35 protein-coding genes and 3 pseudogenes (1 of these 38 cut by a window edge) are annotated in these 46,029 nt (G+C 41.4%); 8 read left to right on the plus strand and 30 right to left on the minus strand.

The genetic code is table 11. The annotated features are described in order from the left end of the window. Positions 1-1,816, minus strand: the start of a protein-coding gene (locus J2T20_RS15900) for an AAA domain-containing protein (protein WP_307589904.1). Its footprint begins 2,252 nt before the window's first position; 1,816 of the gene's 4,068 nt are visible here — the first part of the coding sequence; its start codon is at positions 1,814-1,816; its stop codon lies off the left edge, out of view. Between the two features lie 362 nt (positions 1,817-2,178). Here J2T20_RS15900 and J2T20_RS15905 point away from each other — a divergent pair, with 362 nt between their 5' ends. Next, positions 2,179-2,820, plus strand: coding sequence for a hypothetical protein (locus J2T20_RS15905; protein WP_307589906.1), 642 nt, complete (start codon positions 2,179-2,181; stop codon positions 2,818-2,820). 759 nt (positions 2,821-3,579) lie between these two features. Here J2T20_RS15905 and J2T20_RS15910 read toward each other — a convergent pair. Continuing rightward, positions 3,580-5,505 carry a stalk domain-containing protein gene (locus J2T20_RS15910; protein ID WP_307589908.1) on the minus strand — a complete coding sequence of 642 codons (1,926 nt, stop codon included), beginning with the start codon at positions 5,503-5,505 and terminating at the stop codon, positions 3,580-3,582. 306 nt (positions 5,506-5,811) lie between these two features. Here J2T20_RS15910 and J2T20_RS25790 point away from each other — a divergent pair, with 306 nt between their 5' ends. After that, positions 5,812-6,207: a tyrosine-type recombinase/integrase gene (locus J2T20_RS25790; RefSeq protein WP_373457811.1), complete on the plus strand. Its 396-nt coding sequence runs from the start codon at positions 5,812-5,814 to the stop codon at positions 6,205-6,207. 244 nt (positions 6,208-6,451) lie between these two features. Here the strand turns inward: J2T20_RS25790 and J2T20_RS15915 are convergent, their stop codons facing one another. From J2T20_RS15915 to J2T20_RS15930, 4 genes are all read right to left on the minus strand, one after another. Then, on the minus strand, positions 6,452-7,051 hold the full coding sequence (locus J2T20_RS15915) for a ribonuclease H1 domain-containing protein (RefSeq protein ID WP_307589910.1): 600 nt from the start codon (positions 7,049-7,051) through the stop codon (positions 6,452-6,454). A gap of 89 nt (positions 7,052-7,140) precedes the next feature. Beyond that, positions 7,141-8,160, minus strand: coding sequence for a DUF4238 domain-containing protein (locus J2T20_RS15920; protein ID WP_307589913.1), 1,020 nt, complete (start codon positions 8,158-8,160; stop codon positions 7,141-7,143). A gap of 315 nt (positions 8,161-8,475) precedes the next feature. Then, positions 8,476-9,315, minus strand: coding sequence for a hypothetical protein (locus J2T20_RS15925; protein WP_307589915.1), 840 nt, complete (start codon positions 9,313-9,315; stop codon positions 8,476-8,478). A 20-nt stretch (positions 9,316-9,335) separates the two neighbouring features. Further along, entirely contained in the window at positions 9,336-11,249 is a 1,914-nt protein-coding gene (locus tag J2T20_RS15930; RefSeq protein ID WP_307589917.1) for an ATP-dependent nuclease, read from the minus strand. A gap of 478 nt (positions 11,250-11,727) precedes the next feature. Here J2T20_RS15930 and J2T20_RS15935 point away from each other — a divergent pair, with 478 nt between their 5' ends. Continuing rightward, on the plus strand, positions 11,728-15,531 hold the full coding sequence (locus J2T20_RS15935) for a hypothetical protein (protein ID WP_307589919.1): 3,804 nt from the start codon (positions 11,728-11,730) through the stop codon (positions 15,529-15,531). A 619-nt stretch (positions 15,532-16,150) separates the two neighbouring features. On the opposite strand, the gene J2T20_RS15940 is transcribed toward J2T20_RS15935, so the two are convergent. From J2T20_RS15940 to J2T20_RS15975, 8 genes and pseudogenes are all read right to left on the minus strand, one after another. Further along, positions 16,151-17,449 (minus strand): hypothetical protein, encoded by a 1,299-nt coding sequence (locus tag J2T20_RS15940; protein ID WP_307589921.1) that lies wholly within the window; start codon positions 17,447-17,449, stop codon positions 16,151-16,153. A gap of 494 nt (positions 17,450-17,943) precedes the next feature. Beyond that, positions 17,944-18,147 (minus strand): annotated as a pseudogene (locus J2T20_RS15945) (RNA polymerase subunit sigma-70); the annotation flags it as partial. A gap of 191 nt (positions 18,148-18,338) precedes the next feature. Continuing rightward, a complete protein-coding gene (locus tag J2T20_RS15950) occupies positions 18,339-19,091 on the minus strand; it encodes an amino acid ABC transporter ATP-binding protein (protein ID WP_307589923.1) in 753 nt (250 codons plus the stop codon). 12 nt (positions 19,092-19,103) lie between these two features. Then, a complete protein-coding gene (locus J2T20_RS15955) occupies positions 19,104-19,820 on the minus strand; it encodes an amino acid ABC transporter permease (RefSeq protein WP_307589925.1) in 717 nt (238 codons plus the stop codon). Beyond that, positions 19,811-20,536 (minus strand): amino acid ABC transporter permease, encoded by a 726-nt coding sequence (locus J2T20_RS15960; protein WP_307589927.1) that lies wholly within the window; start codon positions 20,534-20,536, stop codon positions 19,811-19,813. The genes J2T20_RS15955 and J2T20_RS15960 overlap by 10 nt, the downstream gene beginning before the upstream one ends. A gap of 29 nt (positions 20,537-20,565) precedes the next feature. After that, positions 20,566-21,474, minus strand: coding sequence for a transporter substrate-binding domain-containing protein (locus J2T20_RS15965; RefSeq protein WP_307589929.1), 909 nt, complete (start codon positions 21,472-21,474; stop codon positions 20,566-20,568). Between the two features lie 27 nt (positions 21,475-21,501). Next, a complete protein-coding gene (locus J2T20_RS15970; RefSeq protein WP_307589931.1) occupies positions 21,502-22,494 on the minus strand; it encodes a uroporphyrinogen decarboxylase family protein in 993 nt (330 codons plus the stop codon). A gap of 310 nt (positions 22,495-22,804) precedes the next feature. Further along, entirely contained in the window at positions 22,805-23,506 is a 702-nt protein-coding gene (locus J2T20_RS15975; protein WP_307589933.1) for a Crp/Fnr family transcriptional regulator, read from the minus strand. Positions 23,507-23,577: 71 nt separating this feature from the next. On the opposite strand from J2T20_RS15975, the gene J2T20_RS15980 reads away from it, so the two are divergent. Continuing rightward, positions 23,578-24,537, plus strand: a complete 960-nt coding sequence (locus J2T20_RS15980) for a DMT family transporter (protein ID WP_307589935.1) — start codon at positions 23,578-23,580, stop codon at positions 24,535-24,537. Positions 24,538-24,626: 89 nt separating this feature from the next. After that, complete coding sequence (locus J2T20_RS15985) at positions 24,627-25,067, plus strand: DUF6376 family protein (RefSeq protein ID WP_307589937.1); 441 nt, start codon at positions 24,627-24,629, stop codon at positions 25,065-25,067. A 71-nt stretch (positions 25,068-25,138) separates the two neighbouring features. Here J2T20_RS15985 and J2T20_RS15990 read toward each other — a convergent pair whose 3' ends face one another. From J2T20_RS15990 to J2T20_RS16000, 3 genes are all read right to left on the minus strand, one after another. Further along, positions 25,139-25,576: a hypothetical protein gene (locus tag J2T20_RS15990; RefSeq protein ID WP_307589939.1), complete on the minus strand. Its 438-nt coding sequence runs from the start codon at positions 25,574-25,576 to the stop codon at positions 25,139-25,141. 3 nt (positions 25,577-25,579) lie between these two features. Beyond that, on the minus strand, positions 25,580-27,163 hold the full coding sequence (locus tag J2T20_RS15995; RefSeq protein ID WP_307589941.1) for a glycosyltransferase family 39 protein: 1,584 nt from the start codon (positions 27,161-27,163) through the stop codon (positions 25,580-25,582). A gap of 542 nt (positions 27,164-27,705) precedes the next feature. After that, positions 27,706-28,335, minus strand: a complete 630-nt coding sequence (locus tag J2T20_RS16000; protein WP_307589943.1) for a YfbR-like 5'-deoxynucleotidase — start codon at positions 28,333-28,335, stop codon at positions 27,706-27,708. A gap of 287 nt (positions 28,336-28,622) precedes the next feature. Here J2T20_RS16000 and J2T20_RS16005 point away from each other — a divergent pair, with 287 nt between their 5' ends. Further along, positions 28,623-28,841, plus strand: coding sequence for a PspC domain-containing protein (locus J2T20_RS16005; protein ID WP_307589945.1), 219 nt, complete (start codon positions 28,623-28,625; stop codon positions 28,839-28,841). A 46-nt stretch (positions 28,842-28,887) separates the two neighbouring features. Continuing rightward, positions 28,888-29,580 carry a PspA/IM30 family protein gene (locus J2T20_RS16010; RefSeq protein ID WP_307589947.1) on the plus strand — a complete coding sequence of 231 codons (693 nt, stop codon included), beginning with the start codon at positions 28,888-28,890 and terminating at the stop codon, positions 29,578-29,580. Positions 29,581-29,639: 59 nt separating this feature from the next. Here J2T20_RS16010 and J2T20_RS16015 read toward each other — a convergent pair. Together J2T20_RS16015 and J2T20_RS16020 are read right to left on the minus strand one after the other, a co-directional pair. Further along, positions 29,640-29,837: pseudogene (locus J2T20_RS16015) on the minus strand (VWA domain-containing protein); the annotation flags it as partial. Beyond that, positions 29,834-30,202: a TerD family protein gene (locus tag J2T20_RS16020; RefSeq protein ID WP_307589949.1), complete on the minus strand. Its 369-nt coding sequence runs from the start codon at positions 30,200-30,202 to the stop codon at positions 29,834-29,836. The pseudogene J2T20_RS16015 and the gene J2T20_RS16020, both read right to left, overlap by 4 nt. A gap of 62 nt (positions 30,203-30,264) precedes the next feature. On the opposite strand from J2T20_RS16020, the gene J2T20_RS16025 reads away from it, so the two are divergent. Further along, positions 30,265-30,897, plus strand: a complete 633-nt coding sequence (locus J2T20_RS16025) for a 3'-5' exonuclease (protein WP_307589951.1) — start codon at positions 30,265-30,267, stop codon at positions 30,895-30,897. A gap of 38 nt (positions 30,898-30,935) precedes the next feature. Here the strand turns inward: J2T20_RS16025 and J2T20_RS16030 are convergent, their stop codons facing one another. From J2T20_RS16030 to pucD, 11 genes and pseudogenes are all read right to left on the minus strand, one after another. After that, complete coding sequence (locus J2T20_RS16030; protein WP_307589954.1) at positions 30,936-31,892, minus strand: 3'-5' exoribonuclease YhaM family protein; 957 nt, start codon at positions 31,890-31,892, stop codon at positions 30,936-30,938. Positions 31,893-32,085: 193 nt separating this feature from the next. Next, a complete protein-coding gene (locus J2T20_RS16035; protein WP_307589957.1) occupies positions 32,086-34,296 on the minus strand; it encodes an FMN-binding protein in 2,211 nt (736 codons plus the stop codon). A 541-nt stretch (positions 34,297-34,837) separates the two neighbouring features. Next, positions 34,838-35,290: an IDEAL domain-containing protein gene (locus J2T20_RS16040; RefSeq protein ID WP_307589959.1), complete on the minus strand. Its 453-nt coding sequence runs from the start codon at positions 35,288-35,290 to the stop codon at positions 34,838-34,840. Between the two features lie 701 nt (positions 35,291-35,991). Further along, a pseudogene (locus tag J2T20_RS25920) lies at positions 35,992-36,147 on the minus strand (IS256 family transposase); the annotation flags it as partial. A gap of 94 nt (positions 36,148-36,241) precedes the next feature. Continuing rightward, positions 36,242-38,053, minus strand: a complete 1,812-nt coding sequence (locus J2T20_RS16050; RefSeq protein WP_307589961.1) for an adenine deaminase — start codon at positions 38,051-38,053, stop codon at positions 36,242-36,244. Between the two features lie 107 nt (positions 38,054-38,160). Next, positions 38,161-39,393: a pyridoxal-phosphate-dependent aminotransferase family protein gene (locus J2T20_RS16055; RefSeq protein WP_307589963.1), complete on the minus strand. Its 1,233-nt coding sequence runs from the start codon at positions 39,391-39,393 to the stop codon at positions 38,161-38,163. Positions 39,394-39,447: 54 nt separating this feature from the next. Next, entirely contained in the window at positions 39,448-40,701 is a 1,254-nt protein-coding gene (allC, locus tag J2T20_RS16060; protein WP_307589965.1) for an allantoate deiminase, read from the minus strand. Positions 40,702-40,709: 8 nt separating this feature from the next. Continuing rightward, positions 40,710-42,104 (minus strand): allantoinase, encoded by a 1,395-nt coding sequence (locus J2T20_RS16065; RefSeq protein ID WP_307589967.1) that lies wholly within the window; start codon positions 42,102-42,104, stop codon positions 40,710-40,712. A 29-nt stretch (positions 42,105-42,133) separates the two neighbouring features. Then, on the minus strand, positions 42,134-43,033 hold the full coding sequence (gene uraD / locus J2T20_RS16070; RefSeq protein WP_307589969.1) for a 2-oxo-4-hydroxy-4-carboxy-5-ureidoimidazoline decarboxylase: 900 nt from the start codon (positions 43,031-43,033) through the stop codon (positions 42,134-42,136). 2 nt (positions 43,034-43,035) lie between these two features. Further along, on the minus strand, positions 43,036-43,542 hold the full coding sequence (locus tag J2T20_RS16075; protein ID WP_373457813.1) for a (2Fe-2S)-binding protein: 507 nt from the start codon (positions 43,540-43,542) through the stop codon (positions 43,036-43,038). A 7-nt stretch (positions 43,543-43,549) separates the two neighbouring features. Then, complete coding sequence (gene pucD, locus J2T20_RS16080) at positions 43,550-45,853, minus strand: xanthine dehydrogenase subunit D (protein ID WP_307589974.1); 2,304 nt, start codon at positions 45,851-45,853, stop codon at positions 43,550-43,552. Positions 45,854-46,029 lie beyond the last annotated feature (176 nt).

Consider the following 46,029-nt stretch of genomic DNA (forward strand, 5'->3'; position numbering starts at 1 on the left):
TCCATTTTGTCTGGTAAAATCTATAGATTTTTATTTTTTCAACCATTAAGCGAGCTTCCTCTACAGAATATCCTTGAACTGGCATATTATCTGTAGCCCACGTACGTATCATCCTATCAAGCTCGCTAAACGTATTACGTACGGCCCGAAAATCCGGTTTTTCCTGTTTCCAATACATAGCTACCTTAATATTATAGCTAGGCATTTCTTTGTGTAATTTTTTTAAAATACTAAGGTGTTTCACATGATCTTCAGGGACAGTTGCAAACTTTTCTCGAGCTTGAATGTCATGTGCTTTATTGATGTTATCGATAATATTGGTAAGTAAAGTATGAAGTTCGTATTGGTGATCAGTTGAAAAGCTGGCAAAGCTCTTTCTGTTAGACCAAGGGTAGTCATTTCGATCATATTTTTCCATTAGTTCAATGATTGTTTCAAGCTCAACTTTTCGTCTTTGCAAGTTCGTATATGTAACACTCGATATTAAATCCTTTACAGACATAATCAAACGGTCATCCCATATGGCTTTGGAATAAACCTGATGAAGTGTCCTTCCAAAAGGCCGCTCTTGATGTAATGAACTAGCGACAGCATTCAATTTAGTGGCCAAGGTATACATTTCGTCCGATATCTGCTCATGTTCGTTGCCATTCCCCAATAGAGTGCTATTTTCAAAAATAGACAATAATGTAGCATAAGCAGTGTTACGATCTTTCATTGAATCTCGAAGCAATGCTGCGTGTCGATTTAAATTCAGACTACTCAACCGATTGTAAACAACTTCGAGAGCAACCGGTTTTTGACAGACAACCAATACCTTTTGTCCTCGTGCCAACCGATCTGCTACCAAGTTGGCAATCACTTGTGATTTGCCGGTTCCAGGTGGACCATGAACAATAAGTCCTTGTCTGTTTTGAGATGCTACAACAGCTGCCTCTTGACTTGCATCCGTATCGAGAACAAAAAAAGTCTCCTTTTCGTGGACGAGATTTAACACTTCATTGTCCACTTCCTCCAAATCGCTTTCATTAGCATTCCCACCCAGCATAGTAGATAAAATTCCTTCATTAGGTGGATTCTGCATTAAGTGGTCGTAATCTTGCAGCAGAGGACTTGTACTTTGCCTAAACTTCCCCATAACCATAAATGGTTTTAAAACAAAACCAGATCCATACTTTGGGATATCGTCCTTACGCATATCTGGAAATGGAAGTATTTTAGTATCATTATCCCACTTTATGCTCACTCTATTTTCTTCCAAAAAGCTTATTATCTTATCTAAAAGTTCTCGAGGTTTACATGTTTCTAGTTCTGTAGAAAGCTGAGATAGATCCACATTGCAAAAGCGTCGCAAAGCTAATTGCAGGGAATGATTAAAGAATGGGACTTCTTCCTCCTCCCATTCCAAAGCCCAGTGAAGACTATTACGAACTTTCAGCCTCACAAGTTTAGCCGGATACAAGAGGATAGGAGATCGAATATAAAAATCTGGATTCACATAGCCTTCGAGAAATCCGTAGGCCACATGAAAAACGTTAGCTCCTGTTTCTTGCTCTATCAAATCAATTTCTCGTTTGAGACTTGTCAAAGAGCGGCTGTGATTACTCCACATGTCATCAATCGATGAGACAGGCATTAGGAATATTCTCTCTTCTTGAAGACGATCCAATATCATAAAGCCTTGATTGTCTGGGGAATTAGTAAAGTGAAACCCATCAAAATGATTTTTTTTATGTAATTTCATGAGACGAAGACTTGCGTTTTTTGCAGTAAGATCGGTTAGTCGATCCTGAAATTTTTTTAAAAAATCTTGCAAGTGGAAAGGCCCCTTTCTATTTCTAATAATCTATGCTGATCTTTCATTTGATTCATTCAAGTAGGACTTAAGGATTATTAATTAAACACATTTATTGTATACCAAATGGAAGAATTTTTCTTTATAAGTTACTACATCTATTCTTGCCACCATAATCGCTAAATCAGCCTACTCTGATAAGCTATTATAAAAAGTGGATATTATAGAAAAACTCATAGTAAATTTTACCTAGCACTGATAGACTGAAAAATGTATTTTATTATCAGTTTAGGAGGAGAAACGTTAACGGATTTCACGCGAAGGAGGTATCGCTTTGGGCTGTAAGCGATACGAATATGACTTGATCATTTTGGGGGCACAACATGAAGATAAGTAGATGGATTGTTGGCCTGTTGGTGATTTTCCTGCTAGCAGGCTGTGTTTCACAGAACAAATACGACATGTTAGAAAAAGAGAAATCTGACCTTTCCTCAAAATTTACTACGGCAACGGCAGATTTGAACATTGCAAAGAAAAAGTCGGACGAACAGGCAAAAGAACTTGCCGAACTCAACCAACTTCGGACAGAAAATGAGCAGTTGAAAGAGAAACTGGATTTGTATCGGAAGCAAGCTAATCCCGGCGTAGACACGAGCCAGTATAATACGACCGTCGAGGAAGAATACATCAACAACTTGATTCAGGTCTACGAATTCAAGGCGAAGTATTTCGATTCTCTACTCGATGGGAAGGTACCTGGCGTCACGTTTAAAATCAAGAACAAGGGAAACAAAACCCTCTCTGAGATTGAAGTAACTGTCTATTTCAAAGACGCAAACGGTAACAATATCGCTGAGGAATCATATCTTCCGGTAAACGATATGGATTTTGATTACAAGGAACTGAAACCGAATTACACATTCCAACTTGACAGTGACCATTTTTATACTTCCAAAACAGTCCCGAAAGAGTGGAAAGCCGGTAATGCCGAAATCAAGGTGACACAGATCAAGTTCAAAGACTAGTAAGATAAATAAGGCCGCGGATCGAAATTCCGTGGCCTTATTGTCTATTTTGATTTGTATGTAGTTTCAATTGTTTTGCATTATATTCAATAGTATATGGCATTAAATAAATTACCGTACGTGCGCAATAAAACGGCCGCTTTACAGGGCTCATAGTCCTTTTATTGTATGGACAAGCACCTAGAAGTGCATGCACGGGAAATAGTATAAACTTATTAGTTACTCCGTTCCAGCACACCAGCTCATAATAAGTACTCTAGTTGGTATAATTATGGCCTGACTTATGGTTTCGACATTAACGAATTTAAGCCTCTCCACAATTAACCTTATCTATTCCGAAGCCAACCCACCGTGGAAACTGCCTGTCACGTGTTTTTTCTGGTAATACGAACTTTCCTGCACGATTGAATAAACCTGATTTTTTACCATTAAGCGACGCTTTGGCCCGTCCTTCCGAAAATGTTGATAATTCCTAATTCTTAGGGCTTCTCACCTACTTCATCTAGCAGGAATACAGTATTTTTATCAAAAGAATAGGATCTATTGTATCCCGTTCCTATATGGTCTCCCTTCACCAAAAAAAGTATGTCCTGATCTAGGTTGCCTGCACCCAGCTCTGATAAATGGCCCCAATGCTGAAGGAGGTTTTTTTCTCAAGTACAATGGTACCCATCATGCCAGCGTCGATCTGTTTTGGATCCTGAATACCTTCTATTTGCTGGGGAAAAATTCTGGGTATCTTATCCCCGAAGATATGAGTTATTTAAAATCAATAGTAACTTCTTCTAAAATTTTATTTCTCTCCAAAAATCCTTTGATTCCTTCACTGTCAAATTCATGATCCAGAGCCATCTTCTCGTCCGATATCAAAAAATAATCATATCTGACATGTCCCGGGTTGTCTGGGACAGGATCATCCCATGTCGCATCTAAGTGATAATAGACGCCATCTAAGACAACGAGATTCCATTCATGAAGGCCTCCATTGGCCACTCCTGATATGAGATAGTTTTCCACATTGACTAGATCTAACAGTATTTTCATAGTTAATGCATACCCTTCGCAGACAGCTTTATGCTGTATCAAAGTACCGTATACCGTATAAGAAATCTCCGGTATTGTATCTTTCAAATAATTATCATAGTCATAGGCTGTATTCTGCACGATATAATCATGTAATGCTTTTATTTTTTCACGAGGAGTCATGTCAGAGCGAACCGTTTGTTGTACTATTGTTTTGGCGTATTGTTCAACCTCATTTGTTTTCTTTCTATCGTTATAAGGGTATAAGTGGAGTTTTTGCTCAACAGGAAGTATTTTCCCGAATAGACTTCCTCCATTCTTCGCCGCTAAATTCACCCAATACATCGCCGATGCGAACTGGCCGTCTTCATCAAACACTGATTTTTCATAATATATAGAGCCATTTAAAACTATGAACTTTAGTGGCATGGGCCAAGCCTTCAAGTTAGCGACTGGTTTACCGTTGCTGCCATCCATTTCACTTTGGTAAACTATAGTTCCTTTCCCGTAAAACAAAGTATTATTAGAGATATTGTAACCCTCAGCAGTCACTAAATTTTGTGAATCACCGCCTTCTATAGGCATTCTTCCTATCTTATTCGTATTCTCATCAAGATAGTTAAAATAGATATAATCCCCATGCACTGTAAGATCTTCATAATCGAGCCTACCATAGCCGATATTGTCCATTCCGTTAATCCGAATTCTTCCTAGCATTCCAATCTGTTGATTGTCACTAAACTCCTTATAATAGACCCAACCTTGCGAGACTGTAAATTGATCGATATTCTGATTGCCTAGAACTCGAATTGGGAGTGCTCCTGACCGATCTGTTTGCAATCGGTATACTCCATCCTCAGTGTCATAGAACAACCAATTATTCATAACAAACAGTTGACTTGAAGAGGGGGAATCCGTTAGCCGAGTCAACTCGCTGCCATCTGTTCGTATTTTGTATATACCATCAGTACCTATATAATAAATCCAATCGTTTTGAACATTCAGCATTCGCGCTTGAGCCGAAATCAGCTTGGTAATCTCGCCGCCATCTTCGTTCACTTTATACAGATAACCGCCATTCCCTCCGGTTGGATAACCTGAATGTTCATTTTCAAGCCCATAAATCCACTTTCCCTGCTTGACGGCAAAACCGTTATTCATCAAATTGGAAGCTGTATTCCCAGTAGGATCCGGAGAAATGGAGGAAAGCAGTGTTTCGTCGGAAGATATCATGATCGATCTTGCAGTTGCGTTCCAAATTACCTTTGCTCCGAAAGCTTCTCCAACAAACCGAAGCGGGACCATTACGCTACCTTCAATGATTCGACTGGGTGAAGACATAACCATTTCGATGTTATTAATACGTGCATAAGAGTTACCAAGCGTATATTCCATCGTCTGTGCACCTTTGCTAGCTGTTACTGTTGCTGAGCTCTGATCCCACTGGATACTGACACCCAATTGTTCAAACACTCCACGCAACGGCACATAATTCACATTATTTATGGTCACTGGTTTTTTTGACAAGTTCACTACCTTCCCATCAACAACGACGGATATCCCCTCTTTCTTCGCACTTACAGTGTGAAGTCCGCTCACAGTTAGACCCAGGATAAAGATCAAAATATATAACAGTTTCCTTAATAACCGATTCCTTTGCAAGCTCCCAGCCTCCATTATCTAAAGTATACCAAACCATACTTTTAATCTTCATCACATAAAACAATATAAAGGAAACCAAGTTTCATAGATGCATAAATCATCACTCTGTTAGCTACTATTTTAAATAATCCTACCATAAAGAAACAAAATCACCTTATGCAAATAAGCTTTTTAGTCTGTGGTGGTCTTATAGAATCTGTGTGACGATTCCGCGTTTCTTCCACGTCTCCAGTTTCTTCACGTTCATCCTTCCTACCTCTTTCATCAGAGTTATCCACATTTTTTCGACTTTATATTGATGATGAAATGATTACTCTTCTTGAGACAAAGACTAAAAAGCAAAGAGTCTTGGTGTTACGTCCAGGCTTTGACGCAGTTTTGCAGAAATTCTGCTCGATATATGAACTAGGGAAGGATAACTGGTTATTCCCCAAGGAGAATAACCAAAAGCCCATATCTAGACAGTATGTGAGTAAGCTCTTTAAAAAGTATGTGCATCTAGCCATGTTGCCCGATGTACGACTTCACAGTCTGCGCCATGCTTTTGCAACTCACATGAGGGATCAAGGTGTCGATCTATGGAACTGCTCGGGCATGAAAAACTTCAAACTACATTGCAGTATACGCAACCCCACTTTACACGGAATGCTGGTATTAGAATTAAGGAGCATGATGAGTTTAATTGGAAGTTTCGATCTCTAAAATAAAACCGCCCTTTACCTTCAGTATTACTTGATTCGATTTAATGCCTGCCTCTTCAGCATAACTCTTACTCAGTTTACTGCTGCGTAAGAGGTTACCCTTAAAATCTATGAACCCACAAAAAACCGACTTTAATTAATCAGAATGCATTACATTTCCCTGGAACTCTGCAATGGATGAGTACAATTACAGAATACCTATTGTTACCCTGTTTTTGATAACAGTGAAAAGGAGGTCAGTTGAACTACTGACCTCCTTTCGTCTTATTATCGACACTATATGTACTATTACTCATAATCAAGTCTATCCATTCTTTATGTTCCTTCCAGCCGTTTAAGACACGTATTCCTTGGTATGCGAGTTTTTTCACCCAATCTGTTTCTGACCGAAGTGAATCTGTTTTGGTGGACTGGATATCAACTATCTGAAACTCTGGTTCAAGACCGTCCATCTGAATGCTGGAAATCGTCCTTTTATAGGCTTTATATATATGCAAATCTTTTAAGTGGTTACTTTTCCTATATTCCATGTTAAGAGTTTGTCCTACATAAAAAGGTATCTCTGTCCGAGGATCAATAATAAGATAAGTAAAGTATGGCCCTGTTTGCTCTGCTTCTACAAGGGAAGGCTGAACTTGACAGGCATATTCATTAATAAAATGATAGATCGGACTAATTGATTCCGGAGACATTTGCTCCCACCATATCTCGGCTATTTCAATCTTTGAAAACGACTTATATACTGCCCCTTTATATCCTTCTACCTGTTGTTTGGCTCCTCCTTCCCAATTATCAAAAATTCCTGTTTGTCTCCCTTTAACAACGACATAAAATTTAGTTTTCATAAGAACCTCACTTAAAAATCAAATAAATCTGTAGACATAGATCTTATAAACTACCAGAAACATCATTCCTGTAAGAATTAATAATTCCCTTAGTACTCCTGTTCTAACTTCTTTTGACGCACATGCCAAGTTTCCCACTCTCTTTTCTCATGTTCGAAGGCCACATGATTAACAATTCTGGGAACAACCCCGCTCATTTCATTAACAGGATCTAACCCAAATATATGACGATGTGCGTTCTCAGCAATAAATCGATTTAAGGTCCTAGCTAGCACTCTGGTGACATTATTCATTTTTACTTTGTTTCCGACCTGAGTATATAACAATAATTCAGGTGATAACGGAAAGAAGATTTCGGTTCCCTCATTTCCCCACCCACCCTTGAAATCATAAGATCCATTTTCATAGTAATTCAACCTCACTAATGGATTGTCACTTGTAATCCAATGCAATTCTCCAGGAGCACGAAGTATACTCCATGTATGCTCATTCAGAACCTTATATGTAGCAGTAAGTAAGTGACGGATAGAAAATAACCAAACTCCACGCCCCAACAATACTTCTGTTTTCAAACTTCCCAACTCAGACTCAGTACCGATTTCTTTAGTTACTCGAATAGGAATTAATTTGATATCACCAATATCCTTATCTGTAGGAATACGCCCCTTACTGGAGTCAGCTTTCATTTTACTGAGAGCTGTCTGCATCGCCTCTTCAATGATAGTTGGCATATTTAACTTCCAACGCTCTAATTGTTCTATATACCTTTCAGGATTACGAATATCTTGAAGTGCAACAAATCTAAGCAGCTTCTCCCATTCAGGTTTACTTAAAGAATCATCAGTACGAACTTTGGATAAAGCAATTTGCGCAGGCGACTCTATTTCCTGATCCATCCATACCTCAATCTCATCTGAATCATCTCCAACAATACTACGCGTAAATAGATGCTGGTGATTAGCTATACTTTTAATGGACGACTGAGACCACTCCGGGACTGAACTATGTGAAACTAAAGTTCGATAAGTCCATATTCTATTATGATTATTCGCCCAGGCTTTTAAATAGGATTGTGAGACATAGTGATGATTCTTTCTAAGATTCCTCAATGGACAATCCTCCATTTACCAGTTATTAATCTTTTCATGTAAGCGACATGCTCATTAAAGATGTGAGAGAAGCTTTTTCATGTAATATTAATCCCATCCGTGGTAGAAAAGATTCAAAAATACTGTTAGGGCTCTTTGAAATTGTTCCCCTCTACAACCGTTTTATTGTGAGTATAATGAAGGTTGAATCTTTTAAGTGTAGGGATAACTTAACTTATTCACAAACCGGGGAAATGAATATCATCTGAGTTCTCTCCTTTTTTCTATTTAAACTCACTACATACAGGTGTAGCGGACATGATAGTTTAATATATATCATTGTATCTTTTTAAGGTTTTGTTGTTTCAAATCAATAATTTTCGAATCGCTATTAACCTCTATATAGTCAATTTTATCTTTATGAATATGGTAGATTTTCGAATCATTCGAGATATTTATTTCATTACTTGCCATTATAAATTTCACATCTGATGTCTGAAAAATATATAGATCTTTTAACACTTCTCCAGAGGTTAATTTAATTCTAACTTTTGGCGTCTTTCTAAAAGCCCCCGTTAAAATCTTATTTATTGGTGACATGTATAGCTTAATAAACATAAAGTACATCAAACTTGATAAAATTAAAAATGCATATATAACGTATCTATTTTCTTTGTAAGCATAATAAATAATATCAAGATTAGTTGCCCCACTTAAGCTCAACGTTTCTTTTAAGCCGCTAGTCATCAACACAGTATAATATGTATAAAAGATTAATAGTAAAAGAGTATGCGTAAAACTCAACGCTACTCTGTAAAATTTGAAGCCTTTCTCTCCGATGACTTTAATCATCACCTTGTTAATAAACAATTGAAAACGGCTATTTTTAGCTTCTGCATAAATGAGTCCCAAAATACTCGTGATGATAATCCCGCAAAACACAGCTACCATTAACTTAGGCTTTACATGAGGAGATACGAATAAAAGGATTACCATTGTAACTACTATAAAACCAATTAGATCGTTAATGATCCTTCTTACCAACCTTGTTTTACTATTTTCTAGCAGACGAGCAGATGGTACGGTCCTAAAAAAATCAATACCAATAACAAGCAACATAAAAACACTAAAAAAACTAATCACTTGTGGAAAAGGTAGTAGTTTCAAAAAATCCATAATACCACGCCTCTCTGAGATTATTGAGATTTTTCTATTGTTGCTGCTACTTTATCTGTAACAGTTTGATGATCTTCAGAGACTATGAGGCTGAACGAATCTTTAAACACACTCTCAATAATGAGTCTCCAATGAGAAGAGATTGATTCCCAATTTTCCGTCCAATTTTCATTTATATATTTAAATGCTATATATGGCTTTTCATTAGAAGGAGCGGGGTATCCAAGAATATCCTCAATACAATTTATTAACATAATTCGATTCTCTTCTTCACCGATAGCTGCTAAAATTGGCTCATTAAATACCTCTGCTCGTTTAACTCCTTCATCTTTATCATGAATAACTACTGGATTAATCCCCATCGCCTTCAGGTATTTTACAAGTGAAATTATCGCAGCCTTACCCCTTGCTTTAATAATCTGCCAATTGCATTCAATATCTTTTTTTACAACAGTTGGCATGCGATTAATAGTTTCTCTTAGAACTATATCTTCTGTGTCTCCTTCTACGATTAAAACATTTTTAGAGAAAAACACTCTTGATACATAATCATCAATTTTCAGCAACATCTTAACGTATGTCTTATCCTCATCTTGAAGTTTTTTGAACTCTTCACTAGTATTAAAAGAGGTACAATTCAGTCTTTCGACACTTAATTCTCGAAGACCTATTCTATGTGTCGAATTGCACCGTGAAAGACAATTTAGAATTTGCTGAGGTTTTTTACTGAGATCAATCATATAAGGTGAATGTGTAGTACAAACGATTTGATTGCTAGGAGCACTTGCTAATTCATAGATTGTCTCTCTCATTTGTTTCGCAGCATTTGGATGCAGATATATCTCAGGCTCCTCAAACCCAATCAACAAGGGTCTGCTGTGCCCTGCCCCTTTTCTATTCTCCCTTATATTTCTATATCTCAACAAAGCAAATACTGCTGATCGTATAATTCCAGTCCCCTGCATATTCACTGCCGTTGTAATGTTGCTAAACATCGAAATCTTAAATTGAGGCTTTATAACTTTATCTGCTTCTGCTAGGTTAGTTATTGCCTTAATTCCTGTATTCGGAAACACATCACTAACTGTTTTATTTAGTTCAAACATCATCTGTCCAAATTCACTTTCCCCATCTTCTGGGTTTAACTCCGCAGCCAACAAATCCAAATATAACTGTGCCTGTCTATAATTATCAGAGCCTTCCCTAACGTCATTAAATAGCTGTGTTAAAGTAGATATCAATGTACCAGACGTGCCAGACAACTCATCTATTTTGTCTTGTGCCGGAATAAGTAAGAATTTAGGTAGCTTTGTTAATACATTTGCAGGTATTCCACCTGGATTCGTAAACCACACCTCATTTTGATTATCGAAATCATACAAATCCTCCAACTCTTTTATTAGCTCATGCTCTTTTTGAGTTAGTTTCTTTGTTGGAGCTATATGTGCTATCTTCTCTAATATTGTTGAAGTGTCTAGACCTGCATCAATGTAATCTTGAATAGTAAGGCATTGCTCAAAATCAACCTTCATTTTTTTGGATTGCTCACGCATTTCAACAATACAATCAATGTTCGGTTTAAATGTTTTTTTATAAATAATTCTGTAGTCCAGCTCACCGTCATCATTTGTGAAACTAAGTACGCGCCCCTTAAATCCAATCCATCCCTTTGCTTCTTCGGGTATATCACGAAACTCAGCTATTAAGGTAATTGTCTCAACACCACGAGTATTGACAGTAAGTCCTTCTTCCCTCAGAGAGAAGAAATCATCTTCATTTAGTTTTTTAACGTCATTGAGTAGAATATTCAATGCATTAAGTATTGAACTTTTCCCAATATTGTTTTCGCCTATCAAGAATGTTGCATCTGAAAATAACACCTCCGTTTTCAGATGTCTTCTAAATCCTTCTAATTTCAAGCTATGTAATTTCATATTCTATCCTCCTAGAAACTGCTTTTCGGTATAGTATAGAATTCGACAATTTATTTCCTATCCCTCCAAAATAAGTATTATGACCCATGTCTTTTTACACGCATAAAAAGCCCAAGTTCCCCCGAAATTTAAATGGGTTATTCTCTCATCAATCATTTTCTTTCCTATACAAATAATGTAAATAAGTTGAAAATTATTTGGTTTCTTGAGGACTAAATGTTAATAACCTATACAGAACAAATATTCGCAAAAATATGTTTACAAACACAATATGTTGGGCTATTTTAAAAGTGTTGGGACAAAATATGGAAAAATAGGAACAACTTAAAAGTTAAGACTATATCCCTTTTACAAAGCTTCCACCAAAAGCTAAAGGTTTTTTTGAGGATAATCCTGTTACATATAGTTATGACTTAATAAAAAAAACCATATTTCTATTCTCTAAGCGAGCCTAATGTCAGTAAAAAGGAGATTATTTATGCTGGATATAACAGGAAACGATATAACAGATCTTAATGATTCAGACCTTAGATCACTTATTGGCCTACTTTGTGAAGCAGAACTGCGTAATATGGGATTACCAATTGCGGGCGTTACATGGGGAGGGCACCAAAATGCTAGTGATGGTGGTATAGATGTTCGTGTGGAAGTATCTTCAGTATTACAGAATGATGGTTTTATCCCAAGAGCTAATACGGGATTTCAGGTCAAAAAACCTGATATGCCAAGAGCTGCAATTATTGATGAAATGCGTCCTAATAATCAACTTCGACAGGTTATCAGAGAGTTAGCAGATAATAACGGGGCATACATCATTGTTAGTAGCCAGGGCTCCACAGCAGACTCAGCTTTAAAAAATCGCAAAGTAGCGATGCAAAATGCAGTTTCTGATTACGTAAATGCGTCACATCTTAAGGTTGATTTCTATGATCGTGAGCGAATCGCTGGTTGGGTTCGTGCTCATCCTGCCCTAATTTTGTGGGTACGCCATAAGATAGGTCGTCCAATTCAGGGATGGAAAACCTACGGGAATTGGGCAAACTGTCCTAGAGGAATTGAGGAAACTTATATTACAGATGACTATGTCCGTTTGTATAATACAACAAGAGCAAATTCCGATGCTATTTCAGTAATAGAAGGAATAAAAGAACTTCGAAGTATTCTCAGTCGTCCAGGATCCTCAGTTCGTTTAGTAGGTTTATCTGGGGTCGGAAAAACACGCTTAATACAGTCTTTGTTTGATGAACGAATTGGTGAAGAACCACTTAATTCATCTCAGGTATTTTACTCGGATATTAGTGATGGCCCCTATCCTGACCCAAGAAATTTTGCAGAGATGTTAATTGCTTCCCAAAAACCACTAATACTTATAGTTGATAACTGTCCACCAGAATTACATAGAAGATTAACTTCTATATGCTCAGCAACCGGAAGTCAACTTAGTCTTATGACTGTAGAATATGATGTGAGAGATGATCAACCTGAAGAAACTGAAGTTTATCGTCTAGAACCAGCATCCCGCGACTTAATCGAGAAGGTAATTCTTAGTCGATTTGCTTACATAACTGAAATCGGTGCCAGTACTATAGCTGAATTTGCAGGTGGAAATGCACGTATTGCTATTGCATTAGCAAAAACAATTGAAAAAGGAGAAGATATATCTCAACTAAGAGATTACGATTTATTCGAGAAATTATTTCAGCAAAGGAATTTCCCGGATAACAAACTCCTCAAAGTGGCGGAAGTATGCTCGCTTTGTTACTCATTTGACATTCGAACAAGTGAAGTCGACGAAAATGAACTAAAATTAATAGGATCTCTAATAAACCTTAGTGCTCGTGAAATCTATGAAAATGTAGTTGAACTCAAACGACGTGAACTTGTCCAACAAAGGAGTCACTGGCGGGCAGTGCTTCCGCATGCGATCGCTAACAGACTTGCTGAAAGAGCGCTTCAGAACATCCCCTCTAATATTATTACTGATACTTTTATAAATAGCGGTTCCGAAAGGTTATTAAAGTCCTTCTCTAAACGACTAGGCTTCTTGCATAATTCCCATACTGCAAAGAAAATTTCTAGAGAATGGCTTTCTGATTCCGGGTTGTTAGGCAATATCATAGATTTAAATGGGTTTGGTGTTACTTTGCTTAGAAATATAGCACCGGTAGATCCGAACTCAGTTTTATCTCTCCTAGAGGGAGTTACTAGTAAGGAAAATTCTCATGTATTTTTTTCACGTGAGAATGATTACTTCATTGATTTTACTAGACTTCTTAGATCTATAGCATATGACCCACTTTTATTCGAAAGAGCTACCCATCTTCTATGCCGATTTGCTTTGGTTGAAAGTTCCGAAGAAAATAATAATTCAATAAGAAAATTATTAAAATCATTGTTCTATATTTATCTCTCAGGCACTCATGCAACGCCCGACCAGCGAGTTAGTGTTATTTCAAATTTAATAGAGTCTGACTCAGAAGATCGAGTAGATTTGGGTGTTTCACTCTTAAGCGCAGCACTGGAAGCATGGCATTTCAGTTCAAGTTACGGTTTTGAATTTGGCGCTCATGCAAGAGATTATGGCTGGTCACCAAAATGTAAGACGGATATATATCATTGGTACAAGACATTTCTTGATTACATATTACCATTAGCGGATGCTGAAAATTCTTTAGCGCTTAAAATTAGAGGTCTTCTGTCTATGAAATTCAGAGGTTTATGGACTAAAGCTGCGATGTATGATGAATTAGAACTAGTGGCTAATTATATTGCTGCGAAACATACTTGGAACGAGGGATGGATAGCGGTAAAAAGCACAATTAGGTTTGATGCAAAAGAAATGACACCATCTATTGTTGAAAGATTAAATAATCTAACCAAAATTCTTGCACCAACTACTTTGATTGATAAAGCCAGACTATTCGCACTCTCTGGTTATAAAAGTGCCTTGGACATAATTGATATCATTGAAGAAGAATCAGATATAACTGAAAGTTATACTAAGATACAAAATACTACTCGCTCACTTGGGCAAGAAATTGGTTGTAGTATGGAGTTTGTAGATGAATTGATGCCGGAACTTCTAAGACATGAAGGGATAAGAATTTTTGATTTCGGTCAAGGTCTGTCGGAAAGTATTGGTGATCCGAGAGGCATATGGGAAAATATGCTCCATCATTTACAATCTATACCTGAATCCAAGCGTAACTTCCAGTTAACTCGAGGATTCTTAAATGGTCTTTCTAATACTAATAATGATTTATGTGAAAATTTATTAGATGAAGCTGTAACGAGTCATCTTTTATCTGCTAATTTCCCTATTATTCAGACCAGTGTAAGTATAAAACAAAAAGGAATAGAACGGTTGAAAAGAGCACTTGAACTAGAGAGTGCTCCAGTTTGGATGTATAGAAATTTATCGTATGGTAGGGCACTCGATACTATAAACGATAGTGATTTTTGTGAATTAGTACAGTTCATTGCCTCTAAAAGTGAAGGAAGCAACGTTGCAATCGAAATTCTCCAAATGAAAATTCATGGAGAGGAAAAGGGAAATCTTAGTGATGAAATTATTACATTAGGACAAGAACTTCTCGTGCAATATTCATTTAGCCGTAATAATGCAGCCCATAAGGATTATGAACTTGCAGAATTAGTAAGATACTGCTTTTCTGATGAAGAAGCGAAGGAAAACATTCGAGCAGTAGCCAATAAAATAGCTATAGGACTAGGAAGCTATGAAATTTATTTTGCCGATTTTGATGATGTTTTAGAGGCGATCGCCTCAATACATCCGTTAATATTTCTTGATGTTTTTTTAGAAAAAGAAGAAGTTATTTATAGCATGGCTCGACTGGTTTCAGACGGAATACACTCTTCTACAAATCCGTTATCTGCTATCAAAGATGCTGTGATTCTTACTTGGTGTGCTGTTGATCCAGAGGTTAGATACCCATTAATAGCTTCAGTTATTATGCCATACAGAAATATTGGACACGAAATCAAGTGGACCACTATCGCCATTACATTGATTAGAAATTCTTCTGATCCAATTTTAGTTTTAAAAGAATTTAAGCACACTTTTAGACCAACTTCATGGAGTGGTTCTCGGGCAGAACTGATGCGAAAATTTATACCATTAATTTCACAGCTAAAACAACATGAGAATCCCATTGTTCAACAATGGGCCATCCAAGAAGAGAGGGCATTCAGTGAAGAAATTCGATCCGAATACGAATGGGAATTGGCACGAGATAGAGAGTACAGCGAACGATTTGAATAAGAAAGTCACGGCACCTTATATATCAAGAAAAATTCTAAAGTTTCATTTAGTTCTCTTCACCATGTACACCCTATATGTTAAAGATATCGAACTGAAATATTCTTTAATCAGACTGTTCAAGGGTTGAGCAGTTTGTTTGAATTAATTTATCCCACTCTTGCTGATCTACCTACAATTCTGTTTCCCCTTTAAACCATTGGTTATAATCTCCACACTTCTGTAACAGAAAAAACCCTTGGCTTTTACCAAGGGTTTTGGGCAACAAACCGCCGTAGATTATGCTCCATTAGATTGGTGTCTATCTCGGCCATCATTTATAAGTACTTGATCTAATTCTGTTTCGAAAAATGTGGGAAAAGCAATGTTCCTTACGTAAAATACCAGCAGCACAATCGTGCTTATGATTTCCTGGCAACTTGGCAACACCCCTAAACATGTGTTATGAAACCGACCTAGTTAAGACCAACGGGTTCATAGTCGCTTTATTGTCTGATAGGTTGATGCCTAGAAGTTCATGTACTTCAGTAATAAAGCACAAATAAACTTAAATGGTCATCATTCAGTTACATCGTTTCACGCCAGAATGGAAAATGAATTAAAACTAAATTATTTTATTTAATTATCTTGTGGGTAGTTTAGTATAATTTTCAAGATTCACTTCCACACCTCTGTTTTCCAGTAGATCATAGATTGGCTCCAATAAATCCATGAGATCATTATTATTGTATATAGTATAATAACTATTACAAGTCGATAACAGAATTGTTAATTGTTCATCTGAAAATAAATTCAAATTATTAGTAACTACTCTAAAACGAGTCGCAACCTCTATATATGACCCATTTTCTTTCAAATAATTAATAAGCAGGAAAGGAAGATTCCCCGTTTGTTTGTGTTGTTCAGCTATATTTCTTAGAGTATTAAAACTGACTTTTGGGAATTTGCTTCCGCTTTCCATCCTTCTTTTAATCTCCAGAATATGTGTATCAACGGTACCATTGAGAAACCACGCTTTTGCATAGAGTTCATTTTTCACTACAGTTTTTTCTCTGACAATAATCTGTGCATCTTCAGTAAATTTATAAAAAATTTCAGGATAAATGGCGAGTATATCAACCAAATACTTTAGTTGGTAAGGATCCTCTTTGTAATCAAGTAAAACTAGATTACTATAATAGGTAGGATCATTATTAACATCTGATAATAAGATGTTATTATAATTACTAAGAATAATATTTATGACTAAGTTATTCTGTTCTCTACACTCCAATGTTTTATTATTATTTAATTTAAATAAAAATTTCCACAAAGTTCTAAACAAACTTTTTATTAGCCTATCATCAAAATGTTTAAAATACTTTTGGCGCAAAAATGTTTCAAACCGTTCATCATCGCCAATATCATTGTAATAACCCGGTATCAGTTCAATAAGCGAAGGAATAATATCTATGGTGAATTGAGGCGACTTTTGTAATATTCCTTCCATCATATTTCTAATATGCCCCACTACTGTCTCCTTGTTAGGAGTGAAGAGTATATCCTCTGAATCAAGAACTGGATGAGCACATAAGTGACGGTGTTGTTTTAAATTTTTTAGATTTCCAATATCACCGTTATTTAGCAATGTTGTACTTGCTAATATTTTATCCAAAAGTTTATTTTCCCAATCTGAAGACTCGGGATTCTTATTTTGAAGAATAGCTATTTCATCGAGAATTTTTTTTGCTTTAGCGTCGTTATCTCTTTCGTCCAATTCCTTTAATTTGTAGACAAGGTCAGCCATAGTTATCGAATAAAGCATCACAACAGACGATCTATAGTGCCCATTATTATAAGAACTAAAAACTTCCTTGAAATATTCTCTTGTGTTATGATTATGTATTTTTCCTGCTTCAGTCTCTATTGAATATTCAGACAATTTAAATTCTCCTCTGCATGGGGGTCAAATTAATGACTAAATAATGATGCCTTCCGTTAAGTATTAACATTATTCGCTCACATATCATCATCTGGTCATACTCTCTAATAATAATCATTAGCCGTTTATTATCTAGAGGTTAGTTATGAAATTATAAACCAAAAGAACTTGTAGCATCGGTTAATTCTTATCAAAATCAACATATCTTCCAAATACATCTAAAACTTCTTCCGCTTTAATATTATTTCCAAATATCATTAACCTTTCTGATTCTTGCACTTTTCACACAAAACCATCTTAACACAATTTCCAAGGATCTGTATTTCGAGGCCAAAATCCTACATTTCCTGATGTAACGGATTCATTGAAATCAATAATGCAATGAATACAAATACGGTTTATAAATGTAGAATTCTAAGGATGAGATTCGAACCTTAATGGAGCCTCAATATTTTCAATTAAACGTAACTAATGACATCATATCGTGTCCACAACCTGTTGACGATATGGGCCACCAAACGCAAATTGTGCTCAATCAGCATATTGCGCGCACGAGAATCTCCCTCTGCCATCCGACCTAAGCAGCGGCTTTCTTCTTCCTCCGTCAACGGTTGTGGAAACGCATTGTTTCGGACATATGACACCAGCAGTGTCAATTCCTTAATCAGCAGTGCTATGGTGCTTATTATTCCGGGCAACTTAGCGACACCTCCCGCACATGTACAATGAAACCAATCCGTTAGAGTTAAGGGTTCATGGTCTTTTTATTGTATGTGGGCAGTAGCCTATAAGTGCATGTACGGGGTAAATTGTACAAGTTTATGCAAATTACACTCTCATCATTGTAGGAGGCAAAACTTTTTTTACAGCAGCGATCGTTAGTCCAACACTAGATGGAGTAATCATTGTTTGGCACAATCCGGAGAAGGAACTGTTTGGTTCTCTCCTCTTGCGGATTTGAGAAGAAATCTTTAGGGTTTCCCTCCTCGACGATTACCCCTTTGTCCATAAAAACAATGTGGTTAGCAACATCCTGAGCGAATGTCATCTCATGAGTTACCACGACCATGGTTACGCCTTCCTTAGCAAGTCGTTTCATTACGCCAAGTACTTCTCCAATTAACTCCGGATCAAGTGCGGAAGTGGGTTCATCAAATAAAATAACGTCAGGATTTACAGCAATGGCTCTTGCAATACCAACCCGCTGCTGCTGTCCGCCGGATAACATGGACGGATAATAGTTATAGCGATCCGACAGGCCCACTTTGTCTAACGATTGTTTTGCGATTTCAATTGCCTTTGGTTTGGGTATTTTTCTGGCTATAATCAAGCCTTCCGTAACATTCTCAAGAGCAGTTTTGTTGTTGAACAGACTATAATTTTGAAACACGAATGCCGTTCGTTTTCTGATTTTGGTAATATCACCCGAAGTGGCGCTTGCTATATTTACTCCCAGATTATCAAAGATAATTTCGCCCCGGTCCGCCCGTTCAAGGAAGTTAATACAACGAAGCAGCGTTGTTTTGCCGGAGCCACTGGGACCGAGGATAACAACAACATCACCTTTCTCCACTTTAATGCTGACACCCTTCAGCACTTCATTTTTATGAAAGGTTTTATGTATGTCCTTAATTTCGAGCATATCCCCACCTCCTCATTTGATAACTACTTTAGGCGATTTGTAGGAGCCGAAATATCGTTCCACCAGCGCAAACAGCAACTGTGTGATAGAACAAACGATGATGTATATAAAGAAGATATCCAGGTACGATTCAATGTAATTGTAACCATAGGAAGCCTCAATTTTTGCGATCGCTGTTATATCTTTGACGGTCATGACAAAAGCCAGTGAGGTTAATTTAATAAGATTGATAGTCAGGTTGCAAATATTGGGCAGAGCAACTACCAAAGCTTGAGGAAGAATAATTCTTCTGTATGCCTGCACCGTAGTCATTCCAGCCGCATATGCCGCTTCCAATTGCCCCCTGCTGACTGTAAGCAGAGCCGATCGAAAAATTTCCGACAATCCTGCGCTAGTATTTAATGTGAATACAATATAAGCATATATGATCGGATTCACATCGAATACATTGAAGTTCATTCCCGTTCCCTTTGCAAACGCATTAATTAAGCTGGGAAACAGGCTATAAATAATCAAAATCTGCAAAATAACTGGTGTTCCCCTGATGCAGGACACGTAGATCGTAACCAAATTTTTGAGAATTCTTACATTATATATCTTGGAAACAGCCATTAAAAAAGCGATCGGGGTCGACACAACCAAAGATACGATAGTGATTCTCAAGGTAGTTGGAATGCCGGCCATCGCCAAGAACAACGTATTAATCATATAGTCTATATTCAGATCCAAATGTTACGCCTCCTAACTGCTATACCCCTCTTTCCTTTGGACAAATGCTTTTCCAACGCACCAAGAGATTTTTCAATCAAAATTGTGATACTCAAGTATATAACCGCCAGTGCAATATAGGTTTCCAGTGCATAAGAACCGTAATTTCTGGAAATGATCAGCGTTCCCTGTCCCATAATGTCTATCAGTCCGATGGTATAAGCCAGCGAACCATCTTTCATCAAGTTAATCAGAGCATTTCCGAAGTTGGGTAAAGCAACAATTACCGCCTGTGGAAGCACAATTCGGTAAAAGGCTTGAAATTCGCTCATACCTACACTGACTGCGGCCTCCCGCTGCCCCACATCGACAGCTTCATAGGCGGTTCTCATCACTTCCGATATGCTGGCGGCGAAGAGTAGCGTAAATGTTACTAATACAAAAAGGCCTCTGTAAAAAGAGTTAATATCGACGCCAAGAATATACATCAGCAGCTCCGGAAGTCCATAAAACACAATAAATAGAAGCACAATTGGTGGCGTACAGCGTAATGCCACAATATAAATATCTGCCAGCAGCTTCGGAACCCGGCGGCGCCTTACTTTGGCTCTTGCCAGGATAAATCCCAGCAAAGAACCAAAGATAACAGTGCCAAGAAGCATATATAAAGTTACTGACAGGTAAGGTAACAACTGCGGAAATACCTCCAGTATGAACGATGGATCAAAAGGTCTCATTACGGATTGCCTCCTTTAACAGTCAGCAGTTATTCTTTAATATATTGGAAAATATCTTCTCCAAAGTACGTTTGCGACAACTCTTTGATTTTTCCGTTATCTGTCAATTGTTCAACCGCGCCGTCATACGCATCTGCAAAAGCCTGGTCGTTTTTATTGAACAGAGGCCAAGTTGGAATGCCCTTATAAGGAACATAAGAAAGTTTATCCGCAAATTTGTGATAGGCTCCGTCATCTGCCGCTACGCTATTCTGAAAGGAGAGCTTGATGTCAAAGAATGCATCATATCTGCCTTCCAGCACCCAAGTATAAGCATCTGAAATGGTAAAGGCTTCTGAAGCCACTAAGTTAATGGGTTTATCTGCATGCGTTTTATTGTAATCTTCCACAACAGCCCATTGCGCATTTTGAGGTGCAATCGGCACCAGCTTGCCGCTGAATTTAGCAAAGGAATCGATATCGGTAATTTTGTCAGCATTTTCAGTTCTAAAAGTTAGCCCGATGACGCTTGCAGCAACATGATTTTTAGGGAAAATAAATTTTTTCTCGCGTTCCTCCGTGCGCCATGCACCCTTCACACCCACATTGAATTTCCCGGATTCAATCCCAATCAATAAATCATCGTCAGAGGTAGGAACAAATTCGAACTCATACTCGGGAAGCAATTCATCAACGGCTTTTAGTACTTGAACCTCAAAGCCATCTGATTCCCCTTTTTCATTGACGAAATCATAAGGAACATAGGTCTGTGTATGCGCAACACGTACCTTGGTCACTTCCCCGGAAGCGGATGCCTTTTCTACTGTACCTGATACTGGAGCAGCCGCAGCGTTTACGGACTTGTCTGCAGTATTATTGTTATTCCCGGAGCAAGCGGTCACCGATATGGCAATAACGGATATGATAGTGAGCATCATCATTTTTTTCACTGTTTTCATTTAGTTGTCTCCTCAGAATTCAAATTTTTACAAGCTTGCAGCTTTATTTCGTACCCAATTCAACCGTTCCAGTTCGATATCGCTAGGCAATGTGCAATCAGCCCCGAGAATAATTCCCGTCTTGCCGACCAAACGTATCGTCTGTTCCGTAAAGTCCTCAATTTCTTTTTGACTTCCACTGTATAGTAATCCGGTTCGATTGTTATCGAATCCGCCTATGACGGCCCGGCCGCCGAACAGCTCTTTGCCTTCAACCAGGCTGATATTTTCATTGTTCACGGCCCAATTGATTGCCTTTGATTCATAATGCAAATAGAGGCTCAGATCATTCCTGCTTCCTTCGTATCCGCAAATATGGAGGATGTTATTGTCGCTGACCTCATTCGCCTGTGCCAACACCCTTAGCTCACCAGGCGCAACCACTTCTCTATAAATTTCAGAAGTAACGCGTGGATCCTGTACATTCTGAACACTGAAATAGATACCGTCCGCTTTTCCCTCGGTCACAATTCTGTGTGCTAAGGTCGTTATGTCTTCTGCAATTACGTCCAAGGCATGCTTAACTGCCTCTTTATCCTCTGCAATATAGTCCGCCAGAACCTTGTTCCCATCGTCTCCGAACGCAAATTTGAAATATGTTGCTGGTGCAAAAACATTGTAAAATGTCAGCACATCAGCGCCTATTAGACTTGTTAATGTCTTTACAAGCTCCACCTGCTTAACGATCCACGGATGCTCCGCACCGACCGGCCGCAGCTCTCTTAATTCTGCCGCACTTGTGGCATGGCTGAGAATTGAGGAGGGATATCCAAAGAAGCCATCGCTCATAAGTTTTACGAAATCGGGACGAAATTCCTGAAAATATTGTTTATGCCCATCTATGTTTCTCTGAATGATAGAGGCGTCCTCCAACCCTTTGAAGCTTTCATCATGTTGCACGAAGTGAAACCAGAAACCGACCGGAATCCGTTCCACCGGTTTATTTTGCAGCGCGTCCAGAACTAATTGCCGTTGAGACATTTTGTATCCTCCTTTTGTTTATATCTGCAATATCTTCGTACCTGCTCTCCCTTTTAGATCAGCAACAATAATTCGGGTTGGTTTTTTTCATTAGGTCTCTCCTCCATACTTTATTATTCCTATGAATTTACTGTGTTTAAAAGAAATTAGCATATAAATATTTATTACTCTGTATAAAATGAACTTGCAAAATTGAGAAATGCAAAATAAATGACTGAATAACTAAACTAGCAACTGTTGCTAGTGTTGCTTTTTTCACCTTATTTAGACGCATTGCAAATAGAAAAAACCTCCTTCTACTGCATCTGATTTAGTCAGATACTGTAAAGGAGGTTATAAGTTCACCTAATGCCGCACGATTAGAAATGATTACTTTTTTATACTGCAAGTCTATCCACCCTTTTTGCTTAAAATCATTCAATACCTTTGTGACCGTTACTCGATTTAATCCAAGACAAACCGCTAATTCCTCATGAGAATAAGGTATGCATGTTTCACTAATTCCCTTATCTTTATTTGGATAAGCCGTTTCGTCCAATAGAAAACTAGCTACTTTTTCGTAACGGTTATAAAAGGTGGAACGCTTTAACTGATGAGACAAATGACTACATGTATTGGATAGCAGTTGAAAAAGGGTTACTGTAAGCTCTTGGGATTGACTAAGAAAAGGATATAAACGTTCTAAAGTACATGAAACTAACTCTACCTCATTAACTGCATCTACCGTTGTTTGTCTCGTTGCTTGATATAAAAATGAAGATTCACCGAAAATCCGCCCCTTTTCCACAATCTCAAGCGTCAATTCCTCGCCTTCCTTTGATAAGTAATATACTCTCACTCGTCCTTTTGTTATCAAATACAAGCGGTTAGCGTGGTCTCCCTGCATGTAGATGCGCTCTCCCGAGTGGATACAAATACTACTCCCAGCCTGCTCAAAATAACTATACAACGACTCCGGGACCTTTATAGATACCATTATGCCCTCCCGATTAAATTTACTAAATTGTAGCATAGGCTACATTGAACGAATACACTTTATGTTATTTTTTGATATATATTCAAATCTTGAATTGGGGGATATACATGCAAAGAAGTAGACAATTAGGTTATTTATTTTCAATATTAGGAGGTACATGTTGGGCACTATCTGGTGTATGTGGGCAATATCTTTTTCAATACCATCAGTTAACTTCCGAGTGGTTAGTATCCGTTAGACTCATTTGTGCAGGTGTGATCCTGCTCTTACTACATATAATAAAGGGGCATAATGTATTTGCTGTATGGAACGAAAAAAATGACATTAAAGATATTATTATTTTTGCAATATTCGGAACTGCTTTCTGTCAATATTCGTATTTTTCATCTGTAGCTGCCTCAAATGCTGCAACTGCAACCTTTATTGGTTATACTAGCCCGATTTTTATTATTATCTATACTGTAATTGCAACAAAAAGAAGGCCAGCACCATTTGAAATTGTTTCTGTATGTCTTGTTACAATAGGAATTTTTGTTGTGGCTACACATGGTGATATACATTCATTATACATTTCCTGGCAATCACTGACCTGGGGATTATTGAGTGCTGTTACCTTTGGTATTTATAGTATCCAGCCGCAACGACTAATGAGAAAATTTAGTACTCTCGTAGTTTCAGGATGGGGTATGTTAGTAGGCGGTGTTGTTCTTCTATTGATTTTTAGACCTTGGAATTCTACTATCATCCATAATTTACAAGCCTACATTGCAATGGGCATAATTATATTATTTGGAACGGTATTGTCTTATACATTATATTTGGAAGGTATTAAGAGAATTGGCGCAATTCAAGCAAGCCTTTTATCTTCAATAGAACCGGTGATAGCTACCTTACTTTCCGCCGTGTGGCTCAATGAATCCTTTGAAATCATAGATCTGTTGGGATTTGCGTTTATCTTGTCAACCGGTATTACACTTGCAAAGGCACCAAAAGAGAGAGTTCATAGTAGATCTAAACGATCAGAATCACGAAATGAACCCGCAAGGGTAAAAAGTAACATCGGGTGATTGATATTTAGCTCACGCAACCTGGTGCGACTCAGCCCGTATTAACTACAGTAAACTGGCACATACGATAACTAAGAGGAGTGAAGCGAATGAAGAAATACAGGTTAAGTCTGCTGCTATTCATCTTGCTGGTTATGCCGAGTTGCGGGTTTGCGGAAAAGGTGGGAACCAGTGTGAATTTCGCCAACGATACAGCTTCTTATATGCAAACCTTGACGGAATTCGGGCAAGAGATGGATACGCTAGCTGCCAATGCTGCCACAGACCTTCAGAGTAGGGAGGCATTGACGGACAGGCTTATTGCACTGAAAGAACAAGTCACCCAATATGCCCAACTTCAGGTACCGGAGTATGCAACAGACCTGCACCAATCCATTGTGGGATATAATGAAAAGCTGCAGCAAGGTCTGGATCAAGCAATAACCAACCTGGAAGAAGGAAAAGCCGCCTTCGAATCGACAGGCATTCCCGATACTATAAACCAAATCAACGAGTTATTGAACCAGCTCACCCAACTAATCCCGGGATAACAACGTAAATAAGCGCTCAAAGTATAGCAGCACATACTTTGAGCGCTTATTTCATTGCTTGGCAAATATGATTATTGCCCTGCATTCATCACAGTGATTCGTTCAACCGTTTCCGTGTTTTCTTTATACCAAACTATGATGATTTGGCCTTCTTTCAGATCTGAGGTTTTTACCGTTGAATCCGTTGAGATCGTCAGTGTTTTCTGTTCTCCCGTATCAACCAACTCCACGGTGACTGTATTCCCATCTAAGGTCAGGATTTTGCCTGTTAGATCGGCATTCATCATGCCTCGCATAGAATTCCCGTTACTGTTCCTTGTTGCTCTATCCATACCCTGCCTGCCGTTCATACCGGGAGCACCATTCCGCCCCCCGCCATTCATCCCCGGAAAGGAGCCTGAACCTGTATTCGTTATCTTTTGCGCGGTGATGGCGTCGCAGGAGATTAGCACCAGGGAACAAACAATCATCATCAGGCCTGTGAGGATAACATAAACTCTTTTTCGCATAACTTATAACTCCTTTCTATTGGATGATTGGTAACGTGGGAGAATGCTTTGGATCGTATAGTCATAGACGTCATTGAACCCCATGTAAGACAATACGATTAGCAGCGGATACACCGGATAAATATATCTAGATTTGATTTCCCATAAAATATAGAAACCGACAAACCCCAGAATCACTAGAATCAACGATACCTCATCAAATCTTTTCACTCTAATCCCGCCGATCAACCGGATCAGAATGAAGCAATAAATCAGAATATTCAAAACATATACGATCCAAAGCAATGCGTTTCTGTACTTGGAGTCCCCTGCGAATAAATCTGAAGCAAAGGTTGAGTAGCTATAGCTTCCCGCGATCCCGCCCATGCCTCGTGCACCGCCTAATGACCCATCATTGCCGATGCCATACCGATCCATTTGGTAAGTTCCTTCCGTCCAGGTCCAGATCATTTTCTTATAATACATTTCCGCCAGATCGCCCAGAGACGCCTCAGATAACTTCCGGCTGATTTCTTCCTTGAACAGTTCCGTGCTGTCCTCTTTGTTATAGTTCGCTTGTTCTTGGTATATAGTGTAGCTCTCCCTGTTATCCCAGAAGCCGAACGTTTCCGTATTGAAGCCCATATTCAGCCACATATACACCGGAGCAGAATTTTTGGTAACCGATTCATTAACTACGTTATTAGCCTGCAAAAGCACATTTTGCGTCCAGTTTGGAACGTTAAATAACAAAACCAGGATGCCCAAAGCCGCGATTCCCTTTTTGACCCCAATGCTCTTGATGCTTAGCAGAATGGATAAGGCCACTGCGATCAGGACGATAACACCTACACTTCTAAAATAATTGCCGATAGCCAGTAAAATTGCTGCTAAAATAAGATGCTTCAAGGCCTTGCCTTTCATAAACTTGATCGAAAAATATAACGCGCTGGTAAGAAAAGCAGTTGCGATAACATCGTTGTAGATCAGATTATTCATGAATAAGGACGGGATATAGGTTGCTGCAAACACCAGAACACCATAGTCTTTTTCTTGTGATTTGCTATTCATTTCTTTATAAATCAGGTAAATCATTAGCGTCGTAACCAGTGTAAATAGAATATTGAAGATTTTGATCACCAAGTAGTTGTCCGGGAATAAGAACAGCAACGTTTTTAAGTACAAGACGACAGAGAAATTAAACGGAAACATATGTAGATATCCGCCCGTTTGGAACGTGGAGTAATCATTCTCATACAGCATGCTTAAGGCCAGCGAAAGTACCGTCTGCGAATCATCCGTGGGCACTCGGGTAAACAAAAAGATAATCACGATTTGAATCAGGAGCGAACACAGCAGTGTAACCGGAATGACAACCTTTCTCCTATACTTATTAAGCTTCAGGCACAATCGGTACAAAGCTACGCTAAATAAAATCACCAATACGATTACAAGAAGAAAAATGCCCAGTTGCTGTCGTTCCAGAACCGGCGTATCACCATAAGCAAAAAAATTATACTGCGCCCTGTACACAAACGAGGATGCAATGAACAATCCGATAAAGAACGTTAGCATGAAATATACTGATTTTTGGAACATCTTTTCCATAAAAAATCTCCTTTGCGGCAATATATTGAGCATGTGGTCGTGACTTTTCAACGGCTACTCGCCTTTGGGAGCATTATATCCGCCTATTATGAAAATTAGCTGAGTGCGAAGTCTTTGATCAAAATTTTCAAAAAAAAGACAGACAGCGAGTAGGTTCGCCATCTGTCAAAATGAATGCTGCTGGAGCTCATTAGAAGCGTTGGGGATCTGCGAGATCGGATTGCGGTCTGACATCTCAAGGATTTCATTGTTCAAGAAGGACAGATCCAATACATTTGCCCACACATTCAGGGCATCCTTGAAAGCACACCCGAGACTGCTCTGCTAGAAAGCATGGATTTTCTGTATCGGCTGTATGACGAAGTATAAGTTGTTACGACTCTAAGGATCAAGCCCTTGGGCGGACTCCAGTGCCCTAATTATCTCCATTTCGGCTTAATTTCAAAAAGATGCATTCCTACGGCTAAGGATTGCATCTTTTTATTCTCCAGAAATATTACATTCCTTCAATAGCGGGTTCTTCTATTTGTCGTAAGTTTATTTTAAAGAGCCAACGCCTCTTCAGTAATACGCTTTATATCAATCGATGAGATGCTTTCCTCATTCACCATATCCGGCAGAATCGTCTCTAAGAAATAATCCACACACTTCAAATTAATATTTTTGATTTTGACTAAGGCATTACGGTACATAACCACAAATTCCTTCTCTGTATTACCTTTTTGAAGCTCCGAAAAGGCCTCGTACACTTGATCCATTTTATCGGCGACTTCCAAAATCAAACCTTCAATCGAATCATCCTTGCCCTCCCGCAATTGGTTGTAAAAGATGCTTTTGAACTCCTCGGGAATATGCTCTTTAATGAAGTTATTGATCATCCCTTCCTCGACCTGCTGGATCAAGGATCGAAGTTCCATTGAAGAATGCTTAACAGGTGTCTTGATATCGCCTATAAATATCTCACCGTAATCGTGGCTGCTCGTGATTTCATACAGCTTCTTCCAATCTATAGTCGCACCGTTTTTCTCTTCGATATCGGCCAGTGTTTTGGCGTATTGAACCACCTTCCAGGAATGAGCTGCTACAGTGTGCACTTCAAATTTGAACTTACCTGGACAGCGAAAAATCCTTTCCAATTCATTCAGAGATCGAAAATAAGTGTGAATACCCATTTGGTCCGCCATCCTTTACTACGTAAATTTAAAAACTGGACATGATCCTAGTATATATTTGGAGTGTTAAATAGGGATTAACTTTGTGTAATCAAGTGATTTAGGTATCAATTCGTTGATTCCCCGCCTATTTGCCAGAGCATTCCCCGCCTCAGGTCGAGTTAATAAAACAGTCCTCAGCCTGTGTTGCCGAACTCAGAAAGGTCTTACAATAAGTACATAGACAACGGATACGAGATAGACCAATAAATCAAACAGATTCATAACTAAGAGAGGAAGCGATTGAAATGAGAAAACTTTACCGTTCACAGAGAGATAAAAAAATTAGTGGATTATGCGGAGGATTGGCGGATTGGTTTGGTTTTGATGCAACGGTCATACGGCTTATTGCATTGATTGCTGCAATATTCAGCTTCGGGTCAGTCCTATTCTTTTACTTCATCGCCAGTATCCTTGTTCCGAAAGAGCCTATCGGCAGCTTCAATAGCGGCTTTGATTTCAATTAAAACTATAGTCCATTAAAAATCGGCAAACATAAGAGGAGAGATTGGAATGAGTATATTCAATAGAATTGCAACTTTGACAAAGGCAGCCTTACACGAGGGTTTGAACAAATTGGAGGATCCTATGCTGCTGACCGGACAATATTTAAGGGATTTGGAAGAGGAAATCTCTACTGCGGAGCGTAATGAGCGCGACCTCAAAGTAGCAGCCACTGTATTGGAGCGTCGCAAGCACGAATATCAGTTGATGGCGGAACAGAGCGAGATTCTAGCCGTTCAAGCGATAGAGCAAGGTAACGAGCCGGAAGCCAAGCTTGCTGTTCAAGCCAAGCTGAAGTTCATGGAGAGTGAGCAGGAATGTACAGCTGGTCTGGAAGAAACCCGGCATACCCTCTCCACTCTTGAGATTAACATCCGAAATGCCAAGGAAGAGAGAACTCGCCTTAAAGCCAAAAGAGAAGAACTGGCCGCCCGTGCTCGTCAAGCCAAAGAAACACTTCATAAGACTTCACGGAACATTGGACAGGATCCGAGTAAAGGGAACTACGGGCATACCCTAAATACCGGTGAAACGTCCCGCGGCTTTGAACGGATGGAAGAGAAAATTACAGAATTAGAGACTCATGCAGAAAACTCTCAACGGAATTCCCACTCCCCTTCGTATCCTGCGGTCGATCCAAGCCTGAACACAGCTGTAGAGGCCGAAATGGCCCGTCTTCGCAGCCTTAATAACGGGAAATAACATTCTAAAAGGGGCTGATCCAAAAGCCATTAAATGACTACATGGATCAGCCTTCCTTTCAACCGTTCAACCACTTCCTGCACAGTTCCGTTATTATATAAATTTCTCATAGAACCGGTGATATCCAGGACTATGCCAACCCTTGCAGTTACTCCTGTCAATTCCTTCTTTTCCAGCGTGAATTGTACGATTCTTTTTCTTAAATCAATGGAAGGTAGAATTGGTATTTGTTTCTCTGGAATGTAACCTGAGATCATAGCGGCCTCAGCTGTTGTAGCCACCTCTGTCGATACTCCTTGCATAATGCTTCTAGTCCCCCATTGAAACCACTACCTATAGCATTAAACTTCCACTCATCACCATAGCGATATAACTCACCCACCACAATAGCTGTCTCTTTGGTAAGATCGGAGCCGTAATCGAAACGAAACAGTTCTTCCCCGTTATTACCATTCAAAAACATAGGATTTCCATAAAAAATAAAATTCTCATCACGCTCGCAAACATTCTGCTCCGACAGCAAAAAAGCAGCAGCATCAATGCCTATTTCAGTATTTGCTGTTTGCCATCCAAAGTTCAATTTGAGGTTTACTATAGATCTGCACTCTATCATCTCCTTCATTGTCTTTAACCTCTCACTACTTTAATATGAATATATAGAAAAGAAAGATAAGGGGCTTACATATGGACTTTACAGCAATAGACTTTGAAACAGCGAACTCCAGTCGCTCAAGCGCGTGCGCTTTGGGGATTGTTGAAGTTAAAGCGGGTAAGATTTGGGCAGAGCACAATTGGCTGATTGATCCGCAACAGCATTTTGACGGGATGAATATCGCAGTACACGGAATCACTCCCTCAATGGTCCGAGGCAAACCTACCTTCAGTGAACTTTGGCATTCGATAGAACCCCTTCTTAAAGGACAAATCGTCGTGGCACACAACGCCTCTTTTGATATGAGTGTTCTGCGATATTGCTTAGATGGGGCTTCGCTCGACTACCCTGATTTTCAGTATTTGTGCACCTATTTATTAGGCAAAAAAATACTGCAGAATCTGTCTTCCCACAAGCTAAATGTAATATCTGATCATTTTGGGATTAGGCTGAAGCATCATGATGCTTTGGACGATGCCCGCGCTTCAGCTGCTATTCTATTAAAACTTATGGAATTAGAAGAACACTCTGATCCCTTACAGCTATCCAGCATTCACGGATATAACAGCGGAAAGATGTATGCCGGCGGTTACACTCCATTTACATCTACAGTTAAAAAATCTAGAAAGAAGCCTGCTACAAGATCCAGCAGACTTTCAATCTAATTACGCTTAAATAATGAACTCTCTATTATTTCTACTCCTCAAATTTTTAATCGGTAAACCGCCTTATTCTCCAACCCCCTAATAAAAGGCGTCCATTCCTCAGTTTCAGGGGTGGTATCCAACGCATCCTCAACCATCTGAAGTTTAGCGTCCATAGCATCAATATGATGCAGCGCCACTGCTTCAGCTGTTTGCGGTTGTACGGGACTACCCCATTCCCCAAGATTGTGGTGTGATAAGACCAAATGCTGTAAAGCCAGCACCTTTTCAGATCCTAAATCAATATCGGAACGAATAGCTGCCTCCGTAATCCAGTTAGAGGCCATGGAAATATGACCGATCAGTTTCCCCTGAACACTGTATTCGGAGACGATGCCCAGCTGGGAGATCATTTCCTCCGGTTTGGCGATATCATGCAGGATTATTCCTGCCTTCATCAAGTCCGGGTTCAGAAAAGGACGCTGTTTGCAGAGAAACTCACCAATCTCTAGCATGCGCACCATATGATAAGCAAGTCCGGCAAAATAAGCATGGTGATGGGTTTTAGCGGCCGGATAATGCATCAGCTTCTCTTCTACCTTACCAACACAGAATGAAACAATCGTGGATATTTCTTGATCTGTAATACTTGCCATAACCATTTTAATTGTATGAATGAGATCTACAGGCCGGATAGGGGCAGAGCGGATAAAGTCTGTTAAAGCCACTCCATCGGACTCTATAACCAGTCTCATTTTTGAAATCTTGATCTGCAATTTTTCACGGTAAGTATGAGCTGTACCTTGTACCTTTACAAGCGCCATCGGGAAGAAGGTTTCTTTATCCGTAGTACTTACGTCCCAAAATTTAGCAGATAACTGCCCACTCGAATCCCCTAATACAATATCAAAATAATCCTTTTGAGGAGTACCATTCGTTTGTTTAATTGCCAGCTCCCGCAGTAGATAAAAACCGACAAAATCGTCCTGTGGCGCTAGCTGCTTGATTTGTGTCATGTTGAGCCTCCTATAGATAACAGGTTGGAAACCTGTCTTTGTATATGTAACTTTTGACACCTACCTCAAAAATCCCTTTAATTCACCAGATTATCTTAACTGTAGAAGCCTTCCTCTGCAGAAAAGGGGTCATCCTCCAGTCATTTTCATGACCTTTGGACAACCCCTTATACTTTAAGGCTTAATTTATTGATTATTTACCTGCTGATTCAAGAGCCGCTTTAATTGCTTCTACAACTTTAGCAGATACAATCTTCTCAGCATCGTTGGTACCAAATGCTGTTGGTTTGTATCCATATTTATGCATGATGCCATAAGTTGTGCCTTCAATTTCATTCTTAACTGCTTTTTCAGCCTCTAACAATTGATCAGCAGTTTTAACTTTACCTGCAGCATCAAGATAGTACACAACCATGTTCGTTGGAACACCATTTTTAACAGTTACCATTACATCTACAGATTTATCTGCACTCACACCGATGAAGATACCGTTGTAGTAAGCAGCTTTGTCTGTTTCTACGATTTGTGCTTTTCCAAAGGCTCTGTCAACAGCGGCTTTCAATGCAGTGCTGCTGCTAGTAGCGCCGGAAATAGCATCTACATTTTGAGCTTCTTCTCTAGTTCCAGCAGCCATGAAGCTTGCAGTAAGCTGTGGAATAGCTTTTACTACTTCTGGGTAAGCTTTTGAGCCTAAATCTACAAGGTTCATACCTACACGTTGTAGAACTACATCTACAATCTTACCATTACGCAGTGTTACATCAGCTCTGTTTGTTCCTTTATCATAAGCATTACCAAATGATGTGAAAGTACCGTCTTTATATTCACCTTGTAGCTTGGATGCATTTGTCATAGCGTCAACCATAGCTGCTTTTACTGCTGTTGACAATGCTGTTTGATCAGCAATTTCAGAGATATTAACGCCATTTGCAAGCAAATCAGCTGTTACTTTTGCTACGAAATCCTTTTGTCCAGGGGACAATTTGTCTTCAGCAATCAGCTTCTTGTCAGCTCCGAACAAGCTAACTTTAACAGCAGTTACTTTATCAGATGCAATATCAACCAACAAGAAAACTTTAGATTGGTTGTCAACGCCGGCAAATTTACCATCAAAATATTGACCTGCAGTTGGAACCTTCAATGCTTTTTCGAATGCTCTTTCTACAGCTTCATTCCAGCTGTGGCTACTTTCAGTAGCACCGGAGATTCCATCTACCTTCTCATCATAGTTAGCGAAGAAAGATCCATTTGCAAGAAATTTAGCAGTCATTGGAGCATATGCTTTAACTACTCCAGCATAAGCTGTTGTGCCTCTGTCGATCAGGTTTGTTCCCAATCTGAGCAGTTTTACATCAACCAGCTTGCCGTTACGGATAATAATGTCAGCTCTTTCTACGCCAACACTTCTTGCCGTTCCGTATGCAGAGTAGAAACCATCTACATAAGTCGGTTTATTATCAATTGTAGCGTTTTGCTGTGCATCCCAGAAAGCTTTTACAGCAGCTTTGAAATCAGCTTCCAGACCTGAAGTAGCTACTGCGGCAACGCCGTTAGCCAACAGTTGTGGTTTAATTGCTGCAATTGCTGCAGTTTGTGCTGCAGTGTATGTCTTCTCATCAACGAAACTTCCTGTAGCGGTCATTGGGTATACTTTAACGTCTGTCAGCTGGTTAGCTGCATAGGTTACGTATACTGCATATTTACCTTCTGGATCTACACCCATGTGTTCGCCATCAAAGTAAACTGCGCTAGCAGGTTTAACTTTCAATGCTCTTTCAAAAGCTCTGTCAACCGACAGTTTCCAGCCTTCGCTTGAACGTGTTGCACCGGATACAGCATCAACTGCAGCGGCTTGTTCTCTTGTTTTACCAACCAATCTTGATTCCATCAAACCGTAAGCCTGCCATACATTTTGGTAGTTGGTACGGGCTTCGTTATCGATAAGCTTAGGATTAGTTCTCATAAATTCAACGCTTGCAATCTTACCATCTTTAATGGTTACTTTAGCGCCTTCAGTACCTTTAGAATAAGCATTGCCGTAAGCAACATAAACTCCATCTTGGTATACGCTTGCTTTAACAGTTACAGGTTTTGCTGTTGCGACAGGTTTCGCTGTTGCTGCAGGTTTTACAGCTGGTTTTACAGCTGGTTTAGCAGTTGGTTTTACTGTTGCTTTTGCTGTTGGCTTTGCCGTTGGCTTTGCTGTTGGCTTAGCAGTTGGCTTTGCTGTTGGTTTTGCTGTTGGCTTTGCTGCTGGTTTAGCTGTTGCAGCTGGTGCTTCCTCGGAAGCAGCAGATACCGCATCAACCTTCAGGTTCAAAGCTGGTGCATTGATCGTAAACGCGATCGGTGACAACAATAATGCGGCGGAAATAGTCAATGAAATAAACTTTTTGTTTTTCAATCTGTATTCTCCTTTACCAATTCCCCAGTTTTATGTAGCATTTTGACAAGTGAATCCTTCGCAAGTGTGATATACTTCCCTTCTCATGAAGAACCTGTTGTCTCTTCACAAGAGGTCATCCCCCCTCTCGCTCCTCATCTACACTGAATAATTAAGTTTACCAAAAAATGTATACCCGTTTTTCCTTATTAGTTAGACTGTAAATCTTCCTATTAAAGGTGAATTAATTCACATAAAAAGATGTCGACATTTTTACCAGTATTTTCAGCTTGATATTATCAAACTTTTTAAGTTCTTTTCTGTATATTAAATCACACCCCCTATAATAAAAATCACTATTTACCATTTTACACCACATTCGCATGTCATTACCTAATCAATGCTTTTTCATGTCGAATCAAGTGACCGGCGAGCGGGAAAATAATCTTTCTTCCATTACCCAAGCAATCCTGCGGTGAGATTCTCGCTAGTCACTCGGCCGGTCATTTTAGAAGTGTGGTCAGGGTCAAAGTTAAGGAGGGAAATGTATAAATAGCTAGTCTTATGCTGTCAGTTGTCTATATTTATTAGTCAGCTCCTGAAACCACTGTTTGTCCTGAAGAGCCAGCGCGAAATCAATTAACTCTGTAATCTCACTTTTTTGCAGTTCCGGTGAGTCATTAAAACTAATCTCTGCACTTGCTGCAGCAGCCCCTTCTGAGCCTTCTGTGAAATCAAAGGAAAAGTGGAGCTTAATATCGCTCTCCATAAACTCGTTACGAAGGAAATACAGAATCTCGCACATGAGTACGGGTCTGATCTGGTTGTCAAAAACACAGTCCATTACCTTTGCCCAATAATGCTGATTCGTGAGGTGTAACTTATCATTCGTTAAGAGATATTTCTCTCCCTGAAAATCATTGACGAAATTTAGCTCCAGCGGCTCCATTTTAAATATACCGGCGATTTGCTTCTTGGCAATATTCACAATGTCTTGCGTTTCTAATTTAATCATCTCTCAAGCACCTCATCCCTCTTATTTGGACTTTCAGTAACTTCGCAGCTTCTGCAATAATGCTACTAATTTTTAATTAATTTAAAGTTAATATCGTCATCTTACTATACTTTGTTTATAGCTTTATATAAATTTCTCAAAAAAAGTGATTCAAATTCTGTAAATTTGTTTAATTTATGTCCTGCAATAAAAAAAGACTGTTCTGAGTGTTAAAAACACCTCAAAACAGTCTAGTTTATAGAACTATATAAATTGTACTTAAGATTTACTCCTTGGGTGTATGGTAGTGTGTTAGCAACTACGATGAATGTGTAGACTTCGAGCATCTATCCGCGACAAATACGGCAAATCGTCTACCTACTTGGGTTTCAAAACTATATATAGTTGCAGAACTTACACTTATAGTTCTCCCTTAGCACACTTTAGGGGGTTTAATTGCACTTTATACACTTATTTTTGGGTATTCCGGGGTTTATCCGGCATATTCGTGTTTTTAGTTGCACAAAGTACACCTATCCATTCATCCGAGCGCCAAAAGCTAGAAATAAGTGTATAAAATACATCTATTACTCTGACTACCTCCGAGTTTTCGGTAGGATCAAGAAGTTTTTGTATGAGAGTAGAAAGTAGTTTCTCGGGTGTTGTTTGTAGGTGTGGTTGTAGTTTGAGGCGGGAGAACCCCACCCCAAACTACAAGGGAATTAGGCTGTTTCTTCCCGCCCTTCCCGCACCGGGTATCGCGCTTCAAACATCTCGTTTAGTTTCTTCCTTACCTCTAAATCACCGAAGCCGCGAATCACCCGTTCGCCAAAACGTTCATTGTACTCTATTACCTCAAGATAGACGATTTTCTCTGCCCAACCCGATTAAACGAATGAACAAAGAAATTCGAAAGCGCCTGAAACCTATGAACAGTCTCACCAATATGGATGTTAAGTTCAGCTTATATAACTATACAAAAAGCGATACCTTTTTGATCCCTTCTTCCGGTGAAATCCGAACTAGCCCTTTGTCAGTTAGGCGGAGGGTTGGGATCACTGCCAATGCAAGTAAAGACAGTGTCATAAAAGCATAATTTAATGTACAGCCCGCATCATAGAGAGCTTTACTGATAGCAGCAGATTGTGCGGATGCTATCTCAAACGGCTCAGTGGACATCAGACCCGCTATAGCCAATGGAAAAAGAGTTGTACCTTCTGCTGTTATTACAGCTACTCCCCCCTGCGCGTCAGCAACAGCATTCGCGGCCTGTGACATCAACTCATCGTCATTGCCGATTACAAGCACATTATGACTGTCATGTGCAACGGTCATCGCTATGGCCGCCGGTTCATGAAAGCCGATTCCACCTACAACACCAACGGACTTGTTCCCGGTTCCTTTGTGCCGTTCCAACACTGCGATCTTGCATAGACCATCCCCATTGCCTATTTGCAGTTTACCTTCCTCTACAGGAAGTGTAAGAATCTGTTCTAGGGTCTCTACATGATTTTCCCGGATTTTGATAACTCTTGTAGCTAGCTTACCTGTATTAACAGGGGCTGGGATAATAAAATCCTCCGCTGTCGGACGTGTTGGCAAATGAACCGATGTCAGTACCTCCGGCGGATAAGTGTATGGAGTCAATGTCGCCGTCATAACACCGTTTTCTGCAACTACGACACCTGCTGCTATCGTGAGCACAACATTGACATCTGATAAATTGCCATCTAACAGTATTATATCTGCGTAGGAACCCGGTGTAATGGAACCGATATCGCGGGACAAACCAAAACGTTCAGCCGTATTAATAGTCGCCATCTGGAAGGCTGTAACCGGCTTAACCCCTTGTGAAATCGCGTGCCTAACTACGAAATCCATATGTCCTTCGTCCCGCAGTGATTCCGAGCTCCGGTCATCGGTTACCAGCATCATCCGACGCGGATCAAGTCCTCTTTCTGTATGCGCTGTAATTGTTTTGGCTACATCGTGCCAGGCAGAACCCCTGCGCATTTTGGCATACATACCGAGCCGCACCCGCTCGATCACATCATCTGCTGTGACACATTCATGATCACCGGTTACACCAGCCGCAGCATATATAGGAAGTCTCCAGTCACTGGAAGGCCAAGTAAAGTGTCCGTCTACGTATCTCCCTGCACGTAATGTAGCTTGAATTTCCCCTAGCATTTTCTCGTCGCCATAGACAACACCGGGAAAATTCATTACTTCACCCAACGCGATAACATCTTCTCCCCAGGTGAAGGCTTCTGCCACTTCCTCTGGACCTATGGATGCACCGGTTGTTTCGAATTCCTCTCCTGCCGCTGGTACACAGGAAGCAACCTGCATATAAGCAGCTAGAGGTGTTCCCCGCATTTCATCCAGCATCAGCTTTATACCCTTGAGGCCAAATACGTTGGCAATCTCATGGGCATCAAAGAACCCTCCGGTCGTGCCCATCGGCAGAACCGCACGAGCAAATTCAGAAACTGTGAGCTGTGTGCTCTCAATATGGCAATGTCCATCCAGGAGCCCGGGGGCAATATATTTGCCGCCCGCATCGATGACCTGTGTCTCTTTTCCAATCATATGTGAGACTTCTTTGCCAACGTAGGCTATTCGTCCCCCCTGAATACCGATAGACATGCCCTCTAGGATCTCTCCAGAGCATACATTAACCAGCTTACCACCTGTAATAACCAATGTTGCCGGTTGATCCCCGCGGGCCGTAGCCACAAGCTCAGGTACACAATCTGCCAAAGGCTTTCTTATAAAAGTCATAAACCCCGCTCCCCCCGTTATCAAGTAAATCGACCCTACTCCGCTGCTTTTAGAAAAACGGCTTCATCGCCCTTAGCAGGACGAAAGCCGTTTTGGTATTCCACCGATTATCTTATGTTTGACTCATAAACGTCAAGTGCAGCTTGAACACCAAGGCCGCGCGGCACCGACAGCCCGTGACGTATCAACACAGCTTCTAGAGCACCAAGCAAACGCAGGATGTTATTCTCGCGGCAGCTAAACCCCATGGTACCAATACGCCAGATCAAACCTTTTAAGGGTCCGAAGGAACTGGCAATCTCAATCCCAAACCGGTCAAGCAGCATCGAACGGACGGATTCCCCATCCACTCCCTCTGGAATCAGAACACATGTAACTACTGTAAGCTTACTTTCGGGATCTCCATACAAATGGAGCCCCATTGCTGTTAATCCTTCTACAAGAGCTTTTTCGTGCAGGACATGTCTAGCAAATCGTGCCGCAAGCCCCTCTTCAAGCGTCAAACGCAAGCCTTCCCGGAGCGCATATAGCATGGAGGTCATTTCGGTGTGATGATTAAGTCTCTTAGGACTCCAGTAATCCTGGAGCATGCCAAGATCGAAATAATTACTTCGAACAAAAGACAGTTCCCCGGGTTGTACATCCCCGGTTCTTAACCCGCGTTCTACCCGTTTGCGGGTCAAAAGCTTGGCCTCAGCGCGTTCATTATAAGTAATGGGGGCCATGCCCGAAGGAACCGATAGACATTTCTGAGTCCCCCCTATTACAGCATCCAGCATCCAGGCATCCGTCTCTACAGGCACCCCCCCAATGGTTGCCACCGCATCGACAATGAACAGGCAATCCTGCTCCCGGCAGGCCCGCCCAATCTCCGCGAGCGGTTGAACACGGCCGGTGGAGGTCTCTCCATGGACCATTGCAACCACCTGCGGCCTGAAGTTTTCCATCGCAGCTATAACCTCACTAGGCTCAAACACACTTCCCCAGGTTTTCTCCAGAACCCTTACTTCCGCACCGCAGCGTTCAGCAATTTCATGCAGGAGATGCCCGAAACGCCCAAAGATCGGAATCAATACGCGATCTCCCGGTGCAATGAGACTCACCATCACCGCTTCGATGCCAGATCGAGAAGTCCCGTCAACAGGATAGGCCCATTGGTTGCCTGTTACGAATAATTCTCTCAACATTCCCATAGTCTCATTCATAATATCTGTAAATTCCGGATCAAATTGTCCCAATACCGGGAAAGACATCGCCCGCAGTACACGCGGGTCAACCTCCACCGGCCCCGGGGTCATTATGCACCGAAGTGAAGGCGACAAATCTTCGTACCGCTTCATGACAATCTCTCCTCTATAGTTCGCTCGTACGTAAAGTTGCGGTATCCTTTATAATCAAATTTCCTTATAGGCTAGCTCATATAGTAATTCGGTCAAAACTTCCAACCCGGCTCCCAGTTCCTCCGTTGAAGAATACTCTGCAGGAGAATGGCTGATGCCGTCCCGGCTGGGAACAAATATCATCGCGGTTGGACACCGCGGCGCAAAGAGTTGGGCATCGTGTCCGGCACCGCTCACCATGTTGCGGTAACTCCTGCCTTGCTTTTGGCATATGCGTTCCAGATCGTGACACAACTCGCTATTCATAGGTGCAGGAGGAGCGCTGAGTCTGGGGGTGAGCTCCATGGTTAGACCGCGTTTTGCTGCGATTTCATTAAAAGCCGAAAGGATATCAGTACAGAAGCGTTCCAGCTTCTCAGCCTCACTATGCCGAATATCCAGCGTAAATTGCACCTCACCAGGAATCACATTCGGGGTATTAGGGATTATCTCCAACCGACCTGATGTTGCCACTAGTGGTTCACCGGCCTCACCGGCTAAACGTTCAAGTAGAAGCAGCATTTCAGCAGTGCCCGTCAGTGCATCCGCCCGCATGTTCATCGGTGTTGTTCCTGCGTGATTCGCTGTTCCTGAGACCCTGACCGTAAAACGTCTCTGTCCGGCGATAGCCTGCACTATACCGATCTGCTTAGAAGTCTTTTCCAGAAGTATACCCTGCTCAATATGCAGCTCCACAAAAGCTTTAATATCATCTCTTTTTATTAAATCTATACTTTGGTTCATTGTGTCATCGCTGCTACCATATCCACACTCTGCCATTGCGGTCCTTAAGGTGATACCCTCAGAATCGGCGCAGGTATCCGCTTCACTTCCATCGTACATCCCTGTAACATGGCCGGAGCCCCAAAAGGTTAATGGAAACCTGCTTCCTTCCTCTTCACAAAATGATACAACCTCTAAAGACCGCAGCGGCTGTCCAAAAGTCTCATGGAGATAATGAATTGCAGTAATCGCAGCGGCTATTCCATAAGCTCCGTCATATTTCCCGCCGTTAACAACGGTATCCACATGCGAGCCTGTTAGAATCACTTTATCATCCGGGTTTCGTCCGACCAGACGTCCATAAACATTGCCGACCTTATCCGTTTCTACCTTTAGACCAAACCCAGCCATTCTTTCCTGCAAAAAAAGCTGTGCTTGGCTCCACTCCGATGTATAAAGCAGCCTAGTTACACCCGATCCCGGAGCGCTGAATATAGACAGATCATCCAGCAGCTTCATCATTTCGGAGGCTGGTGTTTGTGTCATCGGCGTACTCATCGGATTAACTGCCCTTCATTGATACGTAGCCATTGTCCGCCATCCCCTATAATCACTCCGTCTTCCGCGGTGTAGACAATATTTCCACGGCATATGGTTGCAGTTACCTTGCAGGATAAGGTTAACCCTATATAGGGACTGTGTTTGTGACGATACAAGAGGTCCTCTGCATCAAGTTTATAAGAACGGTTCGGATCGAGCAGTACCAGGTCAGCATCGAGCCCCACCGCTATGGAGCCTTTGCGATCCTGCATACCGAAACGTTTTGCCGGAAGCTCAGCCAACAGCTTCGAAATCAAAGTTACCGGTAAGCCCCTAACGGCTACCCCTTCATGGAACATTAGCTCCAGACTACTTTGGGCACCGGAAATGCCTCCCCAGGCTTCAAAAAAGGACAAATCCTCTTTCAATTTCAGCTCCGTCGGGCAAGGAGAATGATCTGATGCAACAAGGTCGATTTTGCCTTCTGAAAGCACCTTCCACAACTTCTCCCGTTCCTCTTCACTTCGTAAAGGCGGGGCGCATTTGGCCACTGGTCCGAGATTTTCCATGTGGGTCTCATTTAAAATGAGATAATGGGGACAAGTTTCCGCGGAAACATCCAGTCCCCGAAGCTTGGCAGAATGAATCATTTCTATAGCAGCTGCAGTACTAATATGAACAAAATGCAACCGGCATCCCGTCCGTTCACTATACAGCAGTGCTCGCGCAACAGCTTCCAGTTCGGCCTCGGGTGGCCGGCATGCGGCGAAATCGCCCGCTGTATTCCGCCCGTCCCGCTCGGCATCCGCAGAAAGCGCGGCTGTGATATCCTCGCTTTCTGCATGCAGTGCGAGAATGCCGCCAAGTGAAGCGATTGTCTTCATACCTTGATAGAGTGTATTGTTATCCACCTCACGGAATCGGCCTTCGCCCTCGCCTCCCGGATTGGATAGAAAAGCCTTAAAACCGGTAACGCCAGCCGCTGCCAACGTCTCTAAATCATCCAGGTTGCCGGGAACCAAGCCTCCCCAAAGCACATAGTCTATGGCGGAGTTTCCACAAGCAGCTTCTGCCTTTAGCTTGAGGGCAGCCTCATTAACAGTAGGCGGATTGCCGTTAAGCGGCATATCCGCGTAGGTCGTACATCCGCCCGCAGCGAGAGCGGCAGACCCGCTCCGAAAGCCTTCCCAATGGCCCATCGTCGGCTCATTAAAGTGCACATGCATATCAATCATTCCCGGCAGCACATATTGTCCTTCCGCATCAATAACGTTAGAATCCGAAGTAATCGTTAGATTCTCGCCAATCGCAGCAATTTTCCCCTCAAGAACACCGATATCCAACCTCATCACTTCACCGGAAAGCACTACATTCCCATTCTTGACTACAAGATCATAAGAATTCTTCACGTTACGATCACCCCCGGTCATCAGTTTCCTTAACTACCTCGATACGTACTGTATCCACCTGGAGCCACGAGCAGCGGGACATGGTAGTGATCCGAGGTTTTTTTTATATTAAAGCGAATCGGGATCTGTTCAAGAAAAAAGGGGGTAGTATCAACAGTGTCAATCTCTCCCACTAATGCTGTTTTCCGAAAATAATCGCCTACCATAAACAGTAGTTCATAACAGCCGGACTCCATCCGTGAACCTTCCAGCAGTGGAGCATCCAATCTACCATCCCTGTTCGTAACAGCTTCTAGCAAAAGCTCACTCGTTCCATTCGTTAACCTTCTGAGCTGAAGCAACAGTTCTGCGGCGGGAATACCACGGGCAAGATCAAGCACATGCGTTGTAAGTCGTCCGTAGGGTTCTTTGGTATCTTCTTTGATCAAATCATTCAAGCGGAACCGGGTGATTCTTCCGATTTCAGACAATGCCTGATCCCATTCTTCCTGCAGTGTTCTATTTACACGTTCGCTTATGGAACTGACAATGTCATCTTTGGTTTTGCCGCGTACGGCGAGAATAAAAGGGAATTGAAATTTAGCCGTGTACGTTTGGTTCAGTTCTTTTAGTAAAAGAAACTCTTCAGGTGCCAACTTATCCAGCCCTGCTCCCTGCTGCTCCGCTGCGGACAACGGACTAACCTGTAATTTCGTCGCCAAATCCGGGTGGGCTCTCAGCAGATGTTCAATTTGCTGACGGTCTGCCTGCCGCGCCGTTTCCAGCATGCTGCTGTGAAGGTGGTTTACTGATTCGAATGGGGCCTGAAGATAAGTCCCTTCTGCCACCCATGGTGAATGTTCAAAAATCCCGCCCAAACTTTCTACAAACTCTGCTTTACTCATACCGTTAATCTCTTCCAGTGTTAAGAGAGAGTCAGAACTATCCATCTTCAGCTCACCCCTCTTTCAATAGCTTTGTTCACTGCACGCATTATGCCTCCGTACCCGGTACAGCGGCATAAATTACCTGATAAAGCTTCTTCTACATCTTCCTGTGTAGGCTTCGGGTTCTCAGCTAGAAGTGCAACAACCGAGATCACCATACCCGGTGTGCAATATCCACACTGGAAGCCACCTTCCTCCAAAAATGCTTGCTGAACCGGATGCAAACCCGCTTCACTCAATCCTTCAATCGTAGTAATCTCTGCTCCGCTGCATTGGTAAGCCATCGTGAGACAGGCATTGACCGGTTGACCATCAATCAGTACCATACAGGCGCCGCAGCGTCCCAGTTCACAAGCACGCTTCGTGCCCGTCAGCTCTAAATCTTCGCGCAGAACATTAAGAAGCCTGCGTGTAGGGGGTACTTCTGTAGAGATCGAGTGTCCGTTAACACTGCATTCAAGTGTGAAAGCCGTTTCGGCTGTCTCTATATTTTTCTCTTCATTGCTGTCCATTTTGTAATTATTGGGCATGTGAGTTCACCGCCTTTTGCGGAATAAACGGCGTAGCCTGCAGCCATTCGGGATCGATCGGCAGTCGATTTACCCGTTTGCGTACCGCCTGAAATACTGCCGAGGCAACAGCAGGTGCCAAATTAACTGAACCGACCTCACCGATACCTCGGGGGCCGTAAGTATCATGCTCAGGCAAATCCTCAATCGGCTGGACCTGAATGCTGCCGTTCATATCTGCAATGGTAGGGACTAGATAAGTATCGAGGTTTTTGGTTACATAGCTGCCGCCCGACATGATAGCGTCCTCCGATAAAGTGAAGCCAATAGCCATGCTGCTGCCACCTTCGATTTGTCCAAGATAGCCTTGCGGGTTTGCAACAGGGCCTGCAGCCACTGCGTGATACTGATCGGTTACCCGAACACGTCCTGTCAACAAATTGACCGCCACTTTCACAGCAATGGCTGAGTAGGTATACAAAAAATGGGCGCCTACTCTTTCATAGGTTGTCGTGGGATAGTTAAACTTTGTTTCACTGACAATAGGAGCCGAAATACTGCGTGCCAACTCCGTGTAAGACAGCAGCAGCCCTCCGTCCTTCTTCCAAATGCCGCCGGGGCCGATCCTTAGATCGTCCATCACAGAATCGGTCAAAGCAGCGGCCGCTGCTTCAAGCAGTCGGGTTGTAAAGTCCGGATGCAGCCGTCTCAGTGCCATCCACATCATGCTTGTTGCCCGGGAAGCCGTGCTTGAGCCGCTGTCCGGAACCACATCGGTATCCCCGATTACGATTCTTAAATCCTCAGCGGCGAAACCATATTGCTCGATCAGCATCTGCTCCATCGTCGCGATTAGCCCTTGACCAAATTCCTCGTAGCCGAATACCGCTTCGATTTTGCCGTCAAGGGCCAGTAAGAGTCGCCCGCCCGCAGGGTCGGGAATACCGTAACCCAGACCCGCGCCATGCATAGCGATGGCGGCTCCTGTTCCGGTTACAATCCACGGTTCGGCAGTCGTTATATTAACATCGCTCCCCCCTTCTTGGGGAGCAACTCCTGCCATAAGCGGGGAAGCAGCCAAGGCTTCCCAGACCTGCATGGCCCCGTCTGTCTGGGCAATTTCCTGTCCCAGCGGTCCAAGATCCCCGTATTGCCGCAAATTCCTGCGGCGCATCTCCCAGGGTTCTATCGTCAACAACTCCGCCAGCCGGTCGATCTGCCCCTCCAGCGCAAAGATGGCCTGATTCCCGCCAAAGCCGCGAAACTCACCGGACACACCGTTATTGGTGTATACGGCAAAGCCTTCGACATCCACATGTTCGATTAGATAAGGGCCCATTACATGCTCAGTGGCAAAGTTAAGGACTTCCGCACCAAGCGTGGCATAGGCCCCTGTATCTGAAATAATTCTTACCTGATGGGCAATGATTTTGCCTGCTTGATCGCAGCCCGTTTTCATCGTAATTTTCATGGGATGGCGCTTAAGTCCGGCACGTATAGATTCCGCACGGGAGTTATGAAGATGGACCGGACGCCGTGTCCTAAGCGCGAGCAAAGCTCCATACGGCTGTACATTAAGCTCGTCTTTCCCCCCGAAAGAACCGCCGATCGGACTTGAAATCACACGTATTTCTTCCTCCGGGATAGCCAGAATTCGGGATAGCTGCTTGCGGTCCATCAATCCGTGCTGGGTAGCTGAATAGACTGTTAGCCTCCCGTTACTTTCAGGGATAAATAATCCGCCTTCCGTCTCCATATAGGTATGCATTTGTCGTGGGGTCCAATAGGTTTCCTCCACGACATGAGTGCACTCCTCGAAGGCAATCTGCGGTTGCCCCTTTCGATATTCGGTGTGATGCAGCACATTACCCTCCGCATGAAGCAGGATCGCATCTTTCTTCATGGCCTCTTCAGGGTCATCGAGCAGTTGGAGGGGTTCATAGACCACATCAATTAAAGACAGAGCATACTCCGCAATTTCATCCGTGTCTGCCGCTACAGCCGCAATAGCATCCCCTGTATATCGCACTCGCTCACTGCAAAACACTGGTTGGTGGGGTAGCGCAATACCAAAACCGTTATGTCCAGGCACATCCTCATGTGTGATAACAGCATGCACACCCGGAATGTTCAGAGCCTTCTCGGTATGAATAGAAAGAATACGGGCATGCGCCTGATGACTGCGAAGCACACGTCCGACTAACATCCCTTCTGCGCTCATGTCGGTCAAATACTGCAGCTTGCCGGATACCTTACCCTGTCCGTCGGGCCGTGTACGCCAGCGGATTCCGCTGGATTCCTTATTCAGCAGCATTTTCCCTCTCTCCTCTCGTGATGGACAAACAATCGTGTGAGAACAGACATCGTACCAGTGGTTTTATTTTTTAATTGCAAGAAGTGCACTAGACATGCACAAATGCTGACATGAAAAATATAGTTTAAATAAATTACTAAAAATGTATAATTATGATTTGTTTTCACTACTCAATC

Origin of the sequence: Paenibacillus wynnii (assembly GCF_030812855.1) — a bacterium.
GTDB classification, from domain to species: Bacteria; Bacillota; Bacilli; order Paenibacillales; family Paenibacillaceae; genus Paenibacillus_AQ; species Paenibacillus_AQ wynnii_A.

Excerpts from the sequence above, each read along its gene's own strand:
- J2T20_RS15970 (WP_307589931.1), bottom strand. The coding sequence starts at position 22,494 with ATGTCTCAACGGCAATTAGTTCTGGACGCGCTGCAAAATAAACCGGTG.
- J2T20_RS16030 (WP_307589954.1), bottom strand. The coding sequence starts at position 31,892 with ATGACACAAATCAAGCAGCTAGCGCCACAGGACGATTTTGTCGGTTTT.
- J2T20_RS16055 (WP_307589963.1), bottom strand. The coding sequence starts at position 39,393 with ATGAAGCGGTACGAAGATTTGTCGCCTTCACTTCGGTGCATAATGACC.
- J2T20_RS15925 (WP_307589915.1), bottom strand. The coding sequence starts at position 9,315 with ATGGATTTTTTGAAACTACTACCTTTTCCACAAGTGATTAGTTTTTTT.
- J2T20_RS15995 (WP_307589941.1), bottom strand. The coding sequence starts at position 27,163 with ATGGAAAAGATGTTCCAAAAATCAGTATATTTCATGCTAACGTTCTTT.
- J2T20_RS15965 (WP_307589929.1), bottom strand. The coding sequence starts at position 21,474 with ATGAAAACAGTGAAAAAAATGATGATGCTCACTATCATATCCGTTATT.
- J2T20_RS15930 (WP_307589917.1), bottom strand. The coding sequence starts at position 11,249 with ATGAAATTACATAGCTTGAAATTAGAAGGATTTAGAAGACATCTGAAA.
- J2T20_RS15990 (WP_307589939.1), bottom strand. The coding sequence starts at position 25,576 with ATGCGAAAAAGAGTTTATGTTATCCTCACAGGCCTGATGATGATTGTT.
- allC (WP_307589965.1), bottom strand. The coding sequence starts at position 40,701 with ATGACACAAACACCAGCCTCCGAAATGATGAAGCTGCTGGATGATCTG.
- J2T20_RS16025 (WP_307589951.1), top strand. The coding sequence starts at position 30,265 with ATGGACTTTACAGCAATAGACTTTGAAACAGCGAACTCCAGTCGCTCA.
- J2T20_RS15935 (WP_307589919.1), top strand. The coding sequence starts at position 11,728 with ATGCTGGATATAACAGGAAACGATATAACAGATCTTAATGATTCAGAC.
- J2T20_RS16020 (WP_307589949.1), bottom strand. The coding sequence starts at position 30,202 with ATGAAGGAGATGATAGAGTGCAGATCTATAGTAAACCTCAAATTGAAC.
- J2T20_RS15915 (WP_307589910.1), bottom strand. The coding sequence starts at position 7,051 with ATGAAAACTAAATTTTATGTCGTTGTTAAAGGGAGACAAACAGGAATT.
- J2T20_RS15975 (WP_307589933.1), bottom strand. The coding sequence starts at position 23,506 with ATGCTACAATTTAGTAAATTTAATCGGGAGGGCATAATGGTATCTATA.
- J2T20_RS16075 (WP_373457813.1), bottom strand. The coding sequence starts at position 43,542 with ATGGACAGCAATGAAGAGAAAAATATAGAGACAGCCGAAACGGCTTTC.
- uraD (WP_307589969.1), bottom strand. The coding sequence starts at position 43,033 with ATGGATAGTTCTGACTCTCTCTTAACACTGGAAGAGATTAACGGTATG.
- pucD (WP_307589974.1), bottom strand. The coding sequence starts at position 45,853 with ATGCTGCTGAATAAGGAATCCAGCGGAATCCGCTGGCGTACACGGCCC.
- J2T20_RS16050 (WP_307589961.1), bottom strand. The coding sequence starts at position 38,053 with ATGACTTTTATAAGAAAGCCTTTGGCAGATTGTGTACCTGAGCTTGTG.
- J2T20_RS16040 (WP_307589959.1), bottom strand. The coding sequence starts at position 35,290 with ATGATTAAATTAGAAACGCAAGACATTGTGAATATTGCCAAGAAGCAA.
- J2T20_RS16010 (WP_307589947.1), top strand. The coding sequence starts at position 28,888 with ATGAGTATATTCAATAGAATTGCAACTTTGACAAAGGCAGCCTTACAC.
- J2T20_RS15950 (WP_307589923.1), bottom strand. The coding sequence starts at position 19,091 with ATGCTCGAAATTAAGGACATACATAAAACCTTTCATAAAAATGAAGTG.
- J2T20_RS15980 (WP_307589935.1), top strand. The coding sequence starts at position 23,578 with ATGCAAAGAAGTAGACAATTAGGTTATTTATTTTCAATATTAGGAGGT.
- J2T20_RS16005 (WP_307589945.1), top strand. The coding sequence starts at position 28,623 with ATGAGAAAACTTTACCGTTCACAGAGAGATAAAAAAATTAGTGGATTA.
- J2T20_RS15960 (WP_307589927.1), bottom strand. The coding sequence starts at position 20,536 with ATGAGACCTTTTGATCCATCGTTCATACTGGAGGTATTTCCGCAGTTG.
- J2T20_RS15985 (WP_307589937.1), top strand. The coding sequence starts at position 24,627 with ATGAAGAAATACAGGTTAAGTCTGCTGCTATTCATCTTGCTGGTTATG.
- J2T20_RS16000 (WP_307589943.1), bottom strand. The coding sequence starts at position 28,335 with ATGGGTATTCACACTTATTTTCGATCTCTGAATGAATTGGAAAGGATT.
- J2T20_RS15905 (WP_307589906.1), top strand. The coding sequence starts at position 2,179 with ATGAAGATAAGTAGATGGATTGTTGGCCTGTTGGTGATTTTCCTGCTA.
- J2T20_RS25790 (WP_373457811.1), top strand. The coding sequence starts at position 5,812 with ATGATTACTCTTCTTGAGACAAAGACTAAAAAGCAAAGAGTCTTGGTG.